General features: G+C 38.1%; 53 protein-coding genes and 1 tRNA gene (2 of these 54 cut by a window edge). 30 read left to right on the forward strand and 24 right to left on the reverse strand.

What is annotated here, in order from left to right:
* From I9192_RS15600 to I9192_RS15610, 3 genes are all read right to left on the reverse strand, one after another.
* Positions 1 to 291, reverse strand: the 5' end (the start) of a protein-coding gene (locus I9192_RS15600) for an SDR family NAD(P)-dependent oxidoreductase (RefSeq protein ID WP_005032950.1). Its footprint begins 555 nt before the window's first position; only the first 291 of its 846 coding nucleotides appear in the window; its start codon is at positions 289 to 291; its stop codon lies beyond the left edge, outside the window.
* Positions 292 to 319: 28 nt separating this feature from the next.
* Positions 320 to 1,273 (reverse strand): metal-dependent hydrolase, encoded by a 954-nt coding sequence (locus I9192_RS15605; RefSeq protein ID WP_005032952.1) that lies wholly within the window; start codon positions 1,271 to 1,273, stop codon positions 320 to 322.
* Between the two features lie 350 nt (positions 1,274 to 1,623).
* Positions 1,624 to 2,580, reverse strand: a complete 957-nt coding sequence (locus tag I9192_RS15610; RefSeq protein ID WP_005032954.1) for a metal-dependent hydrolase — start codon at positions 2,578 to 2,580, stop codon at positions 1,624 to 1,626.
* A gap of 310 nt (positions 2,581 to 2,890) precedes the next feature.
* On the opposite strand from I9192_RS15610, the gene I9192_RS15615 reads away from it, so the two are divergent.
* The 4 genes from I9192_RS15615 (at position 2,891) to I9192_RS15630 (ending at position 7,605) form a co-directional block, all read left to right on the forward strand.
* Positions 2,891 to 3,502, forward strand: a complete 612-nt coding sequence (locus tag I9192_RS15615) for an alpha/beta fold hydrolase (RefSeq protein WP_080740841.1) — start codon at positions 2,891 to 2,893, stop codon at positions 3,500 to 3,502.
* Between the two features lie 544 nt (positions 3,503 to 4,046).
* On the forward strand, positions 4,047 to 4,532 hold the full coding sequence (locus tag I9192_RS15620; RefSeq protein ID WP_004829453.1) for a hypothetical protein: 486 nt from the start codon (positions 4,047 to 4,049) through the stop codon (positions 4,530 to 4,532).
* Between the two features lie 401 nt (positions 4,533 to 4,933).
* Complete coding sequence (locus tag I9192_RS15625; protein WP_005032961.1) at positions 4,934 to 6,559, forward strand: NAD+ synthase; 1,626 nt, start codon at positions 4,934 to 4,936, stop codon at positions 6,557 to 6,559.
* 5 nt (positions 6,560 to 6,564) lie between these two features.
* Positions 6,565 to 7,605, forward strand: coding sequence for a hypothetical protein (locus I9192_RS15630; RefSeq protein ID WP_005032964.1), 1,041 nt, complete (start codon positions 6,565 to 6,567; stop codon positions 7,603 to 7,605).
* A 998-nt stretch (positions 7,606 to 8,603) separates the two neighbouring features.
* Here the strand turns inward: I9192_RS15630 and I9192_RS15635 are convergent.
* From I9192_RS15635 to rlmE, 5 genes are all read right to left on the reverse strand, one after another.
* Positions 8,604 to 8,680, reverse strand: a tRNA-Met gene (locus I9192_RS15635).
* Positions 8,681 to 9,029: 349 nt separating this feature from the next.
* Positions 9,030 to 9,344 (reverse strand): DUF5713 family protein, encoded by a 315-nt coding sequence (locus tag I9192_RS15640; protein ID WP_004829456.1) that lies wholly within the window; start codon positions 9,342 to 9,344, stop codon positions 9,030 to 9,032.
* A 197-nt stretch (positions 9,345 to 9,541) separates the two neighbouring features.
* Complete coding sequence (folP, locus tag I9192_RS15645) at positions 9,542 to 10,396, reverse strand: dihydropteroate synthase (RefSeq protein ID WP_200149901.1); 855 nt, start codon at positions 10,394 to 10,396, stop codon at positions 9,542 to 9,544.
* 130 nt (positions 10,397 to 10,526) lie between these two features.
* Positions 10,527 to 12,416 (reverse strand): ATP-dependent zinc metalloprotease FtsH, encoded by a 1,890-nt coding sequence (gene ftsH / locus I9192_RS15650; protein WP_004829458.1) that lies wholly within the window; start codon positions 12,414 to 12,416, stop codon positions 10,527 to 10,529.
* A gap of 179 nt (positions 12,417 to 12,595) precedes the next feature.
* Positions 12,596 to 13,246, reverse strand: a complete 651-nt coding sequence (gene rlmE / locus I9192_RS15655; protein ID WP_004829459.1) for a 23S rRNA (uridine(2552)-2'-O)-methyltransferase RlmE — start codon at positions 13,244 to 13,246, stop codon at positions 12,596 to 12,598.
* Between the two features lie 198 nt (positions 13,247 to 13,444).
* On the opposite strand from rlmE, the gene yhbY reads away from it, so the two are divergent.
* Both yhbY and I9192_RS15665 read left to right on the forward strand, forming a co-directional pair.
* Complete coding sequence (gene yhbY / locus I9192_RS15660; RefSeq protein ID WP_004829460.1) at positions 13,445 to 13,768, forward strand: ribosome assembly RNA-binding protein YhbY; 324 nt, start codon at positions 13,445 to 13,447, stop codon at positions 13,766 to 13,768.
* A gap of 11 nt (positions 13,769 to 13,779) precedes the next feature.
* Positions 13,780 to 14,319, forward strand: coding sequence for a DOMON-like domain-containing protein (locus I9192_RS15665; RefSeq protein WP_004829461.1), 540 nt, complete (start codon positions 13,780 to 13,782; stop codon positions 14,317 to 14,319).
* Positions 14,320 to 14,413: 94 nt separating this feature from the next.
* Here the strand turns inward: I9192_RS15665 and I9192_RS15670 are convergent, their stop codons facing one another.
* On the reverse strand, positions 14,414 to 14,878 hold the full coding sequence (locus tag I9192_RS15670) for a hypothetical protein (RefSeq protein ID WP_005032972.1): 465 nt from the start codon (positions 14,876 to 14,878) through the stop codon (positions 14,414 to 14,416).
* Between the two features lie 319 nt (positions 14,879 to 15,197).
* Here I9192_RS15670 and carA point away from each other — a divergent pair, with 319 nt between their 5' ends.
* The 5 genes from carA to I9192_RS15695 all read left to right on the forward strand — a co-directional run bounded on the left by carA (position 15,198) and on the right by I9192_RS15695 (position 22,247).
* Positions 15,198 to 16,352: a glutamine-hydrolyzing carbamoyl-phosphate synthase small subunit gene (carA, locus tag I9192_RS15675; RefSeq protein WP_004829463.1), complete on the forward strand. Its 1,155-nt coding sequence runs from the start codon at positions 15,198 to 15,200 to the stop codon at positions 16,350 to 16,352.
* Positions 16,353 to 16,366: 14 nt separating this feature from the next.
* Complete coding sequence (gene carB / locus I9192_RS15680) at positions 16,367 to 19,600, forward strand: carbamoyl-phosphate synthase large subunit (protein ID WP_004829464.1); 3,234 nt, start codon at positions 16,367 to 16,369, stop codon at positions 19,598 to 19,600.
* Positions 19,601 to 19,691: 91 nt separating this feature from the next.
* A complete protein-coding gene (gene greA / locus I9192_RS15685; protein WP_004829465.1) occupies positions 19,692 to 20,168 on the forward strand; it encodes a transcription elongation factor GreA in 477 nt (158 codons plus the stop codon).
* A 398-nt stretch (positions 20,169 to 20,566) separates the two neighbouring features.
* A complete protein-coding gene (locus tag I9192_RS15690; protein ID WP_005032976.1) occupies positions 20,567 to 21,451 on the forward strand; it encodes a class I SAM-dependent methyltransferase in 885 nt (294 codons plus the stop codon).
* 166 nt (positions 21,452 to 21,617) lie between these two features.
* On the forward strand, positions 21,618 to 22,247 hold the full coding sequence (locus tag I9192_RS15695; protein ID WP_005032978.1) for a CatB-related O-acetyltransferase: 630 nt from the start codon (positions 21,618 to 21,620) through the stop codon (positions 22,245 to 22,247).
* Positions 22,248 to 22,327: 80 nt separating this feature from the next.
* Here the strand turns inward: I9192_RS15695 and I9192_RS15700 are convergent, their stop codons facing one another.
* Entirely contained in the window at positions 22,328 to 23,716 is a 1,389-nt protein-coding gene (locus tag I9192_RS15700; protein WP_005032980.1) for an amino acid permease, read from the reverse strand.
* 351 nt (positions 23,717 to 24,067) lie between these two features.
* Here I9192_RS15700 and fahA point away from each other — a divergent pair, with 351 nt between their 5' ends.
* The 6 genes from fahA to I9192_RS15730 all read left to right on the forward strand — a co-directional run bounded on the left by fahA (position 24,068) and on the right by I9192_RS15730 (position 28,984).
* A complete protein-coding gene (fahA, locus tag I9192_RS15705; RefSeq protein WP_005032982.1) occupies positions 24,068 to 25,372 on the forward strand; it encodes a fumarylacetoacetase in 1,305 nt (434 codons plus the stop codon).
* Positions 25,359 to 25,991, forward strand: a complete 633-nt coding sequence (gene maiA / locus I9192_RS15710; RefSeq protein WP_200149902.1) for a maleylacetoacetate isomerase — start codon at positions 25,359 to 25,361, stop codon at positions 25,989 to 25,991. The genes fahA and maiA overlap by 14 nt, the downstream gene beginning before the upstream one ends.
* Before the next feature lie 19 nt (positions 25,992 to 26,010).
* Complete coding sequence (locus tag I9192_RS15715; RefSeq protein WP_005032987.1) at positions 26,011 to 26,556, forward strand: VOC family protein; 546 nt, start codon at positions 26,011 to 26,013, stop codon at positions 26,554 to 26,556.
* A 5-nt stretch (positions 26,557 to 26,561) separates the two neighbouring features.
* Complete coding sequence (locus tag I9192_RS15720; protein WP_005032989.1) at positions 26,562 to 27,266, forward strand: CoA transferase subunit A; 705 nt, start codon at positions 26,562 to 26,564, stop codon at positions 27,264 to 27,266.
* Positions 27,267 to 27,277: 11 nt separating this feature from the next.
* Positions 27,278 to 27,919, forward strand: a complete 642-nt coding sequence (locus tag I9192_RS15725) for a CoA transferase subunit B (protein WP_005032991.1) — start codon at positions 27,278 to 27,280, stop codon at positions 27,917 to 27,919.
* A gap of 285 nt (positions 27,920 to 28,204) precedes the next feature.
* On the forward strand, positions 28,205 to 28,984 hold the full coding sequence (locus tag I9192_RS15730) for an IclR family transcriptional regulator (RefSeq protein ID WP_005032993.1): 780 nt from the start codon (positions 28,205 to 28,207) through the stop codon (positions 28,982 to 28,984).
* Positions 28,985 to 29,057: 73 nt separating this feature from the next.
* Here I9192_RS15730 and hppD read toward each other — a convergent pair whose 3' ends face one another.
* The 3 genes from hppD to I9192_RS15745 all read right to left on the reverse strand — a co-directional run bounded on the left by hppD (position 29,058) and on the right by I9192_RS15745 (position 31,935).
* Positions 29,058 to 30,113 carry a 4-hydroxyphenylpyruvate dioxygenase gene (hppD, locus tag I9192_RS15735; protein WP_004829476.1) on the reverse strand — a complete coding sequence of 352 codons (1,056 nt, stop codon included), beginning with the start codon at positions 30,111 to 30,113 and terminating at the stop codon, positions 29,058 to 29,060.
* 262 nt (positions 30,114 to 30,375) lie between these two features.
* Complete coding sequence (locus I9192_RS15740; RefSeq protein WP_005033000.1) at positions 30,376 to 31,143, reverse strand: hypothetical protein; 768 nt, start codon at positions 31,141 to 31,143, stop codon at positions 30,376 to 30,378.
* A 6-nt stretch (positions 31,144 to 31,149) separates the two neighbouring features.
* Positions 31,150 to 31,935, reverse strand: coding sequence for an enoyl-CoA hydratase-related protein (locus tag I9192_RS15745; RefSeq protein ID WP_005033003.1), 786 nt, complete (start codon positions 31,933 to 31,935; stop codon positions 31,150 to 31,152).
* Between the two features lie 442 nt (positions 31,936 to 32,377).
* Between I9192_RS15745 and I9192_RS15750 the strand changes: the two genes are divergently transcribed.
* Positions 32,378 to 32,815, forward strand: coding sequence for a universal stress protein (locus I9192_RS15750; protein ID WP_200149903.1), 438 nt, complete (start codon positions 32,378 to 32,380; stop codon positions 32,813 to 32,815).
* 54 nt (positions 32,816 to 32,869) lie between these two features.
* Here I9192_RS15750 and I9192_RS15755 read toward each other — a convergent pair whose 3' ends face one another.
* Complete coding sequence (locus I9192_RS15755) at positions 32,870 to 33,184, reverse strand: MGMT family protein (RefSeq protein ID WP_004829480.1); 315 nt, start codon at positions 33,182 to 33,184, stop codon at positions 32,870 to 32,872.
* 155 nt (positions 33,185 to 33,339) lie between these two features.
* Between I9192_RS15755 and I9192_RS15760 the strand changes: the two genes are divergently transcribed.
* On the forward strand, positions 33,340 to 34,311 hold the full coding sequence (locus I9192_RS15760; RefSeq protein WP_200149904.1) for an alpha/beta fold hydrolase: 972 nt from the start codon (positions 33,340 to 33,342) through the stop codon (positions 34,309 to 34,311).
* A 104-nt stretch (positions 34,312 to 34,415) separates the two neighbouring features.
* Here the strand turns inward: I9192_RS15760 and I9192_RS15765 are convergent, their stop codons facing one another.
* The 3 genes from I9192_RS15765 to I9192_RS15775 form a co-directional block, all read right to left on the reverse strand.
* Positions 34,416 to 35,915, reverse strand: a complete 1,500-nt coding sequence (locus I9192_RS15765) for a cation:proton antiporter (protein ID WP_005033010.1) — start codon at positions 35,913 to 35,915, stop codon at positions 34,416 to 34,418.
* A gap of 227 nt (positions 35,916 to 36,142) precedes the next feature.
* The gene (gene ypfJ, locus I9192_RS15770) at positions 36,143 to 37,030 is read right to left on the reverse strand and encodes a KPN_02809 family neutral zinc metallopeptidase (RefSeq protein WP_005033012.1); all 888 of its coding nucleotides are present in this window, start codon (positions 37,028 to 37,030) and stop codon (positions 36,143 to 36,145) included.
* Positions 37,031 to 37,079: 49 nt separating this feature from the next.
* Positions 37,080 to 38,009 carry a DUF808 domain-containing protein gene (locus I9192_RS15775; protein ID WP_005033014.1) on the reverse strand — a complete coding sequence of 310 codons (930 nt, stop codon included), beginning with the start codon at positions 38,007 to 38,009 and terminating at the stop codon, positions 37,080 to 37,082.
* 196 nt (positions 38,010 to 38,205) lie between these two features.
* On the opposite strand from I9192_RS15775, the gene trpS reads away from it, so the two are divergent.
* Positions 38,206 to 39,219 (forward strand): tryptophan--tRNA ligase, encoded by a 1,014-nt coding sequence (gene trpS, locus I9192_RS15780; protein WP_005033016.1) that lies wholly within the window; start codon positions 38,206 to 38,208, stop codon positions 39,217 to 39,219.
* Positions 39,220 to 39,284: 65 nt separating this feature from the next.
* On the opposite strand, the gene lysS is transcribed toward trpS, so the two are convergent.
* Positions 39,285 to 40,811, reverse strand: a complete 1,527-nt coding sequence (gene lysS, locus I9192_RS15785; RefSeq protein WP_005033018.1) for a lysine--tRNA ligase — start codon at positions 40,809 to 40,811, stop codon at positions 39,285 to 39,287.
* Positions 40,812 to 40,914: 103 nt separating this feature from the next.
* Here lysS and I9192_RS15790 point away from each other — a divergent pair, with 103 nt between their 5' ends.
* Positions 40,915 to 41,676 carry a hypothetical protein gene (locus I9192_RS15790; RefSeq protein WP_005033021.1) on the forward strand — a complete coding sequence of 254 codons (762 nt, stop codon included), beginning with the start codon at positions 40,915 to 40,917 and terminating at the stop codon, positions 41,674 to 41,676.
* Between the two features lie 19 nt (positions 41,677 to 41,695).
* On the opposite strand, the gene I9192_RS15795 is transcribed toward I9192_RS15790, so the two are convergent.
* Entirely contained in the window at positions 41,696 to 42,136 is a 441-nt protein-coding gene (locus I9192_RS15795) for an SRPBCC family protein (RefSeq protein ID WP_005033023.1), read from the reverse strand.
* A 301-nt stretch (positions 42,137 to 42,437) separates the two neighbouring features.
* Here I9192_RS15795 and I9192_RS15800 point away from each other — a divergent pair, with 301 nt between their 5' ends.
* Complete coding sequence (locus I9192_RS15800) at positions 42,438 to 42,935, forward strand: YqiA/YcfP family alpha/beta fold hydrolase (protein ID WP_004829489.1); 498 nt, start codon at positions 42,438 to 42,440, stop codon at positions 42,933 to 42,935.
* Between the two features lie 71 nt (positions 42,936 to 43,006).
* On the opposite strand, the gene I9192_RS15805 is transcribed toward I9192_RS15800, so the two are convergent.
* Complete coding sequence (locus I9192_RS15805) at positions 43,007 to 43,552, reverse strand: adenine phosphoribosyltransferase (RefSeq protein ID WP_026040276.1); 546 nt, start codon at positions 43,550 to 43,552, stop codon at positions 43,007 to 43,009.
* Between the two features lie 495 nt (positions 43,553 to 44,047).
* On the opposite strand from I9192_RS15805, the gene rubA reads away from it, so the two are divergent.
* The 5 genes from rubA (at position 44,048) to I9192_RS15830 (ending at position 48,966) form a co-directional block, all read left to right on the forward strand.
* Positions 44,048 to 44,212 (forward strand): rubredoxin RubA, encoded by a 165-nt coding sequence (rubA, locus tag I9192_RS15810; RefSeq protein ID WP_004678010.1) that lies wholly within the window; start codon positions 44,048 to 44,050, stop codon positions 44,210 to 44,212.
* A gap of 99 nt (positions 44,213 to 44,311) precedes the next feature.
* A complete protein-coding gene (locus I9192_RS15815) occupies positions 44,312 to 45,502 on the forward strand; it encodes an NAD(P)/FAD-dependent oxidoreductase (protein ID WP_005033028.1) in 1,191 nt (396 codons plus the stop codon).
* Between the two features lie 56 nt (positions 45,503 to 45,558).
* On the forward strand, positions 45,559 to 46,497 hold the full coding sequence (gene estB / locus I9192_RS15820) for an esterase EstB (RefSeq protein ID WP_004829492.1): 939 nt from the start codon (positions 45,559 to 45,561) through the stop codon (positions 46,495 to 46,497).
* 13 nt (positions 46,498 to 46,510) lie between these two features.
* A complete protein-coding gene (gene oxyR / locus I9192_RS15825) occupies positions 46,511 to 47,416 on the forward strand; it encodes a LysR family transcriptional regulator OxyR (RefSeq protein ID WP_004829493.1) in 906 nt (301 codons plus the stop codon).
* Between the two features lie 371 nt (positions 47,417 to 47,787).
* Positions 47,788 to 48,966, forward strand: coding sequence for a TCR/Tet family MFS transporter (locus I9192_RS15830; protein ID WP_005033030.1), 1,179 nt, complete (start codon positions 47,788 to 47,790; stop codon positions 48,964 to 48,966).
* A gap of 108 nt (positions 48,967 to 49,074) precedes the next feature.
* Here the strand turns inward: I9192_RS15830 and ppk1 are convergent, their stop codons facing one another.
* A complete protein-coding gene (gene ppk1, locus I9192_RS15835; protein WP_004829495.1) occupies positions 49,075 to 51,156 on the reverse strand; it encodes a polyphosphate kinase 1 in 2,082 nt (693 codons plus the stop codon).
* A gap of 414 nt (positions 51,157 to 51,570) precedes the next feature.
* Entirely contained in the window at positions 51,571 to 52,245 is a 675-nt protein-coding gene (mtgA, locus tag I9192_RS15840; RefSeq protein WP_005033033.1) for a monofunctional biosynthetic peptidoglycan transglycosylase, read from the reverse strand.
* Between the two features lie 73 nt (positions 52,246 to 52,318).
* Here mtgA and I9192_RS15845 point away from each other — a divergent pair, with 73 nt between their 5' ends.
* The gene (locus I9192_RS15845; protein ID WP_005033035.1) at positions 52,319 to 53,128 is read left to right on the forward strand and encodes a rhomboid family intramembrane serine protease; all 810 of its coding nucleotides are present in this window, start codon (positions 52,319 to 52,321) and stop codon (positions 53,126 to 53,128) included.
* Between the two features lie 297 nt (positions 53,129 to 53,425).
* Here the strand turns inward: I9192_RS15845 and I9192_RS15850 are convergent, their stop codons facing one another.
* The gene (locus I9192_RS15850) at positions 53,426 to 56,014 is read right to left on the reverse strand and encodes an ABC transporter permease (protein ID WP_151800983.1); all 2,589 of its coding nucleotides are present in this window, start codon (positions 56,012 to 56,014) and stop codon (positions 53,426 to 53,428) included.
* Positions 56,015 to 56,764: an ABC transporter ATP-binding protein gene (locus I9192_RS15855; protein ID WP_005033039.1), complete on the reverse strand. Its 750-nt coding sequence runs from the start codon at positions 56,762 to 56,764 to the stop codon at positions 56,015 to 56,017.
* 50 nt (positions 56,765 to 56,814) lie between these two features.
* Between I9192_RS15855 and I9192_RS15860 the strand changes: the two genes are divergently transcribed.
* Both I9192_RS15860 and I9192_RS15865 read left to right on the forward strand, forming a co-directional pair.
* Complete coding sequence (locus I9192_RS15860) at positions 56,815 to 57,426, forward strand: arylesterase (protein WP_042066420.1); 612 nt, start codon at positions 56,815 to 56,817, stop codon at positions 57,424 to 57,426.
* 207 nt (positions 57,427 to 57,633) lie between these two features.
* On the forward strand, positions 57,634 to 57,671 hold the 5' portion of the coding sequence (locus I9192_RS15865) for an MFS transporter (RefSeq protein ID WP_005033043.1). It continues 1,174 nt past the right edge of the window; the window shows 38 of its 1,212 coding nt (coding positions 1–38); it begins with the start codon at positions 57,634 to 57,636; its stop codon lies off the right edge, out of view.

Consider the following 57,671-nt stretch of genomic DNA (forward strand, 5'->3'; position numbering starts at 1 on the left):
AATAACCAAACTCACAGGATGATTCATTAATTTTTCAGCCTGTTCAGCCAGCGCTTTGACTTGCTCTTTCAGTCCAACATCACATTGCACCGCAAAGGCTTTTCCAGAAGTTTGTGACTCAATCAAATTTACCGTTTCTTGAGCAGCGTCTAAATTAATATCAGCACAAACAATCGTTCCACCACGCTTGGCAAGCTCCAAGGCAAAACTACGACCAATTCCACTGCCAGCACCAGTCACCACTGCATAAGCATTTTGGCTAGGTTTTGCCTTTTTAGAAAAAAATCCCATATCTCTTCAATCCATCTATTTTTTTATTTTACGAACGCAATGTCGGGTAAAATTCTTTCGTTAAATAAGGCGTAAGAATACCGTTCTCAGGGTTCAGCAACTTTTCTTTGTAATATTCCAAAAATTCAGAGGTATCATGATCATTTGGATGAAAATTTGGACGTAGATAATCAAAAATATGCTTAAAGCTACTGCCATAAACACCATCTTTTAAACCAAAAATCAGGCGAAAATTGTAAGGAATCTCACGCCAATAACGTAAGCTGATTAAATTTTTTGGATTCCGATAAAAAGGAACCAAAAATGAAGCTGCTGAAATCAATACAAGAATCGTGATCAAAGCAGGGAAAAATCCAGCAATACGTAATAAATAGTTATTTGATAATTCTTGAAAAACATCAAAGGCAATGTCTTTATGCTCAGATTCTTCAAGCATATGCCACATCCAGATCGCACGCTGTTTTTCATCTTGAGAACGGAAGAAAATTTCCTCATGATTCATCATGTATTCCGCCAAAACAGCCGTGAAATGTTCAATTCCCGCCATCAATGAAAGTTTCATTGGCTGAGGAAGACGTTCAAATCCATATTCAAACGCCCATCCTGCCCAAGTACGGAAAAGCTTTACAGGCAAATCACGAATTAAATAGGCTTCGTTTAACTCTTCATGCATTTTAGAATGAATGGCTTCTTGACCAATCAATGATGTTACACGTTGCTTAAGCAATGGATCAGTGATGAAATCACGATGATATCGTGCTGTATCAATCACCAAATCTTCACCGCGTGTCAAAAAAATTGACAATGAAGCAAAGTAAGCACTTGCTAACTCGGCATCCATATAAAATCTGTGATCGAGTTTTGCTGGATCAAAATCAAATTTCATATGCCGAATAGGAATAATCGGTGTTTGATTTGCCAAACTAAATGGCGCTGCAGCAAACATTTTAGCGACAGCTTTTTTTAACGGTTTCACGAACATAGAAAATACTCTTTATTCATTTAATCTGGTCACCCATGCACAGGTCTATTTAACACATGGCACAGCTTGCCTTTTGAGTAAAAACTCTAATTTGATCACTAAAAATTACGACATGCTTTGTCAATTACCATTGGCATATGCAGACATTCGATTAGCAAATTATGACAACCACAATGGATTGTCTAACAATTACTCTACAGTGTTGTTCTTCAAGATAGAAAATGTCCTATGAAGATAAGTTCTGTGATGTGTTGAGAAATCAAAACGGGTCAAATGTGCTATTAAGCAATACAAAAAAAGAGCAACTATTTAGTCACTCTTGTTTAAAAAGATGTTCAATTCACTCAGATTTAGCTGCGGATCGCTGGCGTAAATTCTTTGATAAAATATGGAGTCAGCGTTCCTGTCTCTGGATCAAGTAGCTCTTTCTTGAAATAGTCCAATAGTTCACTGGTGTCATGATCATTGGGATGAAAGCTTGGACGTAGATAATCAAAAATATGCCCTAAACTACTGCCAAACACCCCATCCTTTAAGCCAAAGAGTAAATTCCAACTCCCCTTCGCTTCTCTCCAAAAGCTTAAGCTCAAGGTATTTTGCGGGCGCCGTAAAAACGGCAAAAATAATGCACCTGCACCGACACCTACCCCAAGCGTAATTAAGGCAATAAAGAATCCTAAAATGCGTAAACTATAATTTGCTGAAAGAACTTGATAGGTATCATATGCAATATCTTTGTGTTCAGATTCTTCAAGCATATGCCACAACCATAAAGCACGTGTTTTTTCATCGAGTGAATGATTAAAAATATCTTGGTGTGTCATGGCATATTGAGCAAAAACAGCAGTGAAATGCTCGATTCCAGCCATCATTGAAAGCTTCAATGGCTGTGGAAATTTTAGAAAAGTATTGTTAAATACTTGTTCAGCTAGAAAACGGTATAGTTGTACTGGCAAATGATTGGGAATCATCGTTTCATTATATTCTTCATGGACTTTAGAATGAATCGCCTCTTGCCCAATTAAACTGGTTAAACGCTGTTTCAAGATTGGATCTTTGATTTGGTCACGATGGTGACGTGCAGTTTCAATCACCAATTCTTCGCCATAAGTCAAAAAAATTGAAAGTGCTGCAAAATAAGCAGTCGCCCATTCCTTTTGCATAAAAAATTTGACATCCAGCTCATCAGGGCTGAATTTAAAATCAAAATGACGAATCGGAATATTAGCAACCTGCTCAGTTAAATCCACCAATTGGCTGGGAAAAACTTTTGCAAAGACCTTTTTGACTGGTTTAGCAAGCAACATATAAAACCTCATCTATTTATCTATAGTGCAAAGCTTTGTCTAAAAATCCAGTACAAATTCACATTCCTAGTCAAAACCATGCTTTTATACAGCCGAAATTAAGACATATTGCATCAAATACCATTAGCATTTACGGTCAATCGATTGGCAATTTATGACTATCCAACAAAGTGTCAGACAAATAACCGAAACAAGTGTATTTGCTGATAAATAATGACCCGAGAGGACATTTTTAATCATCCACTTAACTTGAACCTGAGTTTAAAAAGTCGTTATGGTGAGTCACAGATTGATTTGATGAAGAAATGAGATTGCCTACGATCGATTAGGCTTTGGACAATCATCTCCCCATCCCGACTTCTGGGATATTGATTTTGTGAAAAATGAAGCAATAGAAGGTTTTTCAGTCATTTTAGAGCAATTCAAAATTCAAGATTTTATGGTGATGGGACATAGTGTAGGTGGTGGGATGGCAACTCACTGTTCTGTTCAGTATCCAAAGCAATGTAAAGCCTTAATCACCATTTCAGCACAGGCTTTTGTAGAACAACAAACCCTTATTGGAATTCAAGATGCCAAAACCAACTTTCAACATCTAGGACAAATGAATCGTCTTAAAAAATATCATGGAGAAAAAGCTCAATGGGTTTTAAATGCTTGGACTGAAACATGGTTATCTTCCCAATTCCGCCATTGGCAGTTAAGAGACACGATAACACAAATACAATGTCCTCTCTTGGTCATTCATGGAGAACTGGATGAATATGGCTCTTTGGCTCAACCTCAACAGTTTATCGATTATGCAACTAAAACAGTTCAATTAGAAATTATTGCATGTGCAAAGCATATGCCACATAAAGAAAATCCTCAGCAAATATTAAATATTATTCATACTTTTATTGTAGGACTTGAAATTGCATAGCGTCATTTCATAAAAATGATTTGATTTCAATCTCATTCAATCCAATGAACTTTAGGGTCTGTGGACATTTCATAAATGGCTTGCGTTGTAGGTTAAAATTGAGCAGGCATGAGGAGTATACTCCGCAAGGAAATGAAGAGAATAGCGAGACTATTTTTAAGTTTCATAACGTAGCCTGAGATAATTTTAGCCACAACCCTGAGCCAGAACAAAGCACTGCTTTGTTTGCAGCGCAAGGCGCAGCGGGGACTAGCGTGTTTTTTGTCGCTTCGTCGTTACGAACTACTTATTTAGAATGACTAAATTTCGTATTTCGCGCCTAGAATCGCCTAAAAAACACACCTAGTCGCAAACATAGACGAATTGTCCACAGACCCTATACTTTTATCAAGATTCTTAGAAAATTTGTGAGTCACAGATAAGCATATTTAATTGATACAGATGATCTCGTTGGACTTCCTCATCATTATAAAATTGATTGTTATTTGGCTGTCCTATATTCAATGCTAAACTGATTCTAACTTTATTTTAATCCCTGCTAACAATGTTGAATTACTTTTGGCGCTTGGCAAAAATACTCAAAATTGATCAATTTAAATATCGCCCATTAACAAATGGAGAAATTCGAATTAGCCGAACTGTGTTTGGTGACTTGATTGATTATGATCAGGTAAAAATCATGAATCACCCATATTTGCCTTGGCAACCCGTTGGCATCTTAATGGCACCTAATGGCTATATTCATTTAAAAGATGCCGATTATTGTGAAGATTTTTCATGCATGAGTTTAGCCTATCAAGCTGTATTCATTCATGAAATGGCCCATATCTATCAATACCAACGCCATGAAAAAGTCCTGCTAAAAGGTGCAATTTTGCAGTCTGCAATGTATCTTAGTTTTGGTCGCTATAACCCTTATCGCTATACTTTGGTTCAAGGAAAGTCTTATTTTGACTATAATATCGAGCAACAAGGAGACATCGCTAAAGACATTTATTTAAATCGAATTGAAAATATCATTTTGAATTAAATCAAAGCTAAAATTTGACACTTTTCGCTTTGCTTCGGACTTTTTTGTGATCTATTTCATGATTTTTTTAAAAAGAACATTAATTCCGATGTAAAAAGCAAAAAATAATGAAAAATCACTAGTTTCTACAAAAAAAATACTCTAAATTCATGGTGTCATTGATGCTGCACTGAATAAACTTGATGAATCACTAGCTTCTGACATTTTTTTAGTTAAAATACTCAATGTCTGAAATTTTTGCCTTGCAAAAAAATAAAGATTTTTGATGATTTTTTGATGATTTTATAGCTTCGCCCTTTGGCAGTTTTTGTTGTGTCTATATATACATACGTTGAATAACTACATTTTAAAAATCAACAAAATGTATATAAATTACCCTATTGGAATAGGATTTGGTTTAAATGAAAAGTTTTAAAATTGCTCTTGCGCAATTCTCTCCATTCATTGGTGATCTTGATTCAAATGTTCAAAAGATGATTGAGCAAGCCAATGAAGCAAAAAAACAGAATGCTGAAATTATTGTTTTCCCCGAACTTTCTATTATCGGCTATCCAGCTGAAGATTTATTTCTACGCCCAAGCTTAGCTAAACGTACAGCTCAAGCTTTTGAAAAACTAGCCACGATCAAAGATATTGTTTTGGTATTTGGTTTTGTAAATCTTACAGATGATGGTCAACGTTATAATGCTGCTGCTGTCATGAAAGATGGTCAGGTACTCGGTATTTATAACAAACAAAATTTACCTAACTATAGTGTATTTGACGAAAAGCGTTATTTTAATGAAGGTCATCAACACCTCGTTTTTGAATACTTGGGTCATAAGTTTGGTGTATTGATCTGTGAAGATGTCTGGTCACTCAATACAGTTCAACAGTTAGCTCAATTGAATGTCGAAAGCGTATTGGTACTCAATGCTTCACCTTATGAAGTTGGTAAACCTCAACACCGTATCGTAACGCTGAAAGAATTAGCGAAACAATTGAATTTGCACTTGGTCTACGTCAACCAAGTCGGTGGGCAAGACGATCTGATTTTTGATGGTACAAGTTTTGTGATTAACCAATCAGGCGAAGTTGCATTACAAGCACCGAGCTTCATTGAAGACCTCTACTTTACAGAATACCAAATCGAAAACAAAAGCTATCAAGTCGTCGAAACTGCACCTGCTTTAAGTACCATGGCTGAGATTTACCAAGGTTTAGTTTTAGCAACACGTGACTATGTGCAACGCTCAGGCTTTCCTGGTGTAATTCTTGGATTATCAGGAGGTATTGACTCCGCTTTAACGCTTGCAATTGCTGTTGATGCCATTGGTGCGGATAAAGTTCAAGCGGTAATGATGCCTTATACTTATACCTCTCAAATCAGTGTTGAAGATGCTACTGAGCAAGCAAAGCGTATGGGAGTGACATTTGGTATTGCTGAAATTCATCCAATTGTAAACAGTTTCATGCAAACGCTCTATCCTTTCTTTGGCAACTCACCTGCTGATGCAACAGAGGAAAACCTTCAAGCTCGTGCGCGTGGCACACTGTTGATGGGTTTATCTAATAAATTTGGTAATTTAGTGCTTTCAACAGGCAATAAATCTGAACTTTCTGTCGGTTACTGTACTTTATATGGCGATATGGTGGGTGGTTTTGCAGTACTGAAAGACGTTTATAAAACCATCGTGTTTGAATTGGCGAAGTATCGTAACAGCATTTCTGAAACGCCTGTAATTCCTGAACGTGTGATTACCCGTCCACCTTCAGCTGAACTTCGTCCAGATCAAAAAGACCAAGATTCACTACCTGCTTACGATATACTCGATGCGATTTTATACGCCTATATCGAAGAAGAACAAAGCCAAGAGGACATCATCGCCAAGGGCTTTGAACGTGAAGTGGTCGAAAAAGTAATTCGTCTTGTTGATCGCAATGAATACAAACGCCGTCAAGGTTCAATTGGACCACGCATCAGTTCACGTGCATTTAGTCGCGAACGTCGCTACCCGATTGTAAATGGCTGGAAACCTGGTGTATAAGCCTCGTGAATGTGAATAATTCACTCCCAGCGAGCTTTGCTCAGGAACTTGCTCAAGCACTTTTGCTTGAGCAAGTGCGTTATACCAAACAACAATTACTTGATCAAAAAAATCCTCAATTCATTCAAAATTTTATTTCTCAAACTTATCAGAATGCTGACAAAATTCTTTTAAAAGACGTGATACAACTTGAACAACTCTGTTCAGTGGTTCAAAAATATGCATTTGAACTAAATTTGGGCGCTGATATTCTTGAGTTTATTGGTGTCGTTGCGCAAAAAATTCATCAATATGCAATTGGTAGCCAAACCGTTATCAATGATTTACTTTCAGATGAATCATTTGAATTATGGATGTTCAAAATTTTAGAACTTGAACAGCTCCGAGATTATCTTCAAGAAAATTTACAACATAATCCGCAGATTCAACAGGTCAGCTTACAACTCGCCAATCAAATTGTTGAAAGTAACACACCTTGGCTTAATCAACTTCGCCACTACACAGTTAAACAAAATCGTCTTGGTTCCAAAGTCATGAGCTTTATCCAAGACCAACAGCAAAATATTGAATTAAAATTAGAAAACCAACTTGCGTCAGCAATACGTAAACAACTCAGCACGATTATTATGCTTCCCAATGAGGATTTAGCAGATATCGCGACACACATCTGGACTGAAATCAAACAACGCTCCTTAAAAGAAACATTTTCTCAACTTCAATCCATAGATTTTGAAGAGTTCTTTATCTTAGTTTATGAAACATGGAAAGAGCTTCGTGAAACAGAATATATGCAACAGGTTATTCTTAACGTAGTAGAAGCATTTTATGAATATTTTGGTGAATACAGTCTACAGGAATTATTACACTCTGTAGGTCTAGATAAAAATGACTTATTCATTGAAGCAGATCGCTTTATTCCACATACATTAGGTGCATTAGAACAGCACGGCTTGTTAGACAGTATCATCCAATCTTTGATAGCACCATTCTACTTAGATCCACAAACCCAGCGCTTTATAGAAAATTTTCTTGCTGAGAAAGCATAACCATTGATAAAACATAGATCGTCTTTCTATAGACAACGTCTCAGTTAAGCGATTTAAATCATCAATATAAAGTACATTAACCTGAGTACGATAAAAATCCTTGATGAAAGATGATACAGTCAAACCGCCTGATTATTCATACAAGTGATTTGGATGATTCATTTATTTTGTACTTTTTGAATCATTGATGGTCTTGCTATCGTGAGGCGACATGAATGTCGCCATGTTGAGCGGGGGTAAAGGATGTACCCCTCGCTCAACGAGAGATTTTTGTCACTTTTCATCTCTGAAAAGTGAGCCATCGGCTACGCAAAAGAATTTAAACTTTAGCACTAAAGCGTGGCAGTACAAGCTTTAGATCATCAAACAATCTATTGATCGCCTTCATTTTATTGGTCAAGAGAAATAAAACTATATTGATGGTTGCGCTTACGGAGCTTCGCTCCTCATACCAAAACAAGTATGGCGAGCCCTTGCGGAGCTCCGCTCCTCATCCTAAAATCGGATGAAAATCCAGAAAAAATCCACATAGATTTATTATCTTTCAATGAGTTGAAGATTTAATTGTATCGAATTCACGTTACATTAATAAAAGCTTAATATCATCAAACAACATTTTCATATCATGGATTTTATGAGTCAAAGCAAATTAGATTTTACTGTAACTGCTTTCAACAGATTGAGGATATGTATATGTAGCACTAGAAATTTCATGGTTGATAAAGCTTGCACTTATTTAAAAAACCATCACGACACGTACATTGGTAAAAGGCTAATATATGACTACGATGTGTTGGATAAATTGAACATCCTCATGTAACAATTTCAGTTCTCTTGTTTTGGTTATAAACATATCAAGCTTTATTAAAATAATGTTTGATTTAATTCAGCCTGATCACACAAATTTTTTAAACTCATGTGCTCGACATAGGGTTTCGCGCTAAAAAAATTTGAGGACACAAAAAAAGAGACCATGCGGTGAGCATGGTCTATAAAAATGGTGGCTATGACGGGACTTGAACCTGTGACCCCCGCATTATGAGTGCGGTGCTCTAACCAACTGAGCTACATAGCCATAAACTGTGTGCGCATTATCTAAAGTTATACACCCTACGTCAAGCACTTAAATAAACTAATGCTCACACTTTAAACAATTGATATTTAAATGTTTAAAATTAATACATATTTATGTTTTTATCAGAAAATTAGCATATTCAAGCGATAAAATTATCCTGCAATCTACCTACAATATTTTAATCGTCGCTAAATTAAAGATTTAATTTTTTATAGATGAAGATGTTTGAATAAAATAAGACTTAAACAAAACAAACGACCCAAAATAATTTTATAACCATTGAGCACTATAGCAACTATCGAATTTTAATGTTTCCAAGATTCAAATCTTGCAATAAAAAAGAGAGTGTTTACCACTCTCTATTTGCAACCAGCTCTTCCATTTCAAGATCAAGATAACCTTGATCCTGTATCACCATCATCAACGCTTCAGCAATATAATCTGCAGCAGTATCATCCAGTGAGGAGTCTAAGTCTTCAAACTGAGGCTTCATTTCATTAATTTCAGTCACAGTCAGATTTGCCAAAGAGTAAATTTCAGCATCGCTAAAACTGGTTTTAGCCACCTTTTTAGCAAATTGTTCAATGAGTTGCTTTATTTCGGCAACTAGAATATCGGGATAATATTCATCATCGAACATTGGGAGAAGTAGATCGTTAAACATAGCAACCTAAAATAAAACAGCAATTCACGCGCTTATATAACACAAACCATACAATTCACCAAATCTACTTGCGACCTTAATGCTATTTTTTTAAATCACTTTTCTGGTTAGAGAGAGAAATGCGCTCCAATCGTCATACTTATACCTTTGAAGAAAGATCATTTGATCCAATCAAATTCAATTTGAAACACCTATCGCTAAATCGCGGTACGCATTGCCTGCCAAATTTGAATGGCGTCTGACATTGCTTTCACATCATGTGCACGTACCATACATGCACCTTGCTGAATACTCATCAAATGCGCAGCGACACTGCCTACTGCACGATTTTGAGCATCTGCTCTACCTAAAGCCTCTCCAATAAAACGCTTACGTGATAAGGCGGATAAAATGGGATATCCCATTGCGTTCAATTTATAAAACTCATTCAATAATTTTAAGTTCTGTTGCGCATTTTTAGCAAAACCAAAACCGGGATCAATCATGATGTTTTCAGGCTTAACCCCTGCTTGTATCGCTTGATCGACACGTTGTTGAAGTTCCTTAATCACATCCAGAGTTACATCCTGATATTGGTCCAGTTGGTTCATGGTTGATGGTTCACCACGCATATGCATAATAATCACAGGAATATCTAGTTCTGCAGCTGTTTGCAATGCATTTGGACGAGTTAATGCTCTTACATCATTCCAAATATGTGCGCCGACCTTGACTGCTTCACGAATCACTTCTGGTTGCGAAGTATCAACCGATATCACCACGTCATATTGGGCAAGCTCAGCAATTACAGGAATGACGCGTTGGATTTCCTCAGTGATTGCTACAGTTGATGCACCAGGTCGTGTAGATTCACCACCGACATCAATCACAGTTGCACCTGCATCAATCATTTGTCTAGCATATGCAATGGCTTGATCTTTTTGATTATGTAGCCCACCATCACTAAAAGAATCTGGAGTTACATTCAGTATCCCCATGACATGCGCTTTTGATAGATCTAAACTCAAACGCCCGCAACGCAAAATTTTATTCGGCAGTGACACCAATTGCATGTCGCTTCTCCATGATTAATTTGCATTAGTTTAGCAATTACACTCCATTTCAAGATAAATTCTTTTAATAATAAATTGTATTTGCATAAAAAAAGAGCCTCATATGAGACTCTTTTTTGATTTATTCCAATCAGGTTGCCGGTAATGGTGGCGGAGTTGACGGACCATCTGTAGGCGTCACATCAATCACTGGATTATCAGCAACATAAACCTTAGGTGGTTGCGGCTCACGACCTTCCATGATGTCACGGATTTGATCACGGTCAATGGTTTCCCATTCCATCAAGGCTTTCACCATTGCATGCGCAATATCTTTGTTATTTTCAAGAATATCACGTGCAACTTTGTACTGTTCATCAAGAATACGACGTACTTCTTGGTCAACTTGTTGTTGAGTTGCTTCAGAAATAGTGCGACTACCTACGTTTCCAAAGAAACCATTTTGGTTTTCATCTTCGTAAACCATCACACCCATTTTGTCAGACATACCGTACTTGGTGACCATTGCACGCGCCATTTTAGTTGCACGTTCAAAGTCGTTAGAAGCACCTGTCGACATTTGGTTAATGAATACTTCTTCTGCAATACGACCACCGAATAAGATAGAAAGTTCATTCAACATCTTAGACTTGTAATGGCTGGTTTGGTCATGTTCTGGCAGCTGCCAAGTCACACCAAGCGCCCAACCACGCGGCATAATGGTTACTTTATGTACTGGGTCTGTACCCGGAAGAATTTCCGCTACAATCGCATGACCTGCTTCATGATAAGCGGTCGCACGACGTTCTTCTTCACGAATCACCATCGACTTACGCTCAGGTCCCATATAGATCTTGTCTTTAGCATCTTCAAAGTCATGCATATCGACAGTGTTCTTATTGCGACGTGCAGCAAATAATGCTGCTTCATTGACAAGGTTTGCCAATTGCGCACCAGAGAAGCCCGGTGTACCACGTGCAAGTACTTTAAGATCAACACCTGTCACAGATGGAAGTTTCTTCAAATGCACTGCCAAAATCTGTTCACGACCTTTGATGTCAGGAAGACCCACCATCACTTGACGGTCAAAACGTCCAGGACGTAACAATGCTTTATCAAGTACGTCGGCACGGTTGGTTGCAGCAATAACGATAATACCTTCATTACCTTCGAAACCATCCATTTCAACCAACATCTGGTTTAATGTTTGCTCACGCTCATCATGACCACCACCAGTACCTGAACCACGATGACGACCAACAGCATCAATCTCATCAATAAAGATGATACATGGTGCATGACGTTTCGCTTGTTCAAACATATCACGTACACGCGAAGCACCCACACCTACAAACATTTCAACGAAATCAGAACCAGAGATGCTAAAGAAAGGAACTTTTGCTTCACCCGCAATCGCTTTCGCAAGTAAAGTTTTACCTGTACCTGGAGGACCAACCATCAACACGCCTTTAGGAATTGTTGCTCCTAAGCGTTTGAATTTTGCAGGGTCTTTTAAGAAATCTACGATTTCAACAACTTCTTGTTTCGCTTCATCACAACCTGCAACATCAACAAATGTTACTTTAATTTGGTCTTCCGAAAGCATTTTTGCCTTCGATTTCCCAAAACTCATTGGACCATTTTTACCGCCTGCACCACCGCCCATGTTACGCATGAAGAACATGAACAATAAAATAATTAAGAGTACAGGGAAACTTGCAATGAGAAGTTGCATCAACAAACCTTGACGTTGAGGTGCAGTACCTTCAACAACAACGTTATTTTTGATGAGTGTAGGCATCAGTTCAGGATCTTGAACTGCTGGGCGAATACTTTCAAAGTTCGAACCGTTCTTTTTTTCGCCGCTTATTCTTTCACCATCAATTGTGACTTTACTAATTTGACCAGCATTCACCGCTGTGACGAATTCAGAATAATTCATCGCAGAAGGCTTACTGCGGTCACTGAGATTGCTGAAGATTAAGATCAGCACACCCAGTATGACCAGCCACAATACGGCATTTTTGAAGTAATCGCTCAAAGCTTTATTCCCATATATAACTATTTTGATCAGGCTCAATCATGCTTGATCGTAACAAAAAGCGAGTAATGAATTTCGCAATAAAGATTAAAAAGGTACAAAATGCACAATTTTTAACAACTTGGCAAGCATTTGTTGGCAATTCATTACGAACTACGAACATACCTTAAAAATGCCCGCTATTGCGAAACTTTTTTACGACCCTGTCCAATTAAAAAAACTTCTTTTGAACGTGCACGTGAAGCAGCAGGTTTTGCTGTTTTCAATACATCAAAACTGTCCACGACTTGCTTTCGGAACTCATCAAATCCACTGCCTTGGAAAACCTTAACTACAAATTGCCCTTTAGGTCCTAAGACTTTATTGGCAAAATCTAACGCAAGTTCACACAAATAAATCTGGCGAGGTTGATCTACAGCCCTATTACCTGATGTATTGGGGGCCATATCTGAAATTACAACGTCTACAGTGCGTCCATTTAAAATATTTAACAATTTTTCGAAAACTTCTTCTTCTCTAAAGTCACCTTGTAAAAAAGTAACATCTGGTAAAGCGTCCATTTCCAAAATGTCTGAAGCAATCACTAAACCCTTATCACCGACCAGTTTTCCTGCGATTTGCGACCAGCTTCCTGGTGCAGCTCCCAAGTCAACTACAGTCATTCCGGGTTTAATCATTTTATATTTTTCTTGAATTTCAAGAAGTTTATATGCTGCGCGAGCACGATAGCCTTCTTTTTGTGCTTTTTTCACAAAAGGATCATCTAAATGCTCTCTCATCCACGCACGACTACTTTTGGATAACTTCTGGTTGGTAATGCGTGTAGCCATAACTCTCTTGATCTAAACAGATAACTAACTTGTGATTGTACGTGAAAAATATTCTCATTGCAGTATACATATGGATTAAAATCGATAGATATTGATATGTTTTTTTGAATAAGCCTCATCGAATATTTCTACAGAATTTACAGCGCAGCGATATGGCTTTTGTTATACTAAGTCGTTTTTAAAATCAGGTTATTTTTTATGGCGACTCTATCTATCCAAGAACGTAAACGTTTACGTCAAATCGGACATGCATTAAATCCAGTTGTAATGCTTGGTGATAAAGGCTTGACTGAAAGTGTCGTTGAAGAATTAAACCGTGCTTTAAATGATCATGAGTTAATTAAAGTTAAAATTGCGGGTGAAGATCGCGAAGCACGCACAGCAACCATCACTGAAATAGCTGAAACAACTGGCGCAGAAGTGGTGCAAACCATCGGTAAAATTGCTTTGCTTTACAAAAAAGCAGCCAAACAAAATCAAAAACTCTCTAATTTGGTTCGTCACGCTCATCTTTCTAATTAAGATTTATTTTCATGGCAAGTTACGAACTGAATGCTTTTGATCGTCGTTTTCAAAGTATCTCTTTAGTGGGTGCGATTGAGCAGGTCAATCCCTACACCTTAAATGTAGGTTATTGGTTAAGAGATCCCAATCAATTTATTGTATACCCTGAACCTGTTACAGCACATCCGCGTCAAGATTTTCTTTGGGAAAATACCTGTTTTGAAATTTTTATTGGCGTGCAGGGCGAAGATCAATATCGAGAAGTTAACCTCTCCCCTTCTCAAGCTTGGCAAGCCTATCAATTTGAAGAATATCGCTATCCTGAGAATATGCCTCCTGTAGTTGCATACGATATTGAATTAAATCAGCTTAAGCGTACACATTATGGATTAAATGTGAGTTTAGATCTGACTGAGTTTATGCTTGCACATAAACTCAAGTGGTCTGATCTATTTATAGGACTCAGTGCTGTTTTGAATACCACACAAGGTCAACACTTCTTCGCCATGCAGCATAGCGGACAGCAAGCTGACTTTCACAACAAACGCGACTGGTTACATACCTTTTAATCGTCACTGTTGAATTGTCTTTTAAATAAAAAGTGAGGCATTTGCCTCACTTTTTATTTAGGTATAGTTGTTTATATACAGCCCAAACAACAACTTATTGCTTTGTCGTAACTTTATGCCAAACTTCCAACGTATGCTCTTTAGAACGTTTTAGTGTTTCAGTGAGCTGAACTTTATGCTTAGAGGAAATTTGTGAAACATCTTCACGAATTTCTTTACCTACTTCAGTCAACTCTTTCACCAAAAGGCTTAATTCCGATTTTAACAAATCAGCTAATTCAACCAAGTCTTTTTGTGAAGTAGAAAATTGAGTTTTGATTACATCAAGACGTTGTACCAAATCTTGTTTGAAGTTTTTGACTTGATCTTGAACCTGTTCATTCAGTTGCTCTGTTTCAGCTTCCAGTTTTTTCTGAGTATCCGCCACAGCTTGAGAGACTTTTTGCTGCGCATCTTTGCCCAGTTTCTCTAAATTTTCCGCAGTTTCAGCTACAACCTCTTTCAAAGCTGCTGTATCTTTTGTTACTTTTTCAGTCACACTTTCTTTAGATATCGTCATATTGATTCCCCCTGGAATACGAAACAATAAGATAGCGTGAAGAAATAAATTTTAGATTTTGATTTGTCTGACAATTATTAAATACTTACAATTTCAAAAAATTCATATGAAAAGCAGAACTAGTAAAAAATAGCAAGGCATTTATCTCACAATATCCACCTAAATAAAATGGACTTTTAATCAGTTCATGCGTATAATGCGCTGTTAAGTTATAAGCGAGCAGACAAGAGGAGGGTAGGATTTAATTAGCCTTCCTTTTTTTTCGTCTACTCGCTTTTTTACAGCCCTATTTTTGTGGTTTTAGTTCAGGAGCTATGGTTTGAGCACCCCCGCCATTTTAGCCCTTGCTGACGGTACTGTTTTTAAAGGTACATCGATCGGCGCTACGGGAAGTACGACTGGTGAAGTCGTTTTTAACACTGCCATGACTGGTTATCAAGAAATTTTGACTGATCCAAGTTATGCACAGCAACTTGTAACTTTAACTTATCCTCATATCGGTAATACTGGTTGTAATGAAGAAGACACTGAATCAGGTCGAATTCATAAAGTCTGGGCGAATGGTCTCATCATTCGTGACCTACCTTTATTACACAGCAATTTCCGCGCAAATCAATCTCTTGGCGAATATTTAGAACAACATAACGTCGTTGCCATTGCTGATATTGATACACGAAAATTAACACGAATCTTACGTGACAAAGGTGCACAGAACGGTTGTATTCTTGCAGGTGAAAACATCACTGAAGAAGAAGCAATTGCTCAAGCACGTGCCTTTGGTGGCTTAAACGGTTTAGACCTTGCTAAAGAATGTTGCGATCCTGAAGGTTTTGAATGGACTGAAGGTTCATGGACATTAGGCAAAGGCTTCTCTCAACCTGAAACTAAATTTCATGTAGTTGCATACGATTATGGTGTCAAAACCAACATCTTACGTATGCTTGTAGATCGCGGTTGTAAGTTGACTGTGGTTCCTGCTCAAACCCCTGCTGAAAAAGTGCTCGCACTTAATCCAGATGGTGTGTTCCTTTCAAATGGTCCTGGCGATCCAGCAGCATGTGATTATGCGATTGAAGCTGTGAAGACTATTGTTGAAACTACAAACCTGCCTGTATTTGGTATTTGTTTAGGTCACCAAATTCTTGCTTTAGCATCTGGTGCTAAAACAGTAAAAATGCCACATGGTCACCATGGTGCAAACCATCCTGTACAAAACATTGATGACCAAAGTCAATACCACGGTACAGTGATGATTACTTCTCAAAACCATGGCTTCGCTGTAGATGCAGAAACTTTACCTGCAAATCTTAAAGCAACGCACAAATCTTTATTCGATCAAACTCTACAAGGGATTCATCGTACAGATAAACCTGCGTTTAGCTTCCAAGGTCACCCTGAAGCAAGCCCTGGTCCACATGACTGTGCCCCATTGTTCGATCATTTCATCGAACTTATTGAAGCATCTAAGAAGTAATTAAGGAAGCGACCATGGCTAAACGTACAGACATTAAAAGCATCTTAATTATTGGTGCGGGTCCGATTGTCATCGGACAAGCATGTGAGTTCGATTACTCAGGTGCACAAGCATGTAAAGCCCTTCGTGAAGAAGGCTATCGTGTTATTTTGGTGAACTCTAACCCAGCCACCATTATGACTGATCCAACAATGGCAGATGCAACGTATATTGAACCGATTACGTGGCAGACTGTAGCTGCGATCATTGAAAAAGAGCGCCCAGATGCTGTTCTTCCAACAATGGGTGGTCAAACGGCATTGAACTGTGCACTTGCACTTGATGCCAACGGTATCTTAAAAAAATATAATGTTGAATTAATCGGTGCAACCAAAGAAGCGATTGAAAAAGCTGAAGACCGTAAATTGTTCGACATCGCAATGCGTAAGATCGGTTTAGAATGTCCTCGTGCCGATGTTGCTGAAAGCATGGAACATGCACTTGAAATTCAAGCGCGTTTTGGTTTCCCTGTCATCATTCGTCCATCATTTACGATGGGTGGTTCAGGTGGTGGTATCGCTTACAACAAAGAAGAATTTATTGAAATTTGTGAGCGTGGTTTCGATCTTTCGCCAACTAAACAATTGTTGATCGATGAATCATTGATTGGTTGGAAAGAATACGAGATGGAAGTTGTTCGTGACAAAAACGACAACTGTATCATTGTCTGTACCATTGAAAACTTTGATCCAATGGGTGTCCATACAGGTGACTCAATCACTGTTGCGCCTGCACAAACACTGACTGATAAAGAGTTCCAATTACTCCGTAATGCGTCTTTGGCTGTACTTCGTGAAATTGGTGTAGAAACCGGCGGTTCAAACGTTCAATTCGGTATTAATCCGAAAGACGGTCGTATGGTCGTGATCGAGATGAACCCTCGTGTATCTCGTTCTTCTGCTCTTGCATCTAAAGCAACAGGTTTCCCTATTGCAAAAATTGCAGCGAAACTTGCAGTCGGTTATACCCTTGATGAATTGAAAAATGACATCACTGGCGGTACTACACCTGCATCATTCGAGCCTGCAATTGACTATGTAGTGACTAAAATTCCTCGTTTCAACTTCGAGAAATTCCCACAAGCTGACGCAACATTGACAACACAGATGAAGTCGGTGGGCGAAGTGATGGCGATTGGTCGTAACTTCCAAGAGTCTGTACAGAAAGCATTACGTGGTCTTGAAGTCGGTACTTGTGGTTTCGATGAACAAATCGCTGTGGGTACAGAAGGCGCAAAAGATAAAATCTTAGTTGAGCTTAAAGTACCTGGTCCAGATCGTATTTGGTATGTTGCTGATGCCTTCCGTCATGGCTTTACTCTAGAAGAAGTTTTCGCTGCAACCAATATTGATCGTTGGTTCTTGATCCAAATCGAAGACATCATCAAGACTGAAGAACAAATTAAAACTTTAGGTTTTGGTGACTTAAACGCTGACAATATCCGTTCATTTAAGCGTAAAGGTTTATCTGATTTGCGTATCGCAAACTTAATGGGTATTTCGCAAAAGCAATTCCGTAAGCATCGTTGGAACTTGGGTGTATATCCAGTTTACAAACGTGTTGATACCTGTGCTGCTGAGTTTGAATCAGATACAGCCTATATGTATTCAACTTATGATGAAGAATGTGAATCTAATCCGTCTAGCAAAGACAAGATTATGGTCATCGGTGGTGGTCCTAACCGAATTGGTCAAGGTATTGAGTTCGATTACTGCTGTGTACATGCTGCGCTTGCTATGCGTGAAGATGGTTATGAAACCATCATGGTCAACTGTAACCCAGAAACTGTTTCAACAGACTATGATACTTCTGACCGTTTGTACTTCGAACCAATCACACTGGAAGACGTACTTGAAATCGTACGTACTGAAAAGCCAAAAGGCATCATTGTACAGTACGGTGGTCAAACACCATTGAAATTGGCGCGTGCTTTGGAAGAAGCTGGTGCTCCAATTATTGGTACATCTCCTGATGCAATTGACCGTGCAGAAGACCGTGAACGTTTCCAACAAATGGTTCAACGCTTAAATCTTCGCCAACCAAGTAACAGCATTGTCAAATCTGCTGAAGAAGGTATGGCTGAAGCATCTAAAGTGGGTTATCCATTGGTGGTACGTCCTTCTTATGTGCTTGGTGGTCGTGCAATGGAAATCGTCTACAATGACGATGAACTTAAGCGCTACTTACGTGATGCGGTTCAAGCATCTAACGAAGCACCTGTATTACTCGATCACTTCCTTGATGATGCGACAGAAGTTGATGTTGACTGCGTATCTGACGGTAAAGATGTTGTGATTGGTGGAATTATGCAGCACATCGAACAAGCAGGTATTCACTCTGGTGACTCAGCATGTTCGATTCCACCTTACTCTCTTTCTCAAGAGATTCAGGATGAAATGCGTCGTCAAACAGTGGCTATGGCGAAAGAGCTTGGCGTTATTGGTTTGATGAACGTTCAATTTGCTGTAAAAGGCAACGATGTTTATATTCTTGAAGTTAACCCACGTGCATCTCGTACAGTACCATTTGTATCGAAATGTATTGGTGAATCGTTAGCAAAAGTTGCTGCACGTTGTATGGCGGGTCAATCTTTAGAATCTCAAGGATTCACAAAAGAAATTATCCCAACTCATTTTGCAGTAAAAGAAGCAGTATTCCCATTCAATAAATTCCCAGGTGTTGATCCAATTCTTGGACCAGAGATGAAATCTACTGGTGAAGTTATGGGTGTTGGTAAAACTTTTGGTGAAGCTTTCTACAAAGCTGTGTTAGGCTCTAATGATCGTTTACCAGGAAAGCCAACTGAAGGTGAAGTGAAACATGTATTTATTTCAGTACGTGATTCAGACAAACCTCGTGCACCAGGTATTGCGAAACAATTGGTGGATTTAGGCTTCAAAATTATCGCAACTGGCGGTACTTATGATGTCATTAAAGACGCTGGTATTGAATGTGAACGTGTGAACAAAGTCACTGAAGGTCGTCCTAATATTGTTGACCGCTTGAAAAATGGCGAGATTCACCTCATTATCAATACTACTGAAGGCAAACAAGCTCAGCAGGATTCATTCTCAATCCGTCGCTCTGCACTCCAAGGTAAAGTGTATTACACAACAACCTTGAATGGTGCTGATGCTGTATGCCAAGCTTTAGCAATTCAATTGCCAATGGATGTATATCGCTTGCAAGATTTGCAAACACTAGGTTAATTCGTTTCCGATAAGTCCCGTCACCTTATCGGTGGCGGGCTTTTTTCATTTCTAAACCAGTATTTTTTAAATACGAAACTGAGGGACAACAATGCAACGTTATCCTATGACTCCCGAAGGCAAGGTTGCCTTAGAGAAAGAATTACAACAGTTGAAATCTGTTGATCGTCCACGTATTACTGCTGCAATTGCAGAAGCTCGTGAACATGGGGATTTAAAAGAAAACGCAGAATACCACGCAGCACGTGAACAACAAGGTTTCTGTGAAGGTCGTATTCAAGACATTGAAGGTAAACTCGGTGCTTGCCAAGTGATCGATGTAAAAGAACTTGAGCAAACAGGTCGTGTTGTTTTTGGTGTAACAGTAACGATTGAAAACTTAGATACTGAAGAAAAGAAAACCTATAAGATTGTAGGTGATGATGAAGCAGATTTTAAAATTAATAAAATCTCAGTGAACTCTCCTATCGCACGTGGTCTTTTAGGTAAAAATGAAGGCGATGAAGTAAAAATCGTCACGCCTCAAGGCGAAGTAGAATATGAAGTGGTAAGTGTTGAGTATATCTAAGTAACACTACTCATCATATTGAGGGCTGATTATTCAGCCCTTTTTCTTTTCGAGAATAATATTTGATTCTACAACAACAATAATTCAAATAACCTGTAAAAACTAATCCATCATATGCAATTGTTAAGGAGGCATCGCTTGCGCAAATCAATTTACACTTTAGAGCTAAAATAACAAAATAAAAATTATATTTTTCAAATATATATTATAATTTTTTAATCTTTTCACTCAGGATAAATTATATTTTCCTGGATGAGTTTTTAACAAATTGGCTATACAGAGAAAGATCTGATGCCTTAAAAATAGCAATTATCACCACCTTGTCCAAATTTATTGCCATTGTTAAATAATCTATTTGCATTAGATTGATGGAAAATAAAAATTTCTTGAGGAACAATATGAAAGCTGGGCGTGTAAGTCGCACAGCAGAAGCAGCGGCTGCTCTGCGTGCCAACCACCATTTAAACGCTAGCGATCCTGTATTTTCAGATCCGTACGCTTTAGCAATGACCAATAGCCGCTGGCGGGTATTACTGAATAATGCCTTGTTTTGCAAAACACTTAATTCAAAGTTGATGAATCAAACCTTTGGTAAATTGACTGGGCAAGTGGTTGGTCGTTCACGATATTGTGAAGATCTTTTACAACATGCAATTGAGAACCATCAAATTCATCAATATGTCTTGGTCGGTGCAGGCTTAGATTCATTTGTTTTACGTTTAGCAGCTCAATATCCGCAACTTAAAATATTCGAAGTTGATCATCCTGATACACAGAAGACCAAAATACAAAAGTTAAAAAAGATTTCTACATCCCAACAATTGCCTGAAAATGTTGAATTTGTCAGCATTGATTTTGAAAAAGAAAAGCTTTCTGAAGTTTTAACCCGAAGTGGTTTCCAATCTAAACACCCTGCTTTTTTCTCTTGGTTAGGCACAACGCATTATTTAACACCGCAAACCACATTAGCCACTTTGAAAAATATTGCCTCGATTGCACATAAACAAAGTGAAGTGGTTATGGACTACTCGATTGATTATAGAGAATTACAAGGTATAGAACGGTTTGGTGCGTTTGCTTTAACTCAATTTACTCAATTTCTTAAAGAACCTTTGATCGGTGCTTTTGGTTCAGATGCTTTACATCAGGCAGTGATCAAAATGGGATATCAAGTCTTGGAAGATTTATCAGGTCAACAGATCACTGAGCGCTATTTTAACCATCGTGCAGATCATATTCGTCATACGCATGGCTCGCATTTGCTTCATTTAAAACTTATTTAAAACAAACCAAGTTGAAATATCATTCAGATATTTCTCACTTTTTAAAGATAGAACATGGAAATGATGCTGATTTACTTAGGCTATTTTATTGAATTTATATAGCTCAATCCTATAAAGCTCATATAAAATAGTCACAACACTCTCCGCACATCAAGCAACCTTTAGAATGCCTAACTCGATAAATTCACCAGTAAAACACTGGTGTGAATTTGAATTTATTTCCAAAACTGTTAAAAATCCAAACATTCATATAAAAGGTAATTACTCCTATTACTCAGCGTATTGGGATCAAGGTTTTGAGCGTTGTGTAGTGCGTTATTTACATGACAAAGCATCCACTACCGAAAAGCCGATTGACCAATTGTATATCGGTAACTTCGTTTGTTTTGGTGCTGAATCCGTAATCATGATGGGAGGGAATCAGTTACACCGCCCTGACTGGATCTCAACATTTCCTTTTGATACCCGTAGTTTTTTACCTGCCGGGGATACAGTCATTGCGGATGGTTGTTGGATTGGGAGTCGTGCCATGATCATGCAAGGCGTAAAACTCGGTGAAGGTGCTGTTGTTGCAACAGGTGCAGTAGTCACCCAAGATGTCCCACCGTATGCAATTGTGGGCGGTGTACCTGCGAAGCTCATTAAATATCGCTTTACTGAGCAAGAGATTGCACAACTACTCTCCCTAAGGCTTTATGACCTTGATGAAAAGCAAATATTGAAAATGCGAGCGCAATTACAGACTGATGATCTACTTCAACTAATACAATTCTTAAAAAATCAAACCAATGAGTAAAATGTAGGCTCAATCTTATCAAAACAAAAAAGGGTTAAATTTTCATTTAACCCTTTTTATAAGATTTAACCAATTGTTGCTTATAGATCTGAATTTAAAGCTACATTGCGATGCGCATTCTTTAACTTTTTTTGTTTTAGATAGTAGGCAAACATCAAACACAATATCCAAGCAGGAATCATCATTACGGCGATGCGCATATCAGGGGTAAATGACATCACAACAAGAATACCGAACATAAAAATCATGCACAGATAATTACTGAATGGATAAGCAATGCTAGGGAATTTGGTGGTTTGCCCTTGCGCTAGCATAGCTTTACGGAATTTTAGATGTGTCCATGAAATCACCACCCAGTTAATCACAATCGCGGCAACCACGAGCATCATTAACAAACCAAATGCTTTTTCTGGAAATGCATAATTCAACAATACACATAAAACAGTGACAAATGCAGAAACAAGCACTGCATTGGTTGGGATGCCACGTTTATTGATATGTTTAAGAAACTTCGGTGCATTGCCCTGTTGAGCCAAACCCAATAACATACGGCTGCTACAATAGCTCGTTCCGTTATAGACCGAAACTGCTGCAGTAAGAATCACAAAGTTCAACAGAGTCGCTACGCCTTGACTATCCAGCGAAGCAAAGACCATAACAAAAGGGCTTCCACCTTCCGCCATTTTGTTCCAAGGGAACAAGGCAAACAAAATAAACAGTGTCGCGATATAAAAAATCAAAATACGATAAATAATTTGATTCACAGCCTTAGGCAAAGTTTTATCAGGATCTCTCGCTTCTGCGGCAGTGATTCCAAATAATTCAATACCGCCAAAAGCAAAAATAATCACTGCCATTGCCATGATCAGACCTTCAACACCAAATGGGAAGAAACCGCCCAATGCCCAGAGATTGGTAATACTTGCTTGTGGTCCTGCTGTACCCGTTGCAAGTAAATAGGAACCAAAGCCAATCATCGCCAAGATTGCCAAAATTTTGACGATGGAGAACCAAAACTCCATTTCACCAAAAAATTTTACATGCAAAAGATTAATGCCGTTAATTAAAATAAAAAACGCCAATGCTGAAATCCATGTTGGGATTTCAGGCCACCAATATTGGATATATAAACCAATTGCACTGAGTTCAGCCATACAAACCAGAACATTGAGTACCCAATAGTTCCAGCCTGACATAAACCCTGCAAATGAGCCCCAGTACTTATAAGCAAAATGGCTGAATGAGCCACTGACTGGCTCTTGCACCACCATCTCACCTAACTGTCGCATCATAAGAAACGCAATCAGCCCTGCAATCGCATAACCGAGGATCACTGAAGGTCCCGCAAGCTTGATCGACTGCGAGATCCCGAGGAACAACCCAGTACCAATTGCACCACCCAGTGCAATCAACTGAATATGGCGATTGCTTAAACCATGTTTCAGGTTTCCTTGCTCGTGTTCTGACATATGATTATTCTCATCCTTGTCGCGTAATTTTTATATTCAAAATTACGTATATCATAAGTTAATCAAAAATGCCTATATCTAATCGAAAAATAATTGATTTACTTTTCTCATAACTGCGCATATAAGCAGAAATTTCAACAAATAACAATTATTATGAATTATGTAATTAAATTATGTATTGCGTAATTATTAATTTTCAGTATGATAGAAATCATCATGTAGATCATTCTGGACTAGTCAGCATAATGAAGACGAATAAAAACAATAATATTTATTTGTTTTTCATAAGCTTGAGTGGAAAAAGAGAAAACGAAATAAGTTCTCATTCATAAGAGACAAGGAAAGCGCACCATGACACAACATTTAACGACCTTTCTTGAGATTGCACCTCAATCTGATTTCAGCATTCATAATTTACCTTATGGCATTTTTAGTGAAACCGCTCAGGGAGATAAACGTGTCGGTGTCGCGATTGGTGATTGGGTAATCGACCTCGCTGCTTTAGAAACATTAGGATTACTTCCAAATTGCAAAACTCAGTGTTTTAATCAAAGCAGCCTGAATAAATTTATCGAAACAGGTAAAAAAAATTGGCATTACATTCGCCAAACCCTACAAGACTTGCTTTCTGCAGACAATCCAACCCTTCGTGATCATCCAGAATTACGCCAAAAAGTATTATTCAAACAAAATACAGTCACCTTACATTTACCAGTACAAATCTCTGGCTATACGGATTTCTACTCCTCTAAAGAACATGCAACCAATGTTGGAACTATGTTTAGAGATCCTAAAAATGCCTTGCTTCCAAATTGGAGTGAGCTACCTGTGGGTTATAATGGTCGTGCCAGTTCTGTGGTTGTTAGCGGTAAGGAGATTGTCCGCCCTTCTGGTCAAATTAAACTTCCTCATGAAGAACGCCCTCTCTTTTCGGCAACCCGTAAACTCGACTTTGAACTCGAAACAGCTTTTATCGTAGGTAAGACAACTGCGTTGGGTGAACCGATTGCAATTGAAGATGCGTGGAATCATATTTTTGGCATGGTCTTGCTGAATGATTGGTCTGCACGTGATATTCAACAATGGGAATATGTGCCCTTAGGTCCATTTAATGCCAAGACCTTTGCCAGTTCAATTTCACCTTGGGTGGTAACGATGCAAGCCTTAGAACCCTTTAAAGTCAAAGGTCCGCAACAACTCCCAGAGCCATTAGATTATTTAAAAGAACATACTCCCAACAGTTTTGATATTCATCTCAGTGTGGAACTACAAAGCTCACAATCACAGCAAAGTGAAGTGATTTGTCAAACCAACTTTAAATACATGTACTGGTCGATGGCGCAACAGCTGACCCATCACACCATTTCAGGTTGTAATGTTCAAGTTGGAGATTTAATGGGTTCTGGCACAATTTCAGGTCCTACAGAAAATTCTTATGGAAGCTTACTGGAACTTACTTGGAACACCACAAAACCCCTCACCTTATCCAATGGTGAAAAGCGCGGCTTCCTTGAAGATGGCGACCGTGTAGTGATGAAAGGCTATGCTGAAAAAGGTGCTATTCGAGTGGGCTTTGGTCAAGTCACAAATACGATTTTACCAGCCAAACAGTTTAGCTTTAAGCAACACAAGGAATTGTGTGATGAAACTGTATAGTTATTTTCGTAGCTCTGCGGCTTATCGAGTTCGGATCGCTTTAAACCTGAAGCAATTGGATTATGTCATACAGCCTGTCCATTTGCTCAAAAATGAGCATCAACAAGAAAGCTACATCGTACTCAATCCAAGCCAGCTTGTACCAAGTTTGATTAATCAAGATCAGTCTTTTATACAGTCGCTCAATATTTTGGAATATCTGGAAGAACGTTACCCATCACTTCCTTTATTACCTACAGATCTTGTTGAGCGCGCCAAAATCCGTGCTTTTTCACAAACCATCGCCTGTGATATTCATCCCTTAGATAATCTCAGAGTGCTGAAATATTTAAAACATGAACTCGCTGTAAATGATGAACAGAAAAGTCAATGGTACCAACACTGGATTATTGAAGGTTTTAAAAGCTTAGAGATGCAATTAAAAGACTCAAATGGTCAATTCTGCTTCGGCACTCAAGCCACATTTGCAGATTGTTGTTTGATTCCTCAAGTGTATAACGCCAAACGTTTCAATGTTGATCTAAGCGACTTTCCAAAGATTCAATCCATTGATCAACACTGCCTAAGCCTGCCTGCATTCTTAAGGGCGATCCCAGAACAACAACCAGATTGGGAATAAACAAAAAAGGAGTTTTATCATGAGCTTTGCAATTAAAAAAATTCATCACGTGGCTTATCGTTGTAAAGACGCCAAAGAAACGGTGGAATGGTATAAAAAAATGCTCAACATGGAGTTTATTTTGGCTTTTGCAGAAGACCATGTTCCATCAACTAAAGCATTTGATCCTTATATGCATTTATTCCTTGATGCAGGTCAAGGCAATGTGTTGGCGTTTTTTGAATTACCGACTCAACCAGAAATGGGACGTGATGAAAATACGCCTCAATGGGTTCAACACATCGCATTTGAAGTTGAAGACTTAGATGCACTGCTTTCTGCAAAATCGCATCTTGAAGCCAATGGTGTCAAAGTGCTCGGTATTACCAATCATGGGATATTCCACTCGATTTACTTCTTTGATCCGAATGGACATCGTTTAGAACTAACATATAACGATGTTCATGCCGATGCGAAAATTTCAAAAATTACTGAAGAAATGAAGGTCGATATGCTGGATGAATGGAGCAGAACCAAACGCGCACCTCAACATACGCATTTCTTACACGAAGCTGAGTTAGGGTAATCATTATGGTCAATAAAGTATCAACGAGTGCCGAAGCAGCCCTGCAAAGTATCGTGCAAGATGGACAAACCATTGCTGTGGGCGGATTCGGACTTTGTGGTATTCCTGAAGCTTTGATCAAAGCGCTTAAACAAAGTGGAGTAAAGCAACTAACCTGCATCAGTAATAATGCAGGCGTGGATGATTATGGTTTAGGGCTGTTATTGCAGTCTAAACAAATCAAAAAAATGATTTCATCCTACGTTGGGGAAAATAAAGTGTTTGAACGACAGTTTTTAAATGGTGAACTTGAAGTTGAATTGACACCTCAAGGCACATTGGCAGAAAAACTTCGTGCAGGCGGAGCTGGAATCCCAGCGTTCTATACTGCAACTGGTGTTGGTACCAGTATTGCTGAAGGTAAAGAGCTTCGTGAGTTTAATGGTCAGTCTTTTCTCCTAGAGACTTCACTTTGTGCAGATATTGCATTAATCAAAGCTTATAAAGCGGACAAAGCTGGTAATCTGGTATTCCGAAAAACTGCACGTAATTTCAATCCTGAGTGTGCAATGGCAGGTCGTTATACGATTGTTGAAGTTGAGCATATTGTTGAACTTGGTGAAATTGATCCTGATGACATTCATTTAGCAGGAATCTATGTCAATGCCATTGTACTCAATGCTCAGCCTGAAAAGCGTATCGAACAGCGTACATTAAAAGTTGCAGTATAAGGAGTGACAGAATGGCTTGGACAAAACAACAAATGGCTCAACGTGCTGCCAAAGAGTTGCAAGACGGTTTCTATGTCAATCTCGGCATTGGCTTACCGACTTTGGTTGCCAATTACATCCCCGAAGGAATGGATGTATGGTTACAATCCGAAAATGGTTTATTGGGCATTGATGAATTTCCAACTGAAGACAACGTAGATGCGGACTTGATCAATGCTGGTAAACAAACTGTCACCGTTAAAAAAGGTGGTGCATTTTTTTCAAGTTCAGAATCATTTGCCATGATTCGCGGTGGTCGGGTTGACCTTGCTATTTTAGGTGCTATGGAAGTTTCTGAACATGGCGATCTCGCCAATTGGATGATTCCGGGTAAAAAAGTCAAAGGCATGGGCGGTGCAATGGATCTTGTTGCAGGTGTTCGAAAAGTCGTGATTTTAATGGAGCATACGACCAAAGAGGGTCAAGCTAAAATTTTACCTCAATGCACCCTACCATTGACTGGTCGCCGAGTGGTTCATCGTATTATCAGCGACTTAGGTGTACTCGATGTAACTCAAAATGGTTTAGAACTGGTTGAGTTAGCAGATAATGTCAGTTTTGATGACATTCAAGCGGCGACAGCAGTCAGGATTAAAAATATTCAAGCTGCATAAAGCACAATCTGACCGGGATGGAAGATCAATGGCTTCGATCCCGATTTTTATTGCCTAAATTTCAGCAAGGTCTGTTATTTTAACTTGAGCATGTTGATATACAATACGTGGTAAAGTCACACTAAAATGCTCAATGCATAGTATGCTTATGCTATTCATCTATTTATCTCATTTAAAAAGATGATTTCTATTTTGTAGCATGCTCAGGCATTATGTGCTGAATGTAAAATCAAATATCGACAGCAAATCAAAGCTGCAAGATTAAATGCGATCAAGGGTTGTTGAATGATTGAAGAAAAGTTATCTGGTGGCGTTCAATCACTTGAAGTGGGCTTAGCCGTTCTCAATGCCCTTTTGGAACATAACAAACCGATTATATTAAAAGAACTATCAAGCAAGCTGGATATGCATCCTGCCAAAGTACATCGTTATTTAGTCAGCCTCATACGCATGAACTATGCAAAGCAACTGGAAGATGGTCAATATGCACTGGGTGATCAGGCTTGGCGTTTAGGTTTAAACTGCATTCAACATACCGATGCCCTACAGTTGGTACAGCATCGAATTTATGAATTACAAAATAAAATTGGCTGTGGTATTCAAATCAGTAAATGGTCACCTAAAGGTCCTTTGGTTGTACAATCGATTGAATCTAATCACCCAATTTCAATAGTCACCAAAGTCGGTTCAATTATGCCATTGGTCAACTCAGCTGCTGGGCGAGTTTTTGCAGCATATTTACCTGAGCCAATCATTAAACCATTGATATTTGCGGAATGGGAAAAAGCCGCAATCAATCATTATCAGATTAAACCGAGTCATTGGGATGAATTTATTCAACTTAAAGAAACCACTTTAGAACAAGGTATGGCAATTGCTCAAGGTGATCTTCTTACAGGCATCAATGCTATTGGTTTACCTATTTTTAATGCACATCAAGCTATGGAATTCTGCATTGTGGCTCTGGATAGTGAAGTATTTCTACCTGTGCATAATGGCAGTGAAAAACTTGAACTATTTAAACATGAAGTGGCTGCAATTAATCAATACATTCAAACGCGTTAAGTTATAGCTTTATCTCCCAAATAAAAAAGCCAAGAAAATACTTTCTTGGCTTTTTCTGCTGATACCAATCACTTTATTTGGCTTCTAATACACCACGACGGATTTGATCACGTTCAATAGATTCAAACAATGCTTTAAAGTTTCCTTCACCGAAGCCATCATCATCTTTACGTTGAATAAACTCAAAGAAAACTGGTCCAAGCATGTTTTCAGAGAAAATCTGTAATAACAGCTTTTTCTCGCCTTCTTTGGTATTTCCATCTAACAAAATACCACGTTTTTGTAACTCTTCAGTTGGCTCACCGTGACCAGGTAAACGATCTTTTAACATTTCATAATAAGTTTCTGGTGGCGCGGTCATAAACTTCAAACCTAAACCTTTCAACTTATCCCAGGTTGAAATTAAATCGTCTGTGATAAAGGCAATATGCTGAATACCTTCACCATTGAAATCAGCCAGAAATTCTGCAATTTGACCATTCCCTTTGTCTGAGTCTTCATTCAATGGAATACGGATCATACCATCTGGCGCAGTCAATGCTTTAGAGGTCAAACCGGTATATTCACCTTTAATGTCAAAGTAACGAATTTCCTGAAAATTAAAGATTTTTTCATAGAAATTCGCCCAATATTCCATGCGACCTTTATACACATTATGGGTTAAATGATCAATTTCATTAAGCCCTGCGCCACGCGGATTTTTTTCTACATCATCAAAGAAAACAAAATCATTTTCGTAAATATCACGATCCACAAGGAAAATTGGCATTCCTCCAATTCCCTTAATCGCTGGAATATTCAATTCCATCGGTCCTGCTTGTGAATACATAGGTTCAGCGCCTAGTGCTATAGCATTTTTAAAAGCTTTAGCTGCATCACGGGTTCTAAATCCCATTGCACAAGCAGAAGGTCCATGCTCTTTGAAAAAGAATGAAGCATAAGACTCTGGTTGATAATTCAAAATAATATTGATATTACCTTGACGCCACAAATACACTTTTTTAGATTTATGTTTTGCAACTTTGCTAAAACCAATGGTTTCAAAAATTTGATCTAATCCATTTTCCGTCGATACAAATTCAATAAAAGCAAAACCACATAATTCTAATGGGTTATCTAAAATATCCATCTAGTTTCCCTTATTTAGATAAATTCATCCGTTTTTTAATGCTGAGAACAGCTTATCGTTACTTTGATTCATTGATCAAAGCACCATGAAAGCTGGTCCTTTTCATTCCATCATTCAGCCTGTCTAATGCCAAAAATATCAGTTTGGTGACAGTGAACTTTTACTCTAAATTCATCCTATAAGAAATTTATAATTTATGCAATACATAATTAAATTATGTATTGTGTAATTTTATTGATTATTTACTCAAAATATCAGGTCACTATTTTTGCTGAAAAGGCACCACAATGTTATACGACTTTTCTACAACTTTTGATGATTCAGGTTTGAACGCTTCCCAATTAAAATCGTTAAAATTTAACCGCCATTGATAATATTCTTTGCCAATATCTTTAAATTGAATGGATAAATTAGAACCACTTTCATCATGACAGTGTGGAGAAGATTGATATTCCTCTTGAGAAAAACAGGCTCGAATCATCTCATATGAATGAAAAGCAACATCAGCCAACGCCAGCTTATAGGCATGATTCGGTTCTAACATGACAAAATCAGCGATCTCTTCTGCTCGTCCACCTCCAGAGTAAGTCGTACTCCAGCGCTTAACTACAGCAATAGCAAGCTTTTGACGATTTAAAGGATAAAATGCAGGATAAATACTCAATCCATCATTGTTTAATTCCTTATCAAAATCACTGTTACGACCATGATGCTGATACTGCTGAAAACTCCAAGAATTCAGTACAACATACTGATTGTTTTCTTTTATAAATTCGATTAATTGCGGTGTATCGTCAGTTAAATATAAATGAGTGTCAGCCCCTGATTGCTTTTTCCAAACTTCTACATCCTTTCCACAATTGACTTTTAATGCCTGACAAATTTGCTTGGCTTGTGAGCTTTCTGTTTTTAGCTTTATCCAAGGAATGGCTTTAATTTGATCGGCAACAGCAGCATGAGAGAGCAAGAACACCCATGTCAATATTATCCATTGAACAATGTTGTTAGATTGGCTTTTAAAGATAGGCATTATGATTTATCGTCCTTTAAAATGGGCTTGATCTTTCATTAAAAAAGCACGGACTCCTTCTAAAAAATCTTCCGACTGACCCGCCCTTCTTTGTAAATCCTGTTCAACTTTAATTTGAGTATAAAAATCATTGTGCATGGTGACCCGCATCGCTTGTTTGATCAATGCAAAACTCAAACTGGCTTGCGTAGCAAAATACTCAGCTAAACGTACAACTTCTAAAGCCAACTGATCATCTGCCACGACTTTATAAATCATTCCGATTCGTTCAGCTTCTTCTGCACTGATCTTTTCTGCTGTCAACATCAATGCTTTGGCTTTAGCAAAGCCAATCAAGCGTGGAAGTAACCATGTTGCACCGCAATCAGGAATAAGACCAATTTTACTAAAGATTTGCGAGAAACTTGCTGATTTTGCTGCAAGTGTAATATCACATAACAATGGCAAACTCGCCCCCGCCCCAACAGCGATACCATTCACCGCGCAGATGATGACTTTAGGCATATCATTGATAATGTCTAAGAGTGGATTAAAGTATTTTTCCAACACCTCATCTAAGTCAATGACTCCACTATTGAGAACTTCTGGACTTATTGCTTGCCCTGCACAAAATGCTTTGCCAACTGCTGCAATGACAATCACACGAACTTCAACATCCTCTTTCCATTGCCTGAGTATCTCTATAATTTCTAGACTCATCTCAGGCGTTAAGCTATTCGATTGTTCTGGACGGTTAAGCTTTAAATAACCTACCCCATTTTTCTTTTCTATAATAACTGTTTGATATTCCATGATCATTTCCTCAATGTTTTTGTATAAATGATGTGGAGCAGTCTTATTCCCTTTGAGTTTGTTTCAAGTTCATTCTAAAGCATGTTTTTGATTTACAATTTACCAATTGTCTCAATTGATTTTTTATCCGTACTTTATTCTCTATATGTTTTATAAATCAAAGTAATTTAATCTTTAAAAACAATAAAATACATATTAATTATAGCGTGAATTAAATTCATTTTTGGCGGATTCCTGTCTCAGCACAGTATCACCAGGAGCCCTCGCATAACTAATGGGAGTTTATGCTAATGCATTGATTTAAATTTATGATATTTATATTAATTATCCCTATGCTTTTACTGGGTTTTATTCATTTCATATTCGCGTTATGATCATGTTGTAGACTGGTGATGCGTATAAATATTCAATTCAGCTTTTTGTTAAAATAAGGAAAATAGTCATGGCTTATAAAAACATTCTCGTGCCTGTAGATGGCTCAGAAACATCTTTATCTGTTGTTAAACATGCTGTGGAATTTGCAAAAGCATTTAAGAGTAAAATTACAGTTGTACAAGTCATGACATTGGATCCATATGTTGCATCAGAATATTTGGCAAACGGTCAAAGTAATATGCTCATTGAACGTGCCCGTGAATTTATTCAAGCCAATATCAACGAAGCCAAAGCACAATTCGCTGCAGAAGGCGTCCAAGTAGAAACTCGCTTACTTGAAGGTGAAAATATTGCGCATACATTAAATCAAGCCGTACAAGATTTAAAAACTGATTTAGTCATCCTTAGCTCACATGGGCGTACAGGATTGAAAAAAATTATCATGGGAAGTGTTGCACAAAATTTGTTAACTGAATTACAAATTCCTGTTTTAGTCATTAAATAAATTGACTCAATGTCTAAAAACCTCACGCTAGAATTATCGTGAGGTTTTTTAATTTTAAGGTGCCCATTGGTATTTTTTTAAATTAATTTTGCCATCAACAACGACCACATCTTCCTCGCGTAATTTTGCCGTCTGTATACACATACCATGTTCATCCAATTTATTCAGACTGATACGACCTTGTGAGTTGACGACCCGATACCACGGAATATCATGATCTTCTGGAAGTTGTCCCAGTACACGCCCGACAAGCCGTGCATGTTTTGGTAAGCCAGCATACTTTGCGACTTGACCATAACTTGCCACTTTGCCTTTTGGAATCTGCACGATGACATTTAAAATCATCTGCGCCAGTTCATGATTCTGCATTGGACCTTTACATTTAAATAATTAAAAAATGTTGAAAATAACTCAACAAAATTGACTTAGAAAATAAGCTTCCGACATTTTAGGCAAATGTAATTTAATAGTACATATTCTAATCTTAAACCCTACCTCAAATACAACAACAAGAGTATGCAAAAATGAAAGGAATCTTCAATAAACTGCTTTTATCTACCGCATTGGTCATGGGCACTGTGACATCACTCGGTTTGTCCAATACCTATGCTGCTCCAAGTATTGATATTCAAAGTGTTTTTCAACAAGAACGCGCTTGGGCGGGAATGGAAACCAAACGTGTCAAAGTTGGTGATATTGACTGGGCATACAGTGAAGGTGGACCCGCAGGAAAACCGACGCTTATGCTTGTACATGGGCTTGCAGGTAGCCGAGACAACTGGAACCGTGTGGCACGTTATTTAACACCATATTATCATGTCATTATTCCTGATTTACCGGGTCAAGGTGATAGTAAAGTTCCAAATGATTTTGATTACTCACTCCCGAATTTGACTGAAAAGTTACGTCGTTTTGCAGAAGCCATCAAAGTTGAGAATGGTCTAAATGTTGCAGGACATTCAATGGGCGGTTCGATTTCGTTACTATATGCTGCTCAGTATCCTGTCGATACCAAGTCACTGTTCTTAATCGACAGTGCAGGCGTATTTAAATCTGCCAATACGCCATATCTTAAAGATCCAACCACTTTACGCAATATGATCGTCAGTAAACCTGGCGACTTTGATCGCTTAATGAAGATAGCGACTAGCCTTCCACCATTTATTCCAAAAGAATTAAAAGACTCTCAAGAAAAACTGATGATCAGTCAATCTGCAAATACCACAAAATTGGTTGAACAATTGATTGTAATGTCTAAATTGTTTACCCCTGACTCATTTGCGATTGCAGCACGCTCTATTGATCAGCCTGTATTAATTGCATGGGGTGATAAGGATCAAATTATCAATGTTGAAGCTGCTGCTGAATTGAAGGGTTTATTAAAAAATGCTCAAGAACCTGTAATCTTAAAAGGTGTAGGACATTTACCACTTCTTGAACAAGAGCAATTGTTGATTAAGCCGTATTTGGATTTCTTGGCAAAAAATGCGAAATAATGATTCGCTAATCTATGAGACCTTAAAAAATACCCTTCATGTTGAAGGGTATTTTTTAAGCTGGTATGACATTAAAGTTCAACATTTGAATGTGACTTTTTGAATCAGAAATTTGCCGGATTTTCCAAGCGCTTCACTTCCTGTGCTTTTTCTGGATGATGAACGGTTGCAACGCCATCATCAGATTTTTTATCAACCAATGCTTCCGGATTATAAATCGTAATAGTTTCGTGACCTTCAGCATCCTCACCCACAATATATTTAAATCCTTTGCGATTCATTTTATTGCACATGCGTTGATACCAACCTTTGAAACCTTGAGTTTCTTCGTTGGGATTGTAATAAAAAGCATTCATTACCGCAGGTAAGCCTAGACCACAGACTACACCTGAAAGTAATACACTGATAAAAGTATAACCAATCAAAATACTGCTGTAATCACGTAACTCTGGTACGTTTGCCACAGCAAGAATCAATGCAAGTGAAATACCTCCTCGAACCCCTCCCCATGACAAAATGGCAAGACTACCGTTATAGCTCTTTTTTCGAAATGATGGGAAGAATGCAAAAGCAAGGAAATTTGCCGCAAAACGTGATAAATGCAGGGCAAAGAATGCAAAAATACCACCCAGAATAAGACTGGTACTAAGATCCAAAATAAAGATTTCCAGACCAATCAGAGTGAATAAGAATGAATTAATAATCCCTTCTACCGTGTGCCAGAAATGATTGACCTCACGAATTTCACGGTCTTGTAGAATTTCTTTCCATTTATTTCCGACGATCAAACCACCGATGACACAAGCAATTGGTGCAGATGCGTGCGCAAACAATGCCACAAGATACGAACCACACGCCAACAATGCCGTGGTTAAGATGAGAGATTCCATCTCATGTTTACCACGTAATAAACGTAAAATCCCTAAACCGAATGCCCAACCAATGATCACAGCCACTACAATTTCATATAATAGGGTTTGTAGGGTTGCAATCAGACTGAAATGTTCACCTTCAAGGACATTTAATAAGGTCATAAAGACGGCAATACACATTGCGTCATTAAATAAGGATTCACCTTCTAATTTGACCATCAAATGATGTGGTGCACGTACTGAACTCAGTACGCCTTTAATCCCAATTGGATCCGTTGCTCCAAGTGCTGAACCAAGTAATAACAACACTAAAATAGGCACAGGATTTCCAATCAAGAACTGGAAGCCAAATACCAATCCTGCAAAAAATACTGCACACAACAATAGTGCAATTGTGGCTAAGATACTGATCGGCTTCCAATAGACTTTTAAATCAGAAACTTTAAATTTCAATGCGGATGATGTAAGAATGAAACAAATCACACCATTGACTAAAAAATCATAAAAATCGACATGGCGCACTGCCTCTTCAATATTATGAATATTAATCGAGATAAATTGATTACCATTCAGTAAACTGGCGCCCCATTGCAAGATAAAGACAAAAATTGCAGAAACGATAGGTACACCAATCGCTTGAGGAAAACCGAGTATGCGTTTATTAAATATGGTCGTCGCAATAGAAAGCGCAAAAACTACTGTAAAAACTTGGAGAAAGAAATAATTACCCATTCGAACCCTATTTTCGATTTTTAATTTAAATGCACATCAAACACTCAATCATTTCTTTATTAAATATAGAATAAAAGACCATTTAACAATCAATATAATTTTACAAAAAAAAGTACAGTCTGACTTTTTTCGTTATATTTTTTAACATAAAAAATTGGCTTGGAAAATCTATTTAGAAAAAAAGAGCATATCTTGTGCTCTTTTTTAAACCATTGAACTTAAACAACTTATTTAAACGTATCACAACTATTGATATCGCCTGATTTCATACCAGTATTGAACCACTGCATACGTTGTTGACTGGTACCATGGGTAAAGCTATCTGGAACAGCATAACCACGTGCCTTTTTCTGCAAATAGTCATCACCAATTTTCTCTGCGGCATCCATTGCCTCTTCGATATCGCCTTGTTCAAGAAATTGTGTACGCTGTTGTGTACGATTCGCCCAAACACCTGCTAAACAGTCTGCCTGTAATTCCAAACGCACTGAGAGTTGGTTACCCTGAGCTTGATTGGCACGTTGACGAGCCTGTTGAACTTGCGAGGAAATACCCAATAAATTTTGAATATGATGACCAACTTCATGTGCAATTACATAAGCTTGTGCGAAATCACCTGCTTCATCTTGTGCAGATAACTCAGATTGGTTTTTTTCACCTGAAATACCCATTTGTTGGCGCATATCTTTGAAGAATTGAGTATCAATATAAACTTTTTGGTCTGCTGGACAATAAAACGGTCCCATCGCAGACTCAGCTGTTCCACAACCTGATTGCACAGCGCCACTGAACATCACCAGTTTTGGTGGTGTATATTGGGCACCTTGTTGAATAAACACTTGTTTCCAAGTATCTTCCGTATCTGCTAAGACTGTTTTAACAAAAGAAGCTGTTTCTTGCTGTTCAGGCGTCGCATTGGCAGGTGCAGTGTTCTGGCTCACATTACCTGAGGTGACTTGCTTGGTTGCTTGATATGCCTGCTGCGGATCAACACCAAAAAATTTCCAAGCAATAAAAGCAACAACCAATCCTAAAATGCTAATACCACCCGCTTTTACACCACCACCACGGCGATCTTCGACATTATCGCTTTCTCTACGTCCTTTCCAACGCATAGATTTGTCCTTTTATTTTTAAATTGGAAACAGTTTTACAATGATTGTTTTATAAAGCAGTTTTAGATTGACCACGTAATTTTTGAATCAGTCCAACCACCAATACCACAGCCAAACCAGCAACAATACCAATGACCAGATTGATCAGTGTCGGTGTGAGTGCACCAATGATATTTCCCACTGTTGGAATGTGTTCAATATGATCGACAGCTTCTTCAGTCAAGTGGTGCAAAGTAGATACCGCATGACTGATAATCCCTCCTCCCACAAGGAACATCGCAACTGTTCCAACAATAGTTAATGTTTTCATGAGTTTCGGTGCAAATGCCAATAAGCCGCGACCAATACTTTGTTTTACATTCGATGCTTGTTGCGTCAAGTACAAACCTAAATCATCAATTTTGACAATCATCGCAACAAAGCCATAGACCCCTACAGTCATAATCACAGCAATCACGGACAGCACCATGACTTTTGTACCAAAAGCAGCGGTTGCAACCGTACCTAAAGAAATCACCACAATTTCAGCAGAAAGAATAAAGTCAGTGCGTATCGCACCTTTAATTTTCTCTTTTTCAAAAGTTGCTAAATCAGTTTCAATCTGCTCAAGCTCTTCTTGAGCACCCTCTTCAGTTGTGGCTTTTTTATGCTTCAAACTGTGCAGTACTTTTTCTACACCTTCATAACATAGAAACAAACCACCAATCATTAATAAGGGATTAATCAGCCAAGGGGCAACCACACTAATCAATAGAGCTAATGGTACTAAAATGAGTTTATTGATAAATGAACCTTTCGCAACACCCCAAACGACGGGAAGTTCACGTTCAGCTCGAACACCACTGACTTGTTGTGCATTGAGTGCTAAGTCATCACCTAAAACGCCTGCTGTTTTTTTTGCTGCCATTTTACTCATGACCGCAACATCATCAAGCACTGCTGCAATATCATCTAATAATATTAATAAACTACTTGCCATTTTTTATCCAAAATTTTAGTTATCACACTATTTTAAAGTGAAATTTCATTTTTCTATATAAAATTTTGTAGATTTTCACATTTATCCATAAAAATTGGTTCTGGGCTATTTTTCGCTGACATTAAAATAAATTATCTCGTACAATAGTGCCCATTCACAAAACACGACTGTCTCTATAAAGACTTTGGAAGCGATAATGACGAATCAAGATAATCGTCCTGTGATTTTGACAGGCGACCGTCCTACTGGACAACTACATTTGGGACATTTTGTAGGTTCTTTGCGCTCACGAGTAGGCTTACAGGATTCTCATCATCAGCATCTACTTCTCGCTGATGCTCAGGCTTTAACTGATAATGCTGATAACTTTGAAAAAGTTCGCCGCAATATTATTGAAGTCGCGACAGACTATTTAGCTGTTGGTATTGACCCAACCAAAACCACGATCTGTGTTCAATCATGCTTGCCAGCATTAAATGAACTGACCATGTTATATTTAAACTTCGTCACTGTGTCACGTTTAGAGCGTAATCCAACAATTAAAGCTGAAATTCAATTGCGTGGCTTCGAACGAGATATTCCAGCAGGTTTCTTGTGCTACCCCGTTGCTCAAGCTGCTGACATTACTGCATTTAAAGCAACAGTCGTTCCTGTAGGTGAAGACCAGATTCCAATGATCGAACAAACCAACGAAATTGTTCGTCGTTTAAATCGTCAAATTGGTCAAGAGGTTTTACCTGAGTGTAAAGCACTTTTATCCAATATGAGTCGTTTACCTGGCTTTGATGGCAAAGCTAAAATGTCAAAATCTTTGGGCAATACCATTGTCTTAGATGCGACAGATAAAGACATCAAAAAAGCGGTCAATGCAATGTATACCGATCCAAATCACTTGCGTATCGAAGATCCAGGTCAAGTAGAAGGTAATATTGTATTTACCTACTTAGATGCTTTCGATCCAAATAAAGAAGAAGTTGAAGAACTGAAAGCACATTATCGTCGCGGTGGTTTAGGCGATGGCACAGTGAAAAAGCGCCTTGAAGGTGTTTTAAAAGAGTTGATCACACCAATTCGTGAACGTCGTATGGAACTTGCAAAAGACCCTGATTACATCATGGACATCTTAAAAACAGGCACTGAAAAATGCCGTGTTATTACCCAAGATACCTTAGATGAAATCAAAAATGGTTTAGGTGTATTCCATTTCTAATCTGCTTAAATCTATTTAAAAATAAAAAAAGCCACTGAATTCAGTGGCTTTTTTAATCGCATCAATTAATTTTTATGGCGCATATGTGGGAATAAAATCACATCACGAATACTTGGTGCATTAGCAAACAACATCACCAAACGGTCAATACCGATGCCTTCACCTGCTGTTGGAGGTAAGCCGTATTCTAATGCTTCAATAAAGTCTGCATCGAAGTGCATTGCTTCATCATCACCCGCATCTTTTTCAGCAACTTGTGCTTGAAAACGCTCAGCCTGATCAATTGGATCGTTTAACTCTGAGAAACCATTTGCAAGCTCACGACCACCAATAAAGAACTCGAAACGATCCGTAATATGTGGGTTGTCATCATTACGACGTGCCAAAGGTGAAGTTTCAGCAGGATATTCAGTAATGAATGTCGGCTGACGTAATTGAGTTTCAACAGTTTCTTCAAATACGATTGTTTGTAGTCGACCCAAACCAAAACCAGGCTTCACTTGCTCTTTAAGCTCTTCGCGTACAAATGTCGCCAAGAACTCACGATCAGATACATTTTCTGCAGTCAAACTTGGGTTATGCTCTAAAATTGCATCGAACATTGAGATTTTCTTAAATGGACCTTTGAAGCTATATACTTCATCCCCATAAGGCACATCCGTTGACCCTAAAATATCAATCGCCAGTTTTTCCAACATACCTTCAGTCAAAGCCATAAGATCTTTGTAGTCAGCATAAGCTTGGTAGAACTCAATCATGGTGAATTCTGGGTTATGACGTGTTGATACCCCTTCATTACGGAAGTTACGGTTAATCTCAAATACACGTTCAAAACCACCAACAACTAAACGTTTTAAATATAGTTCAGGTGCGATACGCAAGAATAATGGCATGTCCAATGCATTATGATGTGTTTCAAATGGACGCGCTGACGCCCCCCCTGGAATCACATGCATCATCGGAGTTTCAACTTCCATAAAACGTTCATTGGTTAAGTAATTACGAATACCAGAGACTACTTTTGCACGAATTTCAAAAGTTTTACGTGTTTCTTCATTCACAATTAAATCTAAATAACGTTTACGATACTTCACTTCAGTATCAGTTAAACCATGAAACTTATCAGGAAGTGGACGCAAAGATTTGGTCAATAATTCAAAATGTTCGATATGCACATATAAATCGCCCTTACCAGAACGACCAATATAGCCTTGAACAGCGATAATATCGCCTAGATCTAAACTTTTTACAGTTTCCAATACTTCAGGAGCAAGTTCTTTACGAGGAACATAGAGCTGAATACGACCTGTCATGTCTTGGATCACAATAAATGATCCACGGTTTAACATCACACGACCTGCGACAGAAACGTGGACTTGTTCACCAGCTTCAATTTGTTCTTTCGTTTGATCTGCAAATTGATCTTGTAAATCCTGTGCGTAATGCTCACGCTTAAAAGTATTTGGCCACGGGCTAACACCAGTTTCCTTGGCATGATCTTGAATTTGCTTTAACTTGGCATGACGCTGTGCGATTAAATCGTTTTCGGAAATGGGTTGTTCAGAAGTCGATTGAGCGTTTTGTTGCGTCATCTCTGCCTCGATTATATTAAAAAACGGAAGTTGCATAGCATAGCAGATTTACAACATAATGCGTATGAATATAACTCAATGAACCCTGTAAAAATTAAAAATCATGAATAAATACTGGCAAGGATTCGCCCAAAGTATCATTCTTTTCAATGTTTTGTTGTTTTCAGGCGAAATTGCCGCAGAGCAAATCATTGTCATGAGTAATACTCGCAAAGATCTCCCAATAAAAATTGAAACGACAAATATTGCAAATCAAGATTATATTTGGCAATTGGAAATCAGCCCAAATCAGCAGACTCAAAAGATTCAAATTAAATTGATGAATCCACACCCCACACAAAAAACACTCAACAAAAGAGCTTTAGAAATCGCCAACACAATAACATTGGCACAACTTCCTCAGGTCAGTAATGATTTTAAAAATAAACCCCTCAATCTTGATGAAGAAAATATTGCAAGAACAACATATTATTATGGAAAATACAGCTTATTTATCAAATTTCCCAAGACAATTGGCTATGCAATCAAGCCTCATTTTTCCCAATTACAAAGTGTGTTAGAACCGTTTTGCCAACCTGTAGATGCAAACTCGAACCCTAAAATACAATTTGATTCACAGGGAAATATCGCATTGAATGTCAAATTTCTCGTTGGCACAGAAGGACAAATTCGAAAAATGGAATATGTCCCTAAAATAAATTACGACATTAAAATGATATTAGAGCCCTTACTTAAAAAAATTCGCTTTTACCCACACAATATTTCAGGTGTATTAACATCCTTTTCTATCGAACAACCGATCATTATTCAATGTCATGCACCCAAAAACGAACCAACATCAATTCATCTTAAACCTACTAAATGAATAAAAAGGTCTGATTTAACTAAGGTTGTTCTGCCAATGATTTGACAACAGCAAAGCCTTGTTGAAACCCACGATCCATCATTTCTTGATATTCTTCCGCAGTTTCAACCTCAGCGTGTAAAGTGGTTATACCGTCTTGTTCATCTAGATGGTATTGCTCAAATGTGCCATTCCATTCTTGGGTTTCGGCACTTGTGGTATCCGCTATACCATTTCTTAATATGCCTAAATGTTTGAAAACCACTTTTTTAAATTGCTCTAACTCGACAATGGTAGCAACCATTCCATCACCATTGGCATCTTGAAATAATGTCTCACCACCAATTTTCCAATCCGATTGCATTTGTGACGTTTCACAAAAGGATTGTGTCCATTGAGAATAAGTGTGCGTATCCCAAAGAATATTCCATACTTTCTGTGCAGTTGCATGGATTTTGATATCGTATTTTAATGTGATCATCCCAATCTCTTTTTTAATTGTGTTGCATATAGCTTAGTATAATCACTGATAGAAATGATTAATTTTTGTTAACAAGGCATTTAAATAGAAATAATTTTAATATTTATTTTTCAATATATTACAAAAGAATCTAATTTATTTGATGGAAAAAATAAAAGTTCTTAGACCAAAAGCTAAGTTATAAAAAATATCTTGCTCAGTACACTAGCTTCATACCAAAAATAGTTGAAATGGAAAGTTTTTAAATCCATGAATTATTGTTTCTGTCTATAGATATAAAGACAATATGCAAGTGATAACAATGAGCAATACTAAAATTTTATTTTTACATGGCTTGGATTCATCTAAAGAATCAACCAAGTTCCATGCCATCAATGCAATTAAAAAATATTGCATTAATGTGGATTATCGCAATTTAAACTATCAAACTGTTGAACGTTTTTATCACGATATCATTGAAAAAATTAAGCCAGATTTATTGGTAGGACATAGTTTAGGTGGCTATTGGTCATTAAAAATGTCTCAGAAACATCGTATCCCGACTGTGATTGCCAATCCAAGTTTAAAACCTGACTTTCGCGACGATTATCCTGAGATCAATGAAGCTGATCTTGAGCATGATATTCCTCAAATTGCATATATTGAATTGGGTGATGAAGTCTTGGATATGTACAAAGTTTTTGAACAATTAGACCCATATATGCAGATTGAAACTGTTGAAGGGGGACATCATCGATTGGCTCAACCCGAAAATCTAAATCGCTTAATTCGCTATATGGAACAGACTTTTATTTATTGATTTCTATGAACAGACTAAACTTGTCGATGCATATATAAAAAAGCCTTGTTAAAACAAGGCTTTTAAACAGATTAAGCGACTGCTTTTTCTACGGGTTTTGAGCGTTCATCTAAGACAGACCAAATCTTTAAACCCAAGTCTTGATGTAAGTCAGGCAAATCAAGAAAAATACTCGCACCCAATACTGTATGATGACATTTGTGCATCAATTGGTTGACTGCTTTGAGTGTTCCACCTGTTGCCAATACATCATCCACAATAATCACTTTTTGTGGTGTAATGTTAGCAGACATTTCCAAACGATCTAAACCATATTCCAGACTATAGCCCACGCCAACAACCGGTGGTGGCAATTTTCCTGCTTTACGAACCAGTAATAACCCCTTGCCTGTACGTTGTGCCAATAAGCTCGCTAAAACAAAACCACGTGCTTCTACCGCAACAAAACTCTCCACCTCTGCCAATTGTTCAACAGGAATACTTTCAATCAATGCATCAGCCAATTCACCCAGATTGTTCATAAACAATGGGGTTAAATCATAAAAACAAATACCTGGTTTTGGAAAATCTTGGACAGTACGAATACTTGACCACAAAGCAGTAGACATGTTCATCATTAGGGAGAAATTTAAAAGAAAATTAATACGTGAATTTTAACGCTTTTTAAGCAAAATTGACAGCGACACCAAACCCAAAAAAATCTTACACTTATTTAAGTTATTGATTTTATTAAAGCCATTTTTATACAAAATATTGGCTATAGTTTAACCTTATTTTATTTTAACAATACTTTTATAATTTATCATTCAGACCTTAGTCTATATTCTATGATTTAAACAATTTAGGACCTCAGATTGACATTTACTAAAAATCAGTTTCTTTAAAAACTTTAACCAATCAGTTGGCATAATAAACATTGCTTTTGTCCTGACCTGCCATTCAGCTTTTACAAGAGTGAGATAAACTCCGATATTTACTTTACTTTAGACACAGAACTGCGTAAAAATTTAGAGGAATATGTACACACTTTATTTGCATATTATTTGAGTCAAGCAGCGGATGGAATTTTACTGGCAGAAAAGCAATCTACCTGTCAGTTATCGGAGAATCAGATGAAGAAATATCAATGCATCGTTTGTGGTTGGATTTATGACGAAGCAGAGGGTTGGCCACAAGACGGCATCGCAGCAGGTACCAAATGGGAAGATATCCCAGACGACTGGACTTGCCCAGACTGCGGTGTTTCTAAAGCAGACTTTGAAATGGTAGAAATCTAAAATATCGCGTAAAGACCATGTTTACATGGTCTTTTTTACGTATATTTGTCATAAAAATTATTCAATCCCCCACTCTTTTAGGCATGTATGGAGAAAGATATGCAACCAATCATCATCATCGGTTCTGGTATGGCAGGTTATACACTGGCAAGAGAATTCCGTAAGTTAAACACTGAACAAGCGTTAGTGATGATTTGCGCAGATGATGCGGTCAATTATGCGAAACCTACATTGTCGAATGCCTTAGTTGGCAAAAAAGCACCTGAGCAAATAGGTTTAGGCGATGCTGAAAAAATGAGTACGCAATTAAATATGCGCATCGAAAAAGAAACTTGGGTAAAAAACATTGATGCAGAAAAGCATGAGTTAACCCTTGAAAAAGATGGTCAGACTTCAACTCAAGCCTACTCGAAACTCATCCTTGCTGTTGGTGCAAACCCAATTCGCTTAGCCATTGCTGGTGATGGCAGTGACGACATCCATGTGGTGAACTCGCTGATTGACTATCGTGCATTTCGAGAAACATTGGAACATTGCACAACAGGTGAATGTGGAAATAAACGTGTCGTGATCTTGGGTGCGGGTCTGATCGGTTGCGAATTTGCCAATGATTTACAAAATACAGGTCATCAAGTCACAGTGATTGATTTGGCACCACAACCCTTAGGTCGTCTGCTTCCGCAGCATGTCGCACAAGCATTTAAAGAAAATCTTGAAGAATCGGGCATCAACTTTGTTTTAGGTACAACTGTAGAAAAAGTATCTAAAACCGAACGCGGTTATATCGTTTCATTGGCAAGTGGTCAGTCATTGGTCGCAGATGTGGTCCTTTCCGCGATTGGTCTACAACCGAATATCGCGTTAGCAAAGACAGCAGAAATCAACACCAGCCGCGGCGTGATTACCAATACTTTACTTGAAACCAATCAAGCGGATATTTTTGCAATTGGTGACTGTGCGGAAGTAAATGGAACACTGTTGCCATATGTAATGCCAATCATGCAACAAGCTCGCGCTTTAGCCAAAACATTAAGTGGTCAAACGACCACAGTACATTATCCAGCAATGCCTGTCGCGGTAAAAACACCAGCTGCACCATTAACGGTCTTACCTGCGCCAATTGGTGTTGAAGTCACGTGGGAAAATGAAGAGTTTGACGATGGAATGTTATCTAAAGCCACTGATGCTGATGGAACATTACGTGGTTTCGTCTTACTAGGAGCAACGGCAGGTAAACAACGCCTTAGTTTAACAAAACTGGTTCCAGACTTGATTCCTGCATCAGTTTAAGGGTTTAATAGCAAGGATATTTTTTAATCAAAATATCCTTGCTTAGGAAAATAACAATGAATAGCGCACTTCAATTCCAAATTTCACCGTATGCTTCATTCATGAATGAAACCAAAGTCGATTTAGGTAATGGTATTCAACTTCATGTCGAAACAGGAGGAAACCCCGAACACCCTTCGATTCTTTTGATTATGGGTTTGGGAGCGCAAATGTTATTTTGGCCCGACTTTTTTTGTAAATCACTGATTGATCAAGGCTTTCATGTCATTCGTTTTGACAATCGTGATATTGGCTTATCGTCAAAAATTCGCCACAAAGGTCCACGTTTAAACTCGTATAAACTCATGGGGCGTTTTGCATTAGGCTTACCGAATGATGGTGCGCCCTACAATTTATTTGATATGGCTGATGATGTTGCCTTATTGATTGATCGTTTAGGGCTTGATAAGCCCCATATTCTTGGCGCTTCAATGGGTGGAATGATTTCTCAAATTTTAGCGGCAAAATATCCAGAAAAAATTGAGAAAGTTGGACTTTTGTTTACTAGCAACAATCAACCGCTCCTACCTCCGCCTTTTCCAAAGCAACTCTTTAGTCTAATAGGCAAGCCTGAATCTCGTGATGAAGAAGGTATAGTGAATCACTCATTGAAGGTATTTCAAATGATTGGTTCACCAGGTTATATTAATCAAGTTGAAGCAATTCAGACTGCACGTAAATTATATCGTCGTAGTTATCATCCAGCGGGTGTACTTCAACAGTTTTTAGCAATATTATGTACTGGTTCCTTACTTAAATTGGATAAACAGATCAATAAGCCAACGCTGGTGTTACATGGTTCTAAAGATCGTTTACTACCTCCAAGTCATGGTAAGGCAGTTGCGAAAGCAATTTCGGGCGCTAAATTTGAATTAATTGAAGGAATGGGGCATGATATCCCACCGCATTTTGTTCCTCAACTTAGCGGCTTATTTGCACATCATTTTAAATCATAAGCATTAGGACACTATGGCTGCATTACCATCCCTAAGACAGTTGTCATATTTAGTGACATTGTCTGAGACGTTGCACTTTACTGAAGCAGCGCGCCGTTCGTTTGTAACTCAATCCACATTATCGGGTGGAATTATGGAGTTAGAGCGTTTATTGGGTGGCGTACTCGTAGAACGTGATCGCCAAAACGTACGTTTAACTCCCTTAGGTGAACAAGTTGTTGCCCGAGCCCGTGTTCTACTCGCCGATGCACAAGACTTAATGCGTTTAAGTCGTGAAATGAGTGAGCCTTTGACTGGTGATTTACATTTAGGGATCATTCCCACCATTGCACCATTTATTTTGTCTCAACTTTTGGAAGAAGTGCATAAACAACTTCCTAAGATTCAACTACATTTACACGAAGCACAAAGTGAAAAAATTGTTGAAAAACTTGAGCATGGTAATTTAGATGTGATCATGCTGGCATTGCCGTTTGACACACGCGGTCTAAAAGTTGCTGAAATTGCAAAAGAAGATTTATTCTTGGTTTGCAATAAAGCAGATCAAAATGCCATGAATGCAAGAAGTTTAGACGACCTAGATTTGTCACATCTGATGTTGCTTGAAGAAGGACATTGCCTGCGTGATCATACGTTAAGTGTTTGCCCAATTGGTGAACGTAAAAATGATCATCGTTTAAAGGCAAGTTCTTTACCAACACTGGTTGAAATGGTGAGTTCAAACTTGGGCTATACTTTACTCCCTGAGATTGCGATTCATGCTCATATGTTGAAAAACAATGATCAAATTGTGGTAAAACCAATTGAAAATGCACCTTCTCGTACTTTAGCTTTGGTCACACGTAAAAGCACACCTCTGCAAAGCGAATTTGATGTCTTATTGCAAATTCTTCAAAAGATCACCACCAATTTACGTTAATCTAAGAAATTCTAAAAGGAGTCAAATATGACTCCTTTTTTAATCCTTAATTTTAATCAAATGATTCTTTGAATCATCAAATTGTATTTTTACCTGATTAAACTAAATTTTAAAGACGATGTTTTTTAGTAAACAAAGATGCTAATATTTGTTCAGTACAAAGTTAGCACTCTAATTTTGTATGTATTGTTACGATAAAAAAAATCGCGAAAAATCGACTTACTTTATTTTATTTTCAATCATTGAAAATGCTGTAAGCGACACATAGCCAATCTCTCTATTGGTCAGCGTTCCCAAGGGCTTGGATATTTCAAGCATCGTTAACAGGTTTCCACAGTTTTTCTGTGCCTGAATTTTCGATAGGACGCACCATGAATCGACCTTTATTTATTATTTTTTCAACAATTGTTTTAGATTCGATTGGAATCGGAATTGTATTCCCATTACTCCCCTCATTACTTAAAACGCTAAGCCAACAACAAAACGTAGCACTCTTGATGGGTTTTTTCATCAGTTGTTATGCAATGATGCAATTCATTTTCTCTCCGATTTTAGGCAGTTTAAGCGATAAAATAGGGAGAAGACCTGTACTGTTAATTTCTTTAGCTGGCTCAACGATCAGCTACCTATTATTGGCTTTCTCTTCGCATTTAAGTTGGTTGTTCATCGGAAGAATCATTGCTGGAATGACCAGTGCCAATATGGCTGTCGCTTCAGCCTATATCGTTGATATTTCATCAACAGAAAATCGCGCCAAGTACTTTGGTAGATTCAATGCCATGTTTGGTTTGGGCTTCATTATAGGTCCTATACTCGGTGGACTATTAGGACAATACGGACTCCAACTCCCCTTTCTGATCGCTGCATTGTTGACGGGCTTGAATTTTTTAATTGCTCTCTTTGCTTTGGCTGAATCTCACCCCCAGCATGTCGCTATTCAAAACCATGCCAGTTTAAATCCATTTAAAATATTTAAATGTGTATTTACTCAACGAAACCTACTCCCCCTGTTGTTAATATTTTTTATTTTTAGTGCCTGTGGTGAGGCTTATGGGGTTTGCTGGGCACTGTGGGGACATGACACCTTCCATTGGAACAGTTTTTGGGTCGGACTCTCTTTAGGTACTTTTGGATTATGCCAAGTTCTGGTTCAATCCTTGCTCCCTCAACATGCTGTCAAATTTTGGGGTGAACGAAATACGATACTCATTGGCCTAGGTTGTATCTTTGTCGCATTAAATATCATGGCATTTGCTCAACAAGGCTGGATCATTTTTGTCATCATGCCAATTTTTGCCTTAGGCAGTATTGGAACACCATCCTTACAAGCGTTAGCATCTGCAAAAGTTTCCGCAGATCTACAAGGACAATTTCAAGGCTTGATTGCATCTACCGTGAGTCTGGCTTCTGTCATTGCTCCCTTATTCTTTTCAAGTATTTATTTCCACTTTCATACTCAATGGTCGGGTGCAATCTGGTTAATCGTTGCAATTATTTATTTGCTTGTATTTCCTTTGATACTCTTTCAACTCAGAGCTAAACCGCTTTAACTTTCAGCTAACTATCTTGTTTTATAAACGGGTTTATCTCTAGCCATATTCTGAAGAAACAAAAAACCCGATTGAAATCAATCGGGTTTAAATCGTGAAATATTAAGTTTAGCCGTTAAAATGCTCTAATAAGGTTTTTTGTGCATTATGTATGGTTTCATCTTCTTTAGGTTGAGCACGAACCCATGTACCATCACCTTGTAACAACCAAGCTTGAGTATTATCTTTAAGATAATTCACCAAACCTTGCTGATAAATACGCTTTTTCAGTGCAGGATCTTCGATTGGGAAACATACTTCGACACGATTAAATAAGTTTCGATCCATCCAGTCCGCACTTGAGCAATAAATACGGGCATTTCCGTTATTACCAAAATAATAAACACGGGTATGTTCCAAGAAGCGTCCAACAATTGAACGCACACGAATATTTTCAGAGAGGTTTGCTAAACCTGGACGTAAACAGCAGATTGAACGAATAATCAAATCTACTTGTACACCTGCTTGCGAAGCCTCATACAACTTATTGATTAACTGAACCTCTGTTAAAGCATTCACCTTAACAATAATTTGAGCAGGTTTACCCGCTTTGGCATTGGCAATTTCATCATCAATATAAGCGATTAACTGTGCATGTAAGGTAAATGGCGCATGTAGAAGTTTTTTCAACTTCGCCATTTTCCCCATGCCCGTCAACTCTTGAAAAATACGATGCACATCTTCACAGAGTTCTTTGTCTGTGGTTAATAAACCATAATCGGTATATATGCGTGCATTGGTTGCATGATAGTTGCCTGTTCCTAAATGAACATAGCGAACAAGTTTATTATTCTCACGGCGAACCACCAAAATCATTTTAGCATGTGTCTTATAACCCACAATACCATATACCACCACGGCTCCTGCTTCTTGTAATACATTGGCAACAGCAATATTTGATTCTTCATCAAAACGAGCACGCAGTTCGATCACCGCAGTCACTTCTTTACCATTTCGTGCTGCTTCAGCTAAGACCTGTACGATTTCAGAGTCAGCACCACTACGATACAATGTTTGTTTAATCGCAAGAACTTGAGGATCTCGTGCTGCTTCACGCAACAAATTGATTACAGGTGCAAAAGATTCGAAGGGATGGTGCAAAAGAATATCTTGCTTCTGCATCGCTGAAAAAATATTTTCAGACTTTTTCAATACTTTTGGAATTGCAGGCACATGTGAATCATAGCGCATATGTGGACGTTTAAAATTTGATACTAAACGTGCAAGGTTTACTGGTCCATCGACTTTATAAAGTTGTTCTTCTTCTAAATCAAATTCATCCAACAAGTATTCATATATGTGTTTTGGACAGTTTTCAGTGACTTCTAAACGCACCGCACGACCAAAACGACGTGAACTCAATTCACCTTTAAGTGCTTTCGCCAAGTCTTCAACATCTTCGTTCAGCGCTAAATCTGCATTACGTGTCACACGGAACTGATAGCAACCTGTTGCAGTCATCCCTGGGAATAAATCAGAGACATGTTCATGAATAATCGCAGACAACATCACAAAGTGTTCTTTGCCACCTGTTAACTCATCAGGTAAACGTACCACACGTGGTAAAGAACGAGGTGCTGGAACAACAGCTAAATCAATTTGTCGACCAAAAGCATCTTTACCTTCTAAAGTGACAATAAAGTTTAAGCTTTTATTTACTAAGCGTGGGAATGGGTGTGCAGGATCAAGACTAATTGGCGTCAATACAGGCGCAACTTGTTCTTGAAAATATTTTTTAATCCACACCGATTGAGCAGGTGTCAGTTCTCCACGACGTAAGAAACAAATATCTTCTTCACGGAGTTTCGGGAAGATCTCTTCATTTAAGATACGGTATTGGCGTTCAATGGCTTCATGGGCTGTTTTAGAGATTTGATCTAGAACTTGCTTAGGTGTAAGCCCGTCAGGTGAACGACTTTCATTCCCCAGCGTTAATTGCTCCATCATTCCAGCGACACGAATCTCAAAAAACTCGTCCATGTTGCGAGAAAAAATCAGCAAAAAATTCATACGTTCTAGTAGCGGATGCAGAGGATCAACAGCTTGCTCTAAAACACGCAAATGGAAATCTAGGATAGAAAGTTCACGATTGATATATCGTTCATTATAAGAATATTCTGTCGGTGTTGTTGGAGTCACTGCGGTATTCATGCAATAAACCTGCATCAAGAAAATGTCATTATTCTAGTATGCTTCAAATTTATGACAATTTCATAAAAAAAGCATCACGATATAAAAAAAGCACATTTTTTTGTGCTTTTCTTAGGGGCTGTGGACATTTCATAAATGACTTGCGTTGTAGGTTAAAATTGAGCAGGCAAGGCATGAAATGAAGAGAATAGCGAGACTATTTTTAAGTTTCATAACGTAGCCTGAGATAATTTTAGCCACAACCCTTCGGGACTAGTGTGTTTTTTGTCGCTTCGTCGTTACGAACTACTCATTTAGAATGACTAAATTTCGTATTTCATGCCTAGAATCGTCTAAAAAACACACCTAGTCGCAAACATAGACGAATTATCCACAGACCCTAACATCATAATTTCACTTTTTAAATATTGCAGATTAATTTGGGATACGGGTATAACGCATATATTTTAATACCAGTTTTTTTCGATAGAGCAATTTAGGATCATTGCGATTTTCTTGATAGTATTTGGGATTGGTCAAAATCACCGCTAAAAAGGCTGCTTGCTCTCGATTTAAACTTTTTGCACTTTTGGCAAAATAATAACGTGAAGCAGCTTCTACACCATAGATATGATCGCCAAACTCAACAGAATTCATATACACTTCAAGAATACGCTGCTTGGTCCACATACGCTCCATCATGGTCGTTGCAATGGCTTCCTGCCCCTTACGAATCACTGAACGGCGGTTATAGAAAAATAAATTTTTAGCCAGTTGTTGCGAAATGGTTGATCCCCCAGCGACAACTTTGTCTTTCTTTAGATTACGTTGCAAAGCATCTTCGATCCCATCCCAATCGAAACCATGATGATCTAAAAACTTGGCATCTTCAGCCGCAACAATCGCATGCTTAATGTTGTCGCTAATATCATCATAATTTCGCCATTGATGTTCAATAGGCTTGAAATCAGAAAAATAGGTCCAGCGCATAAACATTGTGGTTTCTACATCATGGGTACGCCAATACACTAAACTGGAGAAAATCCATAGCTGAATCAAAATCAAAATACTGATTATGATTAACAAAGCACGAACAATAAAAGCTTTCATCTCAGCTGTTTACTCCGAAAATGCTGACATTTCATGTTAAGCTGAATCTATCAATAAAAAGCTAAGAAATAGCATGTCGAATTATCAAGACTCATCCATCTATAACTCACCCAACACGATTGGCAAAATCACCTTATTGTTAATTGCAATCAATGTAGGCTTATTCGCCATCCAAGTTTTGTCAGGCGTTAATATTACTGACCCTACCACATTGGACGCTTTGCGTTGGGGTGCTGATTATGCACCTTTAACCTTTCTAGAGGAACCTTATCGTTTATTCAGCAGTATGTTTTTTCATTTTGGCATTTTGCATCTGTTGATGAATATGTGGGCACTGTATATTTTTGGTGATGTGGCTGAAAAAACCTTTGGGAAATTTTATTTCTTAGGGCTGTATTTATTAGCGGGGTTGATGGGAAGTCTACTCAGTGGCTACTTGGATATTCGGAATAGTTATGAATTTTTACAGCACTTTGACCAAAAACTGATTCCTCATGTATCCGCTGGAGCATCTGGGGCAGTAATGGGCTTAGGGGGTGCTTTAACCCTACTTTCTTTGTTCCCACCTACTCCAAACCAGAGATTTGTTCTGGATAAAAGATCACTCTTAACTGTGCTTGCAATCAACTTAGCGTTCGGCTTCCTTGCTTCTGGAATCAACAATGCTGCGCATATTGGAGGCATGTTAATGGGAGCTGTGATGGCTTTAGCTTGGTATGTCATGCAACGTATGAAAGCACCGATTGCTGTAAATATGATCATTGTGATTTTAGGCATCGCTGTTACATATGCGACATATCTGTATTGCCAACATTTGGTGGGTCCAATTACGCCACTTTGGCAAGAAGCAGTTTCACAAATGCGAGCGCAATTACAATTTTGATCAGCAGTGTATCTGCAAAATTTAAATCATCCCTAAAAATTAAAGTATTTCAGTCGAGGATTTATAGTCAATCTGTTGAAAAATGCATACAGCAAAATATAAGTTTTCTTGATTCATAAAATTACTGCTATGGATTATTGTTTGGCGATATAAAGCATTCAATGTCTCACTTTACATCTAAAGTTTTAATTCAAAGAAGCTCACCAAAAAGTGAGCCTCTTTATGACCATCACTTCACAATATCCATAAACTGGAATAGTCAGAATAGCGCAATGATTGCTGTTCAATCATCTTGTTTTAATTCAGTTCTCTTAAGCTCTGTAAAGGTGGAATATCTGACAAATAGCTTAAACGGTACCTTCCGATTACTGCACATAAGACCGCCATCAAAATAGGCAGAATAAACCAAATTTCCCAGTGAAATTGTAAAGGCATCTCCATACGATAACTGGCAATCGCACTAATTACTTCAGCAAAGAAACACGACACAATCCCTGCCAACAGCCCAATAAAACCTATTTCCATGCTCATCATGTTTTTTAACTGTCGTTTTGAGCTGCCGAATGAACGTAATAGCGCGACTTCTCTTTTGCGCTCATCCATCAACAAATTAATACAAGCAATCAAAACTAGAAAACCCGACAAACTGACCAAGACAGCCAATACTGTAATAATTTTCACCAAGACAGAAACCAGTTGTCTAATTTCATCAAAAATTAAAGACACATCGATAAACACTGTATTTGAAAATTGTTGGATTAAATTGATCATTTTAGCTTTGTCCGCAGGTGACACATAAAAGCTTCCTAAATAGCTTCCTGCATTTTCATCCAAAGTCTTAGGCGTAAAAATAAAGAAGAAATTTGGGCTAAAACTTTGCCATTGAACGGTACGTAAATTTACCACCTGAGCTTGCAAATTTCCTTCTGGCAAACTAAAGGTTAAACGGTCCCCTATCTTAATCCCCAACTCTTCAGCCAATTTTGCTTCAACCGAAACTTGTCCAACATCTGTCAATTTAGACTGACCAGCAACAATGATATTGTCCTGTGGATAATGATCTGCTTGAGTTAAATTTAACTCACGGCGTAATGAATTATTACTTTTTACCAACGAATCAGGAAAAGCCTGACCATTTTTAGCCAGCAAACGCCCTTTAACATTGGGATATAGTGGTGTACTTTCCCAGTGATGTTGCGCCAACTGTTGTTTAAATGCTTCAAGTTCAAATGGAGGTAAACCATAAATAAATTGATTTGGAGTACCTTCAGGCAACTGTTGCTGCCAACGCTCCAATAAATCAGTACGTAATACAGCCAATACCGTAATTAAACTCAAACCTAGTGCCAAAGCTGTGATTTGCAAAGCTGTTTGGGAAGGTGTTCGAATATAAGCAGAGAAACGACTTTTCATTGCTTTCAGCGCCTTTAAGACTGAGCAAACCATCGCATACAATAATCCAGTCAGGACAATGACTGCACCCATGATCACTGCTGTCAGCGTTAGATTCTCAGTCAATACCAAGCTAAAAATAATCAGACTGATTAAACCTGTCGCCATCATCCATAATATAGAGCCTGCTGATTTTTCCTGTTGGCGAATAACACGTATCGGAGGTGTATTGAGCAATTGCCATAAACTCGGCAGAATAAATCCAATCAGTACAATTGCACTGGTGAAAATAGCGATCGGTAATGGACCTAAAAATATCTGCCATATTGAAAATTGTAATTCTAGGTTTGGAATCATTTGCAACATGAGTTGTAGCAATGAATAACCTAAAACCAGTCCCAACAAACTTCCAATCACGATCGCAATCAAAATTACCACAGTCAATAAACTCAAGTAAGCTTGAAAAATCTGTCTTCTGGTTGCGCCCATGCAACGCATCAAGGCAATATGATCTTGATTCTGTTGCACATAACGTTGGCTGGTTAAAGCAATCGCTAAACCACAGAGTAGAATCGTTAGAATATTTGCCAATTGTAAAAACGTATCAAGATTTTCAATCGGTTTTAGTAAACGTGAGTTTCCTTCATCCGCATTACGTAGTCTTAAGTTGCTCTGGGCATCTAAAGCTTGATCCGCTGTTTGCAAGTCTTGTGGAGATGGTTCAGATGGGGTATGAATGAGTTGCGTTTCAGACGCTGGCTGCCCTATTTCTGAAGTCGTAGAATTTTTCTGCTGACCCTGTGTAAATTGCTGGGCAAAATTTTCTTTTTCTTGCGCTTTGAAAGTTTTAAATAAGGCTTGATAAGCTTCAATCGACTGTTTTTCACCCGCCATTAACAGCCGATACTCAATGCGACTGCCGATCTGGATTGCCCCAGTTTTTGCAACATCAGCTTGAGCAATAATCACTGTCGGTGAAAATGCGGAAAAACCTAATTCTTGATTAGAATCATGTTCAATGATGCCCGTGACTTTAAATTGACCATTTGCAATTTGAACTTGATCACCGATATTGAGCTTTAATAATTCTTGGGCTCGTTTACTCAGCCAAATTCCGCCATTTTGTAAGGACTGTTGTTGGCGAATCCTTAACTCACCACGTAAAGGAAATGATGTGTCAATGGCTTTGACATTAACCATCACAAATTGATCACGAGTCGACGCCATAGAACTGAACATCGTGACATGTGACTGTTTTAACTTGAGTTGTTCAGCTTTTTTCAACCATTGAGGGTCAATTGGATTGGTATCACTCAGCACCAAATCAGCAGCTTGCATTTTAGCGGCTTGTAAAGTAACTGCTTGCTTAACCTGATCGTTACTGAACTTTAAAGCCGTGGTCGCACTAATAGCTAAACTCAAAGCAATGATCAGTAAATAAATGCCTGAGCTAGCAAAACTTTGCCGAAATAAAGGTTTAAAAAGATTCAACATTTAAACAACCTCACTTCTCTGTGGGTATCGTAAATGTTCAATCAAATGACCATCTTTTAACTCATAATGACGCTGACATTGCGCTGCCAATTGTGGGTTATGTGTGACTAAAACTAAGGTTGTACCTAATGCTTGATTCAAACTAAATAATAACTGCTCAATCTCATACGCAGTATGTTCATCTAAATTACCTGTTGGTTCATCAGCAAAAATAATCTGTGGATCTGAAATAAGCGCACGTGCGATCGCAACACGTTGTTGCTCTCCGCCAGATAATACTTTGGGTGTTTGTTGACTTTGGCGTGCTAAACCGACTTTTTCCAATAAATCGAGTGCTTTTTGCTCTGCGTGTGCATAATTAAAATCAGAATGTAAACGTAAAGGTAACATGACATTTTCTAAAGCCGACAAATGCGGCAACAATTGAAAAGACTGGAAAACAAAACCAATGTACTTAAGTCGTACCAAAGCCCGTTGCTCTTCATTTAAATGTTCAATATGCTCACCACATACATTGAGTTGACCTGCACTCGCCTGATCTAAAGTTGCCAGAATACCCAATAAGGTTGACTTACCCGAACCAGAGCGCCCTGTAACTGCAACCTGTTCGCCTGCATAAATGTCGAGATTTAAATTTTCAAAAATTGTAAGCGTTTGATGAGGTAATTCTATCTTTTGTGTAAGTTGCTGTGCAGAAATTATCACTTGTGGCATGATGGGAGGAGTTAAAGCATCCTGAACCTTAGACATTGTAAAGTACCTTAAATATGCAAATCAAAACGTTGTTAAATTTGAAAATAATGAAAAGCGCTTTTCATTGTTTATTTTTTAGCATGATCTGTCTGTTGCCCGTTAGTAGTTTTGCAAAAACGATCATGATTTTAGGCGACAGCTTAAGTGCGGGCTATGGTTTAAACCCACAACAGGGTTGGGTCGCATTACTTCAGCAACGCTTAAATCAGCAATTTCCCAAACAACACCAAGTGGTAAATGCCAGTGTCAGCGGAGAAACCACCAGTGGTGCTTTAGCGCGTTTACCTAAATTATTACAAACTCATAAACCTGATGTGGTTGTGATTGAGTTGGGTGGGAATGATGGTTTACGTGGTCAACCACCACAAATGATTCAAAAAAATCTTGCTCAATTGATTCAACAAAGTCAAAAAAGCCAAGCCAAAGTAGTATTGTTGGGTATGAAGATTCCTCCCAACTACGGCGCAGCATATAGCCAAGCTTTCGAAAAAAATTACCAAACCTTAAGCCAACAGTACAAAGTAAAACTGTACCCCTTTTTTATGAATGGCATTGCAGGCAATAAAAACCTCATGCAAAAAGACTTAATCCATCCTAATGCGGTGGCACAAAAAATCTTACTTGATAATGCCTATCCTTTGATTCAAGGCGCACTTTAACACCAATACATTCCAATTAGCTTTAGGCATGGAAGCCTTTGATATAAGCTGAAGAACCACATCCTTACAAGATTAAAATAATCATAATATTCATTATATTAAATATAACATATGGTCAATTATCACAAATAAAACCTTAATCACTTCTTGCCTTTCAACTGAAATCAGGTATAACAGAATCTATCCTTTCTTTTATATGCGTTTTAAATGATGAGTAATTCTAATAATCTCAATCATCAAATGAC

Source organism: Acinetobacter bereziniae (assembly GCF_016576965.1).
Lineage (GTDB): Bacteria > Pseudomonadota > Gammaproteobacteria > Pseudomonadales > Moraxellaceae > Acinetobacter > Acinetobacter bereziniae.

What these genes read in the sequence shown, in the direction of transcription:
- I9192_RS15855 (WP_005033039.1), bottom strand. Translation starts at nt 56,764, where the DNA reads ATGTCTAAGGTTCAGGATGCTTTAACTCCTCCCATCATGCCACAAGTG.
- I9192_RS15745 (WP_005033003.1), bottom strand. Translation starts at nt 31,935, where the DNA reads ATGGAATATCAAACAGTTATTATAGAAAAGAAAAATGGGGTAGGTTAT.
- I9192_RS15750 (WP_200149903.1), top strand. Translation starts at nt 32,378, where the DNA reads ATGGCTTATAAAAACATTCTCGTGCCTGTAGATGGCTCAGAAACATCT.
- carB (WP_004829464.1), top strand. Translation starts at nt 16,367, where the DNA reads ATGGCTAAACGTACAGACATTAAAAGCATCTTAATTATTGGTGCGGGT.
- I9192_RS15730 (WP_005032993.1), top strand. Translation starts at nt 28,205, where the DNA reads ATGATTGAAGAAAAGTTATCTGGTGGCGTTCAATCACTTGAAGTGGGC.
- I9192_RS15795 (WP_005033023.1), bottom strand. Translation starts at nt 42,136, where the DNA reads ATGATCACATTAAAATACGATATCAAAATCCATGCAACTGCACAGAAA.
- I9192_RS15620 (WP_004829453.1), top strand. Translation starts at nt 4,047, where the DNA reads ATGTTGAATTACTTTTGGCGCTTGGCAAAAATACTCAAAATTGATCAA.
- ppk1 (WP_004829495.1), bottom strand. Translation starts at nt 51,156, where the DNA reads ATGAATACCGCAGTGACTCCAACAACACCGACAGAATATTCTTATAAT.
- I9192_RS15760 (WP_200149904.1), top strand. Translation starts at nt 33,340, where the DNA reads ATGAAAGGAATCTTCAATAAACTGCTTTTATCTACCGCATTGGTCATG.
- mtgA (WP_005033033.1), bottom strand. Translation starts at nt 52,245, where the DNA reads ATGAAAGCTTTTATTGTTCGTGCTTTGTTAATCATAATCAGTATTTTG.
- rlmE (WP_004829459.1), bottom strand. Translation starts at nt 13,246, where the DNA reads ATGGCTACACGCATTACCAACCAGAAGTTATCCAAAAGTAGTCGTGCG.
- fahA (WP_005032982.1), top strand. Translation starts at nt 24,068, where the DNA reads ATGACACAACATTTAACGACCTTTCTTGAGATTGCACCTCAATCTGAT.
- I9192_RS15790 (WP_005033021.1), top strand. Translation starts at nt 40,915, where the DNA reads ATGAATAAATACTGGCAAGGATTCGCCCAAAGTATCATTCTTTTCAAT.
- lysS (WP_005033018.1), bottom strand. Translation starts at nt 40,811, where the DNA reads ATGACGCAACAAAACGCTCAATCGACTTCTGAACAACCCATTTCCGAA.
- I9192_RS15830 (WP_005033030.1), top strand. Translation starts at nt 47,788, where the DNA reads ATGAATCGACCTTTATTTATTATTTTTTCAACAATTGTTTTAGATTCG.
- I9192_RS15690 (WP_005032976.1), top strand. Translation starts at nt 20,567, where the DNA reads ATGAAAGCTGGGCGTGTAAGTCGCACAGCAGAAGCAGCGGCTGCTCTG.
- I9192_RS15755 (WP_004829480.1), bottom strand. Translation starts at nt 33,184, where the DNA reads ATGCAGAATCATGAACTGGCGCAGATGATTTTAAATGTCATCGTGCAG.
- trpS (WP_005033016.1), top strand. Translation starts at nt 38,206, where the DNA reads ATGACGAATCAAGATAATCGTCCTGTGATTTTGACAGGCGACCGTCCT.
- I9192_RS15860 (WP_042066420.1), top strand. Translation starts at nt 56,815, where the DNA reads ATGAAAAGCGCTTTTCATTGTTTATTTTTTAGCATGATCTGTCTGTTG.
- I9192_RS15740 (WP_005033000.1), bottom strand. Translation starts at nt 31,143, where the DNA reads ATGCCTATCTTTAAAAGCCAATCTAACAACATTGTTCAATGGATAATA.
- I9192_RS15625 (WP_005032961.1), top strand. Translation starts at nt 4,934, where the DNA reads ATGAAAAGTTTTAAAATTGCTCTTGCGCAATTCTCTCCATTCATTGGT.
- greA (WP_004829465.1), top strand. Translation starts at nt 19,692, where the DNA reads ATGCAACGTTATCCTATGACTCCCGAAGGCAAGGTTGCCTTAGAGAAA.
- I9192_RS15725 (WP_005032991.1), top strand. Translation starts at nt 27,278, where the DNA reads ATGGCTTGGACAAAACAACAAATGGCTCAACGTGCTGCCAAAGAGTTG.
- I9192_RS15695 (WP_005032978.1), top strand. Translation starts at nt 21,618, where the DNA reads ATGCCTAACTCGATAAATTCACCAGTAAAACACTGGTGTGAATTTGAA.
- rubA (WP_004678010.1), top strand. Translation starts at nt 44,048, where the DNA reads ATGAAGAAATATCAATGCATCGTTTGTGGTTGGATTTATGACGAAGCA.
- I9192_RS15815 (WP_005033028.1), top strand. Translation starts at nt 44,312, where the DNA reads ATGCAACCAATCATCATCATCGGTTCTGGTATGGCAGGTTATACACTG.
- folP (WP_200149901.1), bottom strand. Translation starts at nt 10,396, where the DNA reads ATGCAATTGGTGTCACTGCCGAATAAAATTTTGCGTTGCGGGCGTTTG.
- hppD (WP_004829476.1), bottom strand. Translation starts at nt 30,113, where the DNA reads ATGGATATTTTAGATAACCCATTAGAATTATGTGGTTTTGCTTTTATT.
- I9192_RS15775 (WP_005033014.1), bottom strand. Translation starts at nt 38,009, where the DNA reads ATGGCAAGTAGTTTATTAATATTATTAGATGATATTGCAGCAGTGCTT.
- I9192_RS15805 (WP_026040276.1), bottom strand. Translation starts at nt 43,552, where the DNA reads ATGATGAACATGTCTACTGCTTTGTGGTCAAGTATTCGTACTGTCCAA.
- maiA (WP_200149902.1), top strand. Translation starts at nt 25,359, where the DNA reads ATGAAACTGTATAGTTATTTTCGTAGCTCTGCGGCTTATCGAGTTCGG.
- I9192_RS15715 (WP_005032987.1), top strand. Translation starts at nt 26,011, where the DNA reads ATGAGCTTTGCAATTAAAAAAATTCATCACGTGGCTTATCGTTGTAAA.
- estB (WP_004829492.1), top strand. Translation starts at nt 45,559, where the DNA reads ATGAATAGCGCACTTCAATTCCAAATTTCACCGTATGCTTCATTCATG.
- I9192_RS15700 (WP_005032980.1), bottom strand. Translation starts at nt 23,716, where the DNA reads ATGTCAGAACACGAGCAAGGAAACCTGAAACATGGTTTAAGCAATCGC.
- I9192_RS15640 (WP_004829456.1), bottom strand. Translation starts at nt 9,344, where the DNA reads ATGTTTAACGATCTACTTCTCCCAATGTTCGATGATGAATATTATCCC.
- I9192_RS15845 (WP_005033035.1), top strand. Translation starts at nt 52,319, where the DNA reads ATGTCGAATTATCAAGACTCATCCATCTATAACTCACCCAACACGATT.
- oxyR (WP_004829493.1), top strand. Translation starts at nt 46,511, where the DNA reads ATGGCTGCATTACCATCCCTAAGACAGTTGTCATATTTAGTGACATTG.
- I9192_RS15800 (WP_004829489.1), top strand. Translation starts at nt 42,438, where the DNA reads ATGAGCAATACTAAAATTTTATTTTTACATGGCTTGGATTCATCTAAA.
- I9192_RS15850 (WP_151800983.1), bottom strand. Translation starts at nt 56,014, where the DNA reads ATGTTGAATCTTTTTAAACCTTTATTTCGGCAAAGTTTTGCTAGCTCA.
- I9192_RS15765 (WP_005033010.1), bottom strand. Translation starts at nt 35,915, where the DNA reads ATGGGTAATTATTTCTTTCTCCAAGTTTTTACAGTAGTTTTTGCGCTT.
- yhbY (WP_004829460.1), top strand. Translation starts at nt 13,445, where the DNA reads ATGGCGACTCTATCTATCCAAGAACGTAAACGTTTACGTCAAATCGGA.
- I9192_RS15720 (WP_005032989.1), top strand. Translation starts at nt 26,562, where the DNA reads ATGGTCAATAAAGTATCAACGAGTGCCGAAGCAGCCCTGCAAAGTATC.
- ypfJ (WP_005033012.1), bottom strand. Translation starts at nt 37,030, where the DNA reads ATGCGTTGGAAAGGACGTAGAGAAAGCGATAATGTCGAAGATCGCCGT.
- I9192_RS15670 (WP_005032972.1), bottom strand. Translation starts at nt 14,878, where the DNA reads ATGACGATATCTAAAGAAAGTGTGACTGAAAAAGTAACAAAAGATACA.
- I9192_RS15605 (WP_005032952.1), bottom strand. Translation starts at nt 1,273, where the DNA reads ATGTTCGTGAAACCGTTAAAAAAAGCTGTCGCTAAAATGTTTGCTGCA.
- I9192_RS15665 (WP_004829461.1), top strand. Translation starts at nt 13,780, where the DNA reads ATGGCAAGTTACGAACTGAATGCTTTTGATCGTCGTTTTCAAAGTATC.
- I9192_RS15610 (WP_005032954.1), bottom strand. Translation starts at nt 2,580, where the DNA reads ATGTTGCTTGCTAAACCAGTCAAAAAGGTCTTTGCAAAAGTTTTTCCC.